Origin of the sequence: Streptomyces violascens, from assembly GCF_014649955.1 — a bacterium.
Lineage (GTDB): Bacteria > Actinomycetota > Actinomycetes > Streptomycetales > Streptomycetaceae > Streptomyces > Streptomyces violascens.
The window spans coordinates 57336-114670 of sequence record NZ_BMUA01000004.1; the positions used below are offsets into that span (position 1 = coordinate 57336).

Here is a 57335-nt window from a genome sequence, read left to right on the forward strand (position 1 = left end):
TCTCCATCATCGCCGTCAACGACCTGCTGTACTCCGTGCAGTTGGTCTACCACCGCACCTACCAGGTGGTCCCGCTGCTCCTCGTCGCCACCCTCTGGTACGTCGTGGTGACCTCACTCCTGTCCATCGGCCAGTACTACGTCGAGCGGTACTACGCACGCGGCCAGGCGGATGCCCGGTGAGCGCGTCCATCGTGGTGGTGGGAGCCGGTCCGCGGGGGACCGGTTTCCTGGAGCGGCTCGCCGCCAACGTCCCTTCCCTGTACGGGGACCGGACCCTGGACGTCCATCTGGTGGACCCGCATCCCGCGGGTGGCGGACGGATCTGGCGGGCCGACCAGTCGCCGCTGCTGTGGATGAACTCCATGGCCGAGGACGTCACCATGTTCACCGACGACACCGTCCAGCAGGACGGCCCGGTGCGGCCGGGGCCCACCCTCGCCGAATGGTCCGGCCTGGACGCCCGCACCTTCCCCAGCCGACGGGCGCAGGGCGAGTATCTGCGCTGGGTGTACGAGGACGCCGTGGCCGCGCTGCCGCCCACCGTCACCGTGCACGAGCACCGCACCCGGGCCACCCGGGTCGGCGGGCCGCGCGAGGGGCGGCAGCGGGTGTGGCTGGAGGGCCGCACGCAGCCGCTCGTCGCCGACCTGGTGGTGCTCACCCTCGGCCATCTGGACGCCGAACTCGACGAGGAACAGAGGGAGTTGGCCGACTTCGCCGACCGGCACGGCCTGGTGCATCTGCCGCCCGCCTTCACCGCCGACAGCGACCTGTCGGCCCTGCGCGCCGGCGAACCCGTCATCGTCCGCGGCTTCGGACTCGCCTTCGTCGACCTCATGGCCCTGCTCACCGAAGGCCGCGGCGGCCACTACGACGCGGACGGCGCCTACCACCCCTCGGGCCGGGAACCCATCCTGCATGTGGGATCCCGGCGCGGGGTGCCCTATCACTCCAAGATCGGCTACACCTGGACCGGCGAACGCCCGCCGCTGCCCCGCTTCTTCGGGCCCGCCGACGTCGACGCGCTCCTGAGCCGCCCGCACCGGCCCGACTTCCGGCGCGACCTCTGGCCCCTGATCGACAAGGAGCTGGGCTTCGCCCACTACCACCGCCTGTTCACCGCCTACCCCGAGCGCACCGCCGTCGACTGGCCCGACTTCGAGGAGAAGTACGCCGCCGCCGACCCCGGCGGCCCCGCATTACGGGCCCTGATCGCCGCCTCCGTCCCCGACCCCGCCGACCGCCTCGACCTCGAAGCCCTGGACCACCCGCTCGACGGGCTCCGCTTCACCTCGTACGAGAGCCTCCAGGACGGCCTTCGCTCATACATACGGGCAGATCTGACGAGACGTCATGACGTGAAGCACAGCGAGGACTTCGGGGTGTTTCTCGGGCTGCTCTCGGTCTACGGGCAGCTGCTGCGCGTCGGGGACGTGGGCGGCTGGTGGCACGGGTTCTTCAGCTTCCTCGCCTCCGGGCCGCCCGGGCCCCGGCTGCGCCAGCTGCTCGCGCTGTCCGACGCGGGCGTCGTGCGCTTCCTCGGGGCGGGCGTCACCGTCGAGGCCGACGAAACCAAGGGCGTCTTCCGGGCCGGCAGCGCCAGCGTGCCCGGGCAGTGGATCGAGGCGGCGGCGCTCGTCGAGGCCCGGCTGCCCGAACCCAGCGCGGACCGGCCCGGCAGCCCGCTGCTGCGCGCGCTGTACGAGGAAGGGGCGGGCGCGGCCGACACCGGGCTGCTCCAGGTGGACCCCGCCGACGGCCGCATCACCGGACGCGACGGCCGGACCCACCCGCGCCGGTTCGCGCTCGGGCCCTTCACCGTGGCCCGCGCGTCGGGGGCGTTCACCAGACCCCGTACCGGAGGCGCCGCCTTCCGGCAGAACGACGCCACGGCCCGCGCCGCGCTGACCTTCCTGCGCGACCTCGCGCCCGCCGGCGAACGCCACTATGTGAAGGGAGGCGTGCGATGAGCACCCCCATGGTCGAAGTCCGCTCCGTGCACAAGAGCTTCGGCTCCCTCGACGTCCTGCGGGGCATCGACCTGGACGTCCGGGCCGGCGAGGTCACCGTCGTGCTCGGGCCGTCCGGCTCCGGGAAGTCGACGCTGCTGCGCACCATCAACCACCTGGAGAAGGTGGACAGCGGATCGATCACCGTCGACGGCACGCTCATCGGCTACCGGCGCGAGAGCAAGGCTTCGGCCCGAAGGGCCTCCGGCAAGGGTGGTGGTCGACGGCCGGGCAGGCTGTACGAGTTGCGGGAACGCGAGGTCCTCAGGCAGCGCACCAGGATCGGCTTCGTCTTCCAGAACTTCAACCTCTTCCCGCACCTCACCGTCCTCGACAACGTCGTCGAGGCGCCGGTCGCCGCACTGAAGCGACCGCGGAAGGACGCGGTGGCCGCGGCGCGGAAGCTGCTCGCCCGGGTCGGTCTGGCCGACAAGGCGGACGCGTACCCCAGGCAGCTCTCCGGCGGACAGCAGCAGCGCGTCGCCATCGCCCGTGCGCTCGCCCTCGAACCCAAGCTGCTGCTCTTCGACGAACCGACGTCCGCGCTCGACCCCGAGCTGGTGGGCGAAGTCCTGGATGTCATCAAGGACTTGGCGGCCTCGGGCACCACCATGATCGTCGTCACGCACGAGATCGGATTCGCGCGCGAGGTCGCGGACGCGGTGGTGTTCATGGACGGCGGGGTGATCGTCGAGCAGGGCCCGCCCGCCGAGGTGCTGGACGCGCCGCGGCACGAGCGGACGCGGGCGTTTCTCTCCAGGGGGGTCGGCTCTCCGAGGCTGCCCGGGCCCGAGAAGTGACCTGGGGCCCCCGGGGCCCTGCCCCCAGACCCCCGCTCACTCAATCTCCCCCGAGGCCTCAAGGGCCAGGGGGACCCCCAAGGCTGGATTTTCGCTGATCAGAACGCCGAGGGGCCGGATTTCCCGCCCGCGTCCGGAGTCTGCCGCCCGGCGCCCGACGTGCCCCCAGGGCCGGCCATTTGCCGCTCGCAGCGGTGGATGGAGTCGGCACCCACTCCACGAAAGGTCCAACCATGTCCGCACCCCTGGTCCGCAGTCCCGTGCACCTCGCTGTCTCTCTCGACGGGGCCGGGCGCTACGACCCCGGGTATTTCGTTGAGCTCGCGCGGCTCGCCGAGCAGGGGACGCTCGACTTCGTCACGCTCGGGGACTCCTTCGCGAAGCCGGGGCTCGACGCGCTCGCCGTGCTGTCCCGGGTCGCGCCCGCCACCGGGCGGATCGGGCTCGTGCCGGTGGTGAACACCACGCACACCGAGCCGTTCCACGTGTCCTCGGCCGTGGCCACCCTCGACTGGGTGAGCCGCGGCCGGGCCGGGTGGAGTCCCGAGGTGTCCACCTCCGAGGCCGAGGCGCGGCTCTTCGGGCGCCGGCCGGCCGCCCGCGCCGCCGAGCTGTGGCACGAGGCACGCGAAGTCGCCGACGTCGCGGCCAAGTTGTGGGACTCCTGGGAGGACGACGCGGAGATACGCGACGCGCCGACCGGGCGGTTCATCGACCGCGACAAGCTGCACTACGTCGATTTCGAGGGGCGCACCTTCTCGGTGCGCGGGCCGGCCATCGTGCCCCGGCCGCCCCAGGGGCACCCCGTCACCGTGGTCGACGCGACCGCCGCCGAGCCGAGGGCCGCCGCCGTACGGCACGCCGACGTCGCGCTCGTCCGCACCCAGGATCCGCTCGCCGCCCGCACCGCCCGCGGGGAGCTGCGCGACCGGACCCGCGCGCACGGCAGGGACCCCGAGCGGCTGCGGGTGCTCGGCTCCCTCCCGGTGGCGCTGAGCACCACCGCCGACGCCGTGGAGCTGGCCGGTCTCATCGGCGACTGGCACGAGGAGGGCGCCGTCGACGGCTTCCACCTGCGCCTCGCCGACCCCGAGCGCGATCTGGCGCTCCTCGTGAAGGCCACCGTCCCGGTCCTCCAGCACCGCTGTCTGCTGCGGCGCTTCTATCCCGGCGCCACCCTTCGCGAACACCTGGGCCTGGCACGGCCCGTCAACCAGTACGCCACCGCAGGGGGAGGCCGCCATGAGCGCGACTGAGAACACGAGCGCGACCAAGAAGCAGATCCACCTCGCCGCCCATTTCCCCGGCGTCAACAACACCACCGTCTGGGCCGACCCGCGCTCCAGGTCGCAGATCGACTTCTCCTCCTTCGAGCACCTCGCCCGGACCGCCGAACGCGGCAAGTTCGACTTCTTCTTCCTGGCCGAAGGGCTCCGGCTGCGCGAGCACAAGGGCCGTATCCACGACCTCGATGTTGTCGGGCGGCCCGAGTCGATCACCTTGCTGAGCGCGCTCGCCGCGGTCACCGACTGGCTCGGGCTCGCCGCCACCGTGAACGCGACCTTCAACGAGCCGTACGAGACCGCCCGCCGATTCGCCTCGCTCGACCATCTGAGCGGCGGCCGGGCCGCCTGGAACGTGGTCACCTCGCCCGATGCCTTCACCGGTGAGAACTTCCGCCGCGGCGGTTTCCTCGACCGAGGTGACCGGTACACCCGCGCCGCCGAATTCGTCGCCACAGCAAGGGAGTTGTGGGATTCCTGGGGGCCGGACGGGGTGCCGCGGCCGTTCGCGCACCACGGGCAGCACTTCTCCATCGAGGGGAAGTTCGGGGTGCCGCCCTCCCCGCAGGGACACCCGGTCGTCATCCAGGCCGGCGACTCCGGCGAGGGGCGCGAGTTCGCGGCCGCGGCCGCCGACGTCATCTTCACCCGGCACGGCACCCTGGAGGCAGGCCGCGCCTTCTACGCCGATGTGAAGGGGCGGCTGGCCCAGTACGGCAGGGAGCCCGACGATCTCAAGATCATGCCTGGGGTCACCTTCGTGCTCGGGGACACCGCGGCCGAGGCTCAGGAGAAGGCCGCAGAGATCCGCCACCAGCAGGTCTCGCCGCAGAACGCGATCCTCGCCCTCGAACAGATCTGGGGCCGCGACCTGTCCGCCTACGACCCCGACGGCCCGCTGCCCGCCGTGGATCCCGATCCGGACTCCGCGCTCGTCCAGGGCCGGGTGAAGATCACCAACGCGCTGGAGATCGCCGCCAAGTGGCGTGCCCTGTCCGAGGCCAAGGGGCTCTCCATCCGCCAGACCGTCATCGAGACCACCGGCCGCCAGTCCTTCATCGGCACCCCGGAGACGGTCGCCGCCGAGCTCGACGCGTTCGTGCAGGGCGGCGCCGCCGACGGCTTCATCCTCGTACCCCATCTCACCCCCGGCGGCCTGGACGACTTCGTCGACCAGGTGGTGCCACGGCTCCAGGAACGCGGCGCGTTCCGCACGGAATACTCCGGGTCCACGCTGCGCTCGCACCTCGGACTGCGTACCCCGGTATGGAAAGGTTGATCGCATGAGCACGCAAGCACCGCAGGATCCCCGGACCGACCACGCCCTCGACTGGAAGAAGTGGCACGAGCACCGCATCGCCTCGGTCTCCGCGCCCTACGGACCGCTCGCTCTGACCGGCACCCACTGGCTCGCGGACGGCGTGCCCGAGGAGCTCGGCCGGTGGCGCGAGGACGGCGACGAGGTCGTGCTCGCCGCAGGCGAGGAGCACCGACTCACCCTGGACGGCGCTCCGTTGACCGGGGAGGCGCGGCTCGGTGCGGACGTCGGTCCGGCCGGCGGGTCCCGGCTAGCGCAGGGCGACCGCAGGCTCGTCGTGCTGTGCCGCGAGGGGCTGTGGGCGGTACGGGTGTGGGACCCGGCGTCCCCGGCGCGCCAGGCCTTCGCGGGCATCGACGCCACGCCGTACGAGGAGCGGTTCCGGCTGCCCGGCACGTTCCGTCCGTACGAGCGGCAGCGGGTGAAGGTGCCGGGCGCCGACGGGGTCGAGCGCGGGCTCGAACTCGCCGGGGAGATCGCCTTCACGCTCGGCGGGCAGGACCATACGCTCCAGGTCTCGGTCGAGGCCGACGGTTCGCTGTGGGCCGTGTTCGCCGACGGGACCAGCGGGAAGTCCACCTTCCGGTTCCGCTTCCTGCGGCCCGAAGCGCCGGCTCCCGATGGTGCGGTGACCGTCGACTTCAACCGGGCGCAGCTGCCGCCCTGCGCCTTCGCCGACCACTTCATCTGTCCCTTCCCGCCCCCGGGCAACACCCTTCCCATCGACATCCCGGCGGGGGAGCGGAACATCCGCACCAGTTGACCCCGGCGCGCGCATCCTCGCGGAGCCCGGCCTGAAGGCACCCTTGCGCGCCCGGCCGGGCCCCCGAATACTCCTCCGCAGCGCTTGTCAGGAGCACGGCTTGCGCCCAGTCGTGCTGCCGTGATCCTTGGCTGCGCCTCACGGGGTCCCTCCTTTCACGGACCCCTCGATTCCCCTCGGGAGGAAAAGAAGTGAGGATCAAGCGCACCACCCCCACACGCACCACCGGTCTCGCGAGACGCACCAAGCTCGCAGCCGTCGGCACCGGCCTGCTCGCCGCGGTGGCCATAGCCGTCCCCAACGCCAGCGCCACCCCGACCCACACCTTCGGCGTCGCCGCCCTGACCGCCGCCAGCGACGCCGTGCGCGGAGCGGACGTGGCCGGAACCGCCTGGAGCGTCGACAGCGCCACCGGCAAGGTCGTCGTCACCGCCGACTCGACCGTCTCGGCGGCGGATCTGGCCAAGATCAAGCGCGCGGCCGGAGCCAACGCGGGTGCCCTGCGCATCGAGCGGACCTCCGGCAAGTTCACCAAGCTGCTCTCCGGCGGCGACCCGATCTACACCACCAGCTGGCGCTGCTCGCTGGGCTTCAACGTCAAGAAGGGCTCCACGTACTACTTCCTGACGGCCGGTCACTGCACCCAGGGCTACCCGAACTACTACACCAGCTCGTCGCACTCGACGAGCATCGGCCCGACCGTGGGCACCAGCTTCCCGGGCAACGACTACGGTCTGGTGCAGTACACCAACACCTCGCTCGCGCACCCGAGTGCGGTGGGCAGCCAGCGCATCACCAGCGCCGCCAACCCGACGGTGGGCCAGACGGTCACCCGGCGCGGCTCGACCACCGGCATCCACAGCGGCAGGGTCACCGCGCTCAACCAGACGGTCAACTACGGCAACGGCGACATCGTCTCCGGCCTCATCCGGACGACCGTGTGCGCCGAGCCCGGAGACTCCGGCGGTCCCCTCTACGCCGGCTCCACCGCGCTCGGCCTCACCTCGGGCGGCAGCGGCAACTGCAGCTCCGGCGGAACGACCTTCTTCCAGCCGGTGGTCGAGGCCATGAACGCCTATGGTGTGAGCCTTTTCTGACGATACGTCACTGAATGGTGACGGCGCATCACCGAACGGCGGCCGACCACAGGCCAAGGCCCCCGTCCCGGACAACCGGACGGGGGCTTCCGGCTGGACGCGATGCGCTGTTTTGAGAGGATGTGCAGGGGCACGACGTGGAACAGGTCCGTCAGTGACCGGCGCCGGACACACGGGGTGAGACGCATTGAAGCGCATCGGAGTGACCGGTCACCGCGACATCCCGCCCGACGCCTTCGAGGAGATCCGCGACCGGCTGCGCGCCCTGCTCTGCGGCCACGACGGCTCCCTGGAGGCGCTCTCCAGCCTGGCCACCGGCGCCGACCAGCTCTTCGCCGACATCGCCCTGGACTGCGGCGCGGCCCTCACCGTGGTGATCCCGAGCGGCGACTACGAGGCCGGCTTCGCGGACGCGGCCGAACTGGCCCGCTACCGGGGCCTGAAGCGGCGCGCCAGCCAGGAGATCGCGCTCGGCTACCCGCACTCCACGGACGAGGCGTACTACGCCGCCGGGGCCTACATCGCGGACAACTGCGACCGGCTCGTCGCCGTCTGGGACGGCCTGCCGGCCCGCGGCCTCGGCGGCACCGGCGACATCGTGCAGTATGCCCGCGGCCTCGGCCGGCCCGTGACCGTCATCTGGCGGGACGGCAGCCGCAGGGCGTAGCGGGGACGGCGGGGCTCAACTGCGCAGCCGCGCGAGCCAGTCCGTGTGCTGGGGCGAGACGATGCGCTCGGTCTCGTACACGGCCTGCGGCCACTGCCGTTCGGTCACCATGTTCTCCATCGCCACATGCATCTCCATGAGGTCCTGCTCGACCAGCGAGTGTGCCGAGATAAGCGGCTGGTGGCGGCGGATCTCGCTCCAGGCGAGACAGGCCGCGGCCGATGCCGACAGAACACCTGCCATGTTTACCTTCTCCGCGACCGAGAAGGTTTGGAGAGTGGCGAAAAAAAGGGCGAGAAGGGTCAACAGTGTGATCGCTGTCGACCACAGCCTGGTCGCGCGCCGCGAGGTCTCCTGGCGGCGCCGGTACCAGTTGCGCTGCTCGATGAGCCGGTCGCGTACGTATGTCTCCTTGCGTACGTTGAACGACTTGCCGCGTAACTCCCGCATGCTCGGGGTCACCAGGCCCCCCGGGGCGAGCTCGCCGTCGTCGCGCGGGTCGCGCCAGCCGACCTTCTTCAGCTCCCGCAGGCCCTCCTCGATACGGGTCACGAACAGGGCGTCCGGGTCGGGGACGCCCAGGTCGAAGGGGGATCCGTGAACGGCGTAGCGCCAGCACATCGACTTGATGAACTCGGCGGCGGAACGGTTGAGCTGCCAGTGCGAGGCGGCGTGCCGCCGGGCCGCCCCGAAGCTCGCGAGCAGTACTCCCGCGTAGGCGAGCGCACTCAGAGCGCTGAGTACCTGGAAGTCCTCGCCGACCCTGACCTGCGGCAGCGCCGCCGCGAGGGCGCCGACGACGAGGAGCGAGAGCTGGGTGCGGGTCAGCTTGACCGCCGACTGCTGCCGGCCGATCGCCAGCGCGTCCGCGTGGTGGAAGAGGCCCGGCAGATCCGCGTTCCGGAAGACCATGCTCTGCAATGGGCCGGGAATCGCCGTCACATGCACCCCCGTCTGCGATTTTGCCTTCGTTCTTTCGTAGGGATGGCAGGTGTGCGCTCCGTTTGCGTGCTCCATCCACTGATGGGGACGAGAGTAAAGTCGTCCCGCCGGTACTGCAACGGTGCATGTGCCGGTACCACTGTCTACGTGCGGTTGTCACTCACCCCAGGGACGAACGTGAACCCCTCCGTAAATTCAGCAGATTCAGTAAATTCAGCCTCATTCGCCGCTGCGAAGAAGGACCGGGTTCCGCTGGCCGAACTGGCCGCGAAGGTCGCGGACCGGGGCCGTGGGAGGAGCCTCGGCAGGGTTCTGGCCGCCCGGGAAGGCCATCACCCGATCACGGTGTCCACGTTCAACTCCGCTCTTTGACACCGGAGTTGATGATTCCACCCCGCCGGGTGCGCCCGGCGGGGACCATGGGACACCAGAGCAGGGCGGGGGCTTTGGGGCATTTCCGGAGAACCCCCGGGCCGGGCGCCCGAATTCCCGTCCTCGGTAAACTGGCGGAATGACAGGACCGCTGGTCCCATTCCGCGAGATCGTACTCAAGGTGCACAGCAGGTGCGATCTGGCCTGTGACCATTGTTATGTGTACGAAGCCGCAGACCAGAGCTGGCGAGAACAGCCCCGCACGGTCTCCGACGACGTTATTTCGCACACCGCCCGACGACTGGCCGAGCACGCCGAAAAGCACCGCCTGAGTTCCGTTTCGGTGATTCTGCACGGCGGCGAACCGCTGCTCGCCGGACCCGAGCGGCTGCGCCGGGTCTGCGGGGTGCTGACCGCCGCCGTCACACCGGTCGCGGAGCTCGATCTGCGCATCCACACCAACGGCGTGCTGCTCGGCCCGCGCCACCTCGACCTGTTCGAGGAGTTCGGCGTGAAGGTCGGCATCTCGCTCGACGGCGACCGCGCCGCCAACGACCGCCACCGGCGCTACGCCGACGGCCGCAGCAGCCATGCGCAGGTCCTGGCCGCAGTCGAACTGCTCCAGCAGCCGCGCCACCGGAAGCTGTTCGCCGGTCTGCTCTGCACCGTCGACCTCGCCAACGACCCGGTCGCCGTGCACGACGCGCTCGTGGCGCTCGACCCGCCCCGCATCGACTACCTCCTGCCGCACGCCACCTGGGAGACCCCGCCCGCGCGCCCCGACGCGATCCCGGCCCCGTACGCCGACTGGCTGCTCGCCGTCTTCGACCGCTGGGACGAGCAGGGCCGGACCGTGCCGGTGCGGCTCTTCGACTCGGTGCTCTCCACCCTGCACGGCGGCCCCAGCCTCACCGAATCCCTGGGGCTCGCCCCCACCGACATCGTGGTGGTGGAGACCGACGGCTCGCTCGAACAGGTCGACTCGCTGAAGTCCGCCTACGAAGGCGCCGCCGCCACCGGGTTCTCGGTGTTCCGCGACGACTTCGACGCGGTCGCCGCCCACCCCGGAGTGCGCGCCCGCCGGCGCGGCCTCGCCGGAGTCTGCGACCAGTGCCGCCGCTGCCCGGTCGTCCGCTCCTGCGGCGGCGGCCACTACACCCACCGCTACCGCGCGGGCCACGGCTTCGCCAACCCGTCGGTGTACTGCCCCGACCTGATGGCCCTGGTACGCGGCATCGAGGCCCGCACGCCGGTCCCCGAGCTGCCCGGTACTCGTCAACTGGCCGATTCCTCGCTGGAGTTGAACCGCCTCCTGCTCGCCGAACTGCATACCGCGCTCGACGGGCGGGGCGGCGCCGAGTGGGCCCGGATCTGGGAGCTCACCACCGCCGTCGACGGGCCGGGGCTCGACACCGTCCTGGCCCACCCCTACGCCCGCGGCGGGCTCCTCGCCGCGCTGGAGGCGCTCGACGCGGGGCGCCCCGACGCGGTGACAAGAGCCCTGCGGCTGGCCGCGTACACGGCGGCCGCGGCCGTGCGCGACGGCGCCGCCCCGGCCGTCCCCGTCCGCTGGTCCGACGGCCGGCTCCACCTGCCGACCCTGGGCGAACTGCGCCTGCCCACCGCCGAGGGCGTGGCCGAGGTCGCAGCCGTGGGGAGCGGCTTCCGGGTGCGGCACGCGAGCGGTGAGCGGCACGTCGCCCGCCCCGCCGAACCGGCCCCGGACTGGCGGCCGTTGAGGAGGGTCCACGGCCTGGTCCTGGACGACCTCGACCCGTACCGCGACTGCTTCGACAGCCCCGTACTGCACCGACTGGGGCCGCGCGAGGCGGCCGAGTGGAGCCGCCGGGTGGCGCGGGCGCGGACGGGCCTCGCCGAGACCGTTCCGCGGTACGCCGACATGCTCACCGCGATCACCACGCTCACCCCGCTCGTCCAAGGAGCGGGGCCGGTGGTCGGGCGGCACGGCTTCGGCGCGCTCGGCCTTCCCCTCGGTCTCGCGGACGAACAGCTCGCCCCGGCCCTGCTGCGCGGGGGGCGCAGGGCGGCCCTGCGCGCCCTCCTCGACGTCGAGGACCTGTACGACATGGACGGGGCGTGGCAGCATCCGACGCCCTGGGGACCGCTCCCGGTCTCCCGGCTGCTCGCCGAGGCGTACGAAGGGGTCGCGGTCGCCGCGTACGGCGGTGGTGCGCCGGCCCTGGAGGAGCTCGGCCGGGCGCTGGAAGCCCTGGAGCGGGCGGCCGAACTCACCGTCACCGGAAAGCACCTGGTGCACACCCTGCGCCAGGAATGGGAAGAGGCATCGCGTGGGCGAGAACACCACTGAGGTTCCGGGAGAGCCCGGCCCGGCCGAGCAGCTGCGCGCCCTCGGCGTGGAGGAGGGCGGGGTCCTGCTCGTGCACGCCTCGCTGCACGGCACCGGGCTCCGCGCCGAGGAACTCCTGGCCGCGCTGCGCACGGTGCTCGGCCCCGAAGGGACGCTGGTGGTCCCGGCGTTCACCCCGGAGAACTCCGACACCTCGCCCGCCCACCTCGCCCTGGTGAGCCGGGCCCCCGACGCGGCCGCGTTCCGGGCCGCGATGGCGCCCTTCGACCCGGACCGCACCCCGTGCCCGCGCATGGGGCGGTTCGCCGAGCAGGTCAGGACCACCGAGGGCGCCGCCCGCAGCGACCACCCGCAGACCTCCTTCGCGGCGCTCGGCGCCCGGGCCGCCGACCTCATGAAGGGCCATGCGCTCGACTGCCACTTCGGCGAGGAGTCCCCGCTGCCCAAGCTGATCGCCGCCGGGGCGCAGGTCCTGATGGTCAACGTCGGCTTCGCCGTGTGCACCGCCTTCCACTTCGCCGAATACCTGGTGCCGCCGCGCCCGGTACGCACCTACCGGGCGGTGATCAGGGACGAGCGGGGCGGGGCCGCCTGGTTCGCGTACCAGGACGCCGTGCTCGACGACAGCGACTTCGCCCGGATCGGCGCCGACTTCCCCGCCGAGCACGTACGCGGCGGCCCGCTCGGGCGGCGAGGAGCGCGGCTCTTCCCGATCAGGGCGGCGGTCGAGCACGCGACCGCCTGGATGGCCGAGAAACGGCACTGACCGATGACCGGGAAGGAGGGTGAGGCTCCCGTGCCGGACGGGCCGTACTTCTTTCTCAGTTACGCCTCCGCCACGGGCCGCGGCGGGGGCGGGCCCGATCCCGACATGTGGGTGGGGCGCCTCTTCGAGGACCTGTGCCGGAGCGTGGCGGAGCTGACCGCGCTGCCCGCCGGCACACCCTGTGGCTTCATGGACCGCGGGCCGCGCCCCGGCGGCGACTGGTCCGAACAGCTCGGCCGCAGCCTCGCCTCCTGCCGGGTGTTCGTGCCGCTCTTCTCGCCCCGCTACTTCGCGAGCGAGTGGTGCGGAAAGGAGTGGTACGCCTTCGCGCAGCGCGCCATCCGTCACCGGGCCGCCACCAACCGGCCCGCCGACGCCATCGTCCCGGCGCTGTGGATACCCGTACCACCCGGCCAACTTCCGTTACCCGCCGAGCAGTTGAGGTTCGACCACCGAGACCTGGGGGAGCGGTACGCCGCCGACGGGCTCTACGGTCTGATCAAACTCCGGCTGTTCGCCGAGGAGTACCACCGGGCGGTGCACTGCCTCGCCCGCCACATCGTCGGCGCGGCCCACGCCGGCCGCGTCGGCCCCGGCCGCCCCCTCGACCACCGCACGCTCCCCAGCGCCTTCGGCACCGCCGCGAGCCCCCGCCCGCTGCGGGTCACCGTCGCCGCCCCCACCCGCGACGAGCTCCCCGAGGGGCGCGACGGCGTCTACTACGGGCAGAGCCCGCTCGACTGGAACCCCTACCACCCGGACACACAGCGGCCGTTGGCCCTGGTCGCCGCGGACATCGCGGGCTCGCTCAACTACCGGCCCACGATCGCCTCCTTCGACAACGAGAGCCCGCCGGGGCAGGAGAAGGAGCCCCCGGTCCGCCCCGAGGTCCTGCTCGTCGACCGCTGGGCACTGCGGGACGAGAACCGGCGCGCCCGGCTCGCCGCCCTCGACGCCGCGGACCGGCCCTGGATCAGCGTGGTGGTCCCCTGGAACCGGGACGACCCCCAGAGCCGGGCCGCGGCGGACGAGCTCACCGCCCGCACGGCGGCTACGCTGCCCAGCAGAGCGAGCCACGGGCGGCCCGCCTGCCGGGCCGCGGCGCGGGGCGTGGAGTCCATCGACGCCTTCGAGGAGCTGCTGCCGCACGTGGTCGAGGCGGCCGCCCAGCAGTACCTGAGACACGCTCCGGCCCACCCCCCGGCCGGCCGCCCACCCCGCCAACGGCCGCGCCTGATCGGCCCGATGGACCACGGACCCGAGGCCGGGCACCGCACCGCACAACCGCACGACGCGCTCGATGGGGCACCCGATGTGGAGGACACGGATGACAGCCAGCCGTGACGGACGTGTCGTCACGTTCTACTCGTACAAGGGCGGCACAGGGCGCACCATGGCGCTCGCCAACACCGCCCTGATCCTCGCCGCGAACGGCAAGCGGGTGCTCGCGGTGGACTGGGACCTGGAGGCACCCGGCCTGCACCGCTTCTTCCACCCCTTCCTCGACCCGGCCACCCTCGGCGCCACCAGCGGCGTCATCGACCTGGTCAGCGAGTACGCCTGGGCCGCCACCAACCCCGAACACCCCGACGAGGACTGGTACGTGGCGCTGGCCCGCATCCAGCCGCACGCCGTGTCCCTGGTGCCGGACCACCTGGGCTGGCAGTTCCCCGACGGTGGCACCCTCGACTTCGTGTCGGCGGGCCGGCAGAACCGCGAGTACTCTGCGACGGTCTCCACCTTCGACTGGGACAACCTCTACAGCCGGCTCGGCGGCGGCACCTTCTTCGACGCCCTCCAGGCCGACATGAAGGCCAACTACGACTACATCCTGATCGACAGCCGCACCGGACTCAGCGACGTCGCCGACATCTGCACCGTCCACCTGCCCGACATCCTCGTCGACTGCTTCACCCTCAGCGACCAGTCCATCGACGGCGCCGCCGCCGTCGCCCGCCAGATCGCCGAGGGCTACGGCGCCCGCAGCATCCGCGTACTGCCCGTCCCCATGCGCATCGACGAGGGCGAGAAGGAGAAGGCGGACGCCGGACGGGCGCTGGCCCGGCTCAAGTTCGACGGCTTCCCCGCCGGGCTCGCGGGCGACCGGCTCGCCGCGTACTGGGGCTCGGTGGAGATCCCGTACCGCCCCTACTATGCGTACGAGGAGTCGCTCGCCACCTTCGGCGACGAGGCCGGGCTCTCCAACTCGCTGCTCTCCGCCTTCGAACGGCTCACCGCGGTCATCACCGACGGGGAGGTCACCTCGATGCCGGGCGTGGGCGACGAGGCCCGGCTGCGGATCAAGGAGGCCTTCACCCGCCGCCGCCCCGCACAGCCCGTCGACATCCACCTCTCGTACGCGGCCGAGAACCGGATGTGGGCCGACTGGATCGAGGCGGTCCTGAGCCGGGCCGGCTTCCGGGTCCACCCGCGCGACGTCTCCGACCCCGTGCCCGACCGCGCCGAACCCGCCGCCGACAACGGCCGGACCGTGGTGGTGCTCTCGGCCGCCTACCTCAAGTCGGCCCGGGCGATGGGCGTCTGGCAGGAGGCGGCCTCCGCCGACCCGACCGGGCTCCGCCGCACGATGCTGTCGCTGCGCGTCGACGACGTACGCCTGCCGGGCGCCTACCTGGACCGCAATCCGGTGGACCTGTTCCGGCTCGACCAGGCGCACGCCACCGAGGCCCTGCTGCGCGCCCTGGACCGGCCGGGCCAGAGCGGCGGCGAGAGCGGCGGCCCGCGGTTCCCGGGCACCGTGCCGCGGATCTGGAACGCGCCGCCGCGCAACCCCGAGTTCACCGGCCGCTCCGAGGCCCTGGAGCGGATGCGCGACCAGCTCGGCAGCGGCCTCGCGGTCGTCCTGCCGCAGCCGCAGACCCTGTACGGACTCGGCGGCGTCGGCAAGACCCAGGTCGCGCTCGAATACGCGCACCGGTTCATGGCCGACTACGACCTGGTCTGGTGGATCAACTGCGCCCGCGCCGGCGACGTGGCCGCGGGCCTCGCCGAACTGGGCGGGCGCCTCGGCGGCCAGGGCGGCGACGACATCGGGGTGGCCTCGCGCGAGGCCGTCGACCTGCTGCGGCGCGGGGTGCCCACCGAACGCTGGCTGCTGGTCTTCGACAACGCGGACGACCCCGAGGCGCTGAGGCGGTTCATCCCGCCGGGCGGCCCCGGCCACATCCTGGTCACCTCGCGCAACCAGGACTGGTCGCAGTACGGCGACGCGCTGTCCGTCGACGTGTTCCGGCGCGAGGAGTCCGTCGAGCACCTCCGGAGGCGGGCGCCCGGCCTGTCCGTCGACGAGGCGGACCGGGTCGCGGCCGCCCTCGGCGACCTGCCGCTGGCCGTCGAGCAGGCGGCCGCCTGGATCGCGGAGACCGCCACCCCGGTCGCCGACTACCTCGACCAGCTCGCCGAGCAGACGGCGGGCGTCCTCTCGCTCAACCAGCCGGTCGGCTACCCCGAACCGGTCGCCGCCACCTGGAACGTCTCCATCGAACTCCTCAAGGAGCGCTCGCCGGCCGCGGTGCGCCTCCTCCAGCTCTGCGCCTTCTTCGCGCCCGAGCCGATCTCGGCCGGCCTGCTCTACAGCCAGGAGATGATCGACGCGCTCAAGCCGTACGACCCCTCGCTCCAGGAGAAGCTGGTGCTCGGCCGCATCATCCGCGAGATCGGCCGGTTCGCGCTCGCCAAGGTCGACCCGGTCAAGGGCTCCATCCAGGTGCACCGGCTCGTCCAGGCCGTGGTCCGCTCGCAGCTGAGCGAACAGGAGCGGCACGAGGCGCAGCACACCGTCCACCGGATCCTGGCCGGCGCCCGCCCCGGCGGCGACGAGCCGATCGACGACCCGGACACCTGGCCGCGGTTCGCCGGCATCTGGCCGCACCTGGGCCCCTCCGAGGCCCGCCGGTGCACCGAACCCGAACCCCGCAGGCTTTTGATCGACCGGATGCGGTACCTGTGGAAGCGCGGGGAGTTCACGGCGGCCTCCGCGCTCGGCGAAGAGCTGCGCGAACAGTGGCGCGAGGAGCTCGGCTGCAACGACATCCAGTACCTCTACCTGCGCTTCCACATCTCCAACGTCTGCCGCTCGCAAGGGCGTTACGCCACGGCCCTCGAACTGGACGAGGAGACCCTGGAGCGCCAGCGCGCCACGCTAGGGCCCGAGCACCCGCACACCTACATGACCACCAGCGCGCTGGCCATGGACCTCGGAGCGCTGGGCCAGTACCCCCGGGCCATGGACCTGGCGACCGAGGCGTACGACGGCTTCCGCACGATCTTCGACGACTCGCACCCGAGAACGCTGGCCGCGGCCAACAACCTGGCCCTCACTCTGCGCATGACCGGCCAGTACGCCAGTGCCAGGGCGCTCGACCAGGAGGTGTACGACCGCCGCACCGACGTCCTCGGCCCGGAGCACCCCTACACGCTCTCCTCGGCGATGTGCCTGGCCCGCGACCTGCGGGAGGTCGGCCGGTACGAGGACTCGGTGATGCTCCTGGAGCGTACGTACGCGACCTCCAAGCAGCGCCTCGGGCGCTCCTTCCCCGGCACCCTCGCGGCCGCCAAGAGCCTGTCCGTGGCGCTGCGCAGGACCGGCCGCTTCGAGGACGCCCGGCGCCTGACCCAGGCGGCGCGCTCCCGCTACCGGGCCAAGTACACCTCGGTGAACCCGGACTCGCTGGCCTGCGAACTCAACCTGGCCGCCGACCAGTTCGCGGCGGGCGAGCCGGAGGCGGCCCGCGACACCGCGCGCGAAGTGGTCGAGGAGTACAGCAAGAACCCCGGCCCCAGCCACCCCTACGCCCTGGCCGCACTCAACAACCTGGGCATCTACCAGTGGGGCTGCGGAGACCTGCCGGGCGCTCGGGAGGTCCTTCGGGGCGCGATCGCGACGATGCGCGAGGTGCTCGGCGCCGAGCACCCGCACACGCTGTTCGCGGCCGTCAACCTGGCCAACGTGAAGGCGGACCTCGGGGAGCTGCACGACGCCCTGGAGCTCGAACGGGCGGCGGTCGCCGGGCTCGGCAGGAGGCTGGGCCGCCACCACCCCGAGCGGCTCGCGTGCTCGGCGAACCTGGCCCTCACCCTGGACGCGCTCGGGCGCCGGGACGAGGCCCAGCGGCTGCGTTCGGAGGCGGTCCTGGAACTCGCGCGGCTGCTCGGCGAGGACCATGTCGTCGTACGGTCGGTGCGTGAACTGCGCCGTGCGCACCGGGACCTGGAGCCCCTCGCGGTGTGACGGCCGGGCCGGGCCCGCTCACTCCTGGATGAGCCAGCGCAGCACCCGGGGCAGCGCGTGCAGGGCGTCGAAGTGGGCGGCGGCCGGCTCCAGGACGGCCGTCACGCCCGGAATGCGCCCGGCCAGCCAGTGGTAGTGGCCGACGGGTGAGAACACGTCCTGCTCGCCGTGCCAGAGCAGGACGTCCCCGGTGATCGTCGCCGGGTCGAATCCCCACGGGTTGCAGAACGCGAGCGCGTCGTCGATCCAGCCGTACGCCGAAGTCCTCAGCGCCTCCTGGTAGTTGCGCAGCAGCATCGAGCGGACCCCGGCGTCCTTGACCACCAGCCGGTCGGCGTGGGTGAGCTCCTTGCGCAGGTCGTCGAGGAGCTGCACCGGGTTCTCGCGGATGCGTGCCGAGCGTGCGATGAAGTGCGCGGCCATCTCGTCCGGGTCGGCGGCGCCCGTCGTGTAGGCGAGGACGTTGGAGGCGGCCATGCCCTCGAACCAGTCGAGCCCGTCGGCGTCCGGCGGCGCGAGGGTGACCAGGGCGGCGGCCCGCGTGACCCGCTCGGGCAGCAGCGCGGCACAGGCGAGCGCGTGCGGGGCGCCCCCGGAGCGGCCGACGACCGCGAAGCGTTCGAACCCGTAACGGTCCGCTATCGCCTCGACGTCCCGCGCGGCGTCGGCGACCCGGCGCCCCTTGAGCCGGTCGGAGTCGCCGTAGCCGGGCCGGTCGTAGGCGATGACCTGCATGCGGCGGTGGTAGAGCACCATGCTGCGGGGCGCTGGGCCCAGCCTGCTGCCGGGCGTGCCGTGCAGCAGGAACACCGGGCTGCCCAGCGGGTCCCCGAACTGTTCCACCGTGAGAATCCGCCCGTCGGCCGTGCACACCCGGTCCCGCACCGTGGCCCCCTCGCCCGGTAGCCCGCCATCCGGCCGCAGCCTACTCGCGCGGCGGGGCCCGGACGGGGTCTCCCTTTGCGGGAGATGCGGAGTTACCGTCGAGGTACACGTCCGATTCGGACCCTTGGGGGCCGTGATGGTCGAGGAGCTGGTGGCGGCGGGCATCGCCGTGGGTTCCGCCGGTGTCGTCTATGCGCTGGCGGCGGCGCGGGTCGTCAAGCAGTACGAGCGGGGAGTGGTCTTCCGGCTCGGCAGGCTGACGGATTCGGTGCGCGGGCCGGGCTTCACGATGATCCTTCCGTTCGTCGACCGGCTGCGGAAAGTGAACATGCAGATCGTGACGATGCCGGTGCCCGCGCAGGACGGCATCACGCGGGACAACGTCACGGTCCGGGTGGACGCGGTGATCTACTTCAAGGTCGTCGACCCGGCGGACGCGGTCGTCCAGGTCGAGGACTACCAGTTCGCGGTCTCACAGATGGCGCAGACCTCGCTGCGTTCGATCATCGGCAAGAGCGACCTCGACGACCTCCTGTCGAACCGGGAGAAGCTCAACCAGGGCCTGGAGCTGATGATCGACAGCCCGGCCATCGGCTGGGGCGTGCAGATCGACCGCGTCGAGATCAAGGACGTGTCGCTGCCGGAGACGATGAAGCGCTCGATGGCCCGCCAGGCGGAGGCCGACCGTGAGCGGCGGGCCCGGGTCATCAACGCGGACGCCGAGCTCCAGGCCTCGAAGAAGCTGGCCGAGGCGGCGGGCGTGATGTCGGAGCAGCCGGCCGCCCTCCAGCTGAGGCTGCTGCAGACGGTGGTGGCGGTGGCCGCCGAGAAGAACTCGACGCTGGTGCTTCCGTTCCCGGTCGAGCTGTTGAGGTTCCTGGAACGCGCGGCGCCTTTGCCTGCGGAGACGGCGGCACCGGCCGCACCGGAAGTCCCTCCGGCGCAGGCGCATTCGGAGATCCTGGGGGAGGGCAGTACCCCGCCGGAAAACTTGTGAAGGAATTCACAAGCGCGCATGGGGCGAAAGTCCTTACATATCTGCGCAGGTCAGCGGCATATTTTTCGTGACGCCCGGTCATTTGAAAGGGCATTGGACCCTCCGGAACAGGGCTTTGTCGGGCCCGCGAGCGCGGTGAACAGGTGTCGAATTGAGGCATCGGAAAAGGCATCGCAACGCTCGCAACGCAGGTAGCGCTCGACAAGAAGGAGTTCCTGCCATGGAGGCCAAGAACGCCGGGAACGTCACGACCGCCGAGGTCATGGTCGACGAACTGGTGCAAGGGGCCCTTTCGGCTCTGAGCCGGTTCGAGACGTTCACCCAGGAGCAGGTCGACCACATCGTCAAGAAGGCCTCCCTGGCCGCGCTGAGCGAGCACGGCGAACTGGCCCGCCTCGCCGTCGAGGAGACCGGCCGCGGCCTCTTCGAGGACAAGGCCGTCAAGAACCTCTTCGCCTGCGAACACGTCGTCAACTCGCTGCGTGGCCTGAAGACCGCGGGTGTCATCGGCCGCGACGAGCTGAACGGCATCACCGAGATCGCCGAACCGGTCGGCGTCATCTGCGCGATGACCCCTGTCACCAACCCCACCTCGACCACCGTCTTCAAGGCGCTGATCGCGCTGAAGACCCGTAACCCGATCGTCTTCGCCTTCCACCCCTCCGCGCAGAACTGCTCGGCCGCGGCCGCCCGCGTGGTGCGGGACGCGGCGGTCGAGGCCGGGGCGCCCGAGGGCTGTGTGCAGTGGATCGCCGAGCCGTCGATGGAGGCCACCGGCCTGCTGATGAACCACGAGGGCGTCTCCACCATCCTCGCCACCGGCGGCAACGCGATGGTCAAGGCCGCCTACTCGTGCGGCAAGCCCGCCCTCGGCGTCGGCGCGGGCAACGTCCCGGCGTATGTCACCAGGAGCGGCAGGCTCGGCCGGGCCGTGCACGACATCGTCCTGTCGAAGTCCTTCGACCACGGCATGATCTGCGCCTCGGAGCAGGCCGTCATCCTCGACAAGGAGGTGTACGAGCGAGGCCTGGCGGAGTTCGAGCGGCTCGGCGCGTACGTCCTGAACGCGGCCGAGAAGACCAAGCTGGAGGAGTTCGTCTTCGGCACCACGGCCTTCGCCACCAACTGCGCGGGCGCCAAGCTGAACGCCTCGGTCGTCGGCAAGTCCCCGCAATGGATCGCCGAACAAGCCGGCTTCGAGGTGCCGGCCACCACCTCGGTCCTTCTCGCCGAGTGCGCGGAGGTCGGCGAGGGCGAGCCGCTCACCCGCGAGAAGCTGTCGCCGATCCTGGCCGCCCTGAAGGCCGACTCCACCGAGCACGGCCTCCAACTCTCGGCGCGGATGGTCGAGTTCCACGGCCTCGGTCACAGCGCCGCCATCCACACCGAGGACGACGAGCTCGCCGAGGAGTTCGGCCGGCGGGTCAAGGCGATCCGCGTGATCGTGAACGCCCCCTCCACCTTCGGCGGGATCGGCGACGTCTACAACGCCTTCCTGCCCTCCCTCACCCTCGGCTGCGGCTCCTACGGCCACAACTCGGTGTCCGACAACGTCTCCGCGGTCAACCTGGTCAACGTCAAGCGGATCGGACGGCGCAACAACAACATGCAATGGTTCAAGGTCCCGCCGAAGATCTACTTCGAGCGCAACTCCATCCGCTACCTCGGCGAGATGGACGGCCTGGAGCGGGTCACGATCGTCACCGACAGGACGATGGGCAGGCTCGGCTTCGTCCAGAGGATCAGCGGCATTCTCCAGGCCCGCCCCGGCCCGGTCGTCCTCCAGGTCATCGACAACGTCGAGCCCAACCCGGAGCTGGCGACGGTCCAGGCAGGGGCCGCGATGATGCGCGACTTCGAGCCGGACACGATTGTCGCGCTCGGCGGCGGCTCGGCCATGGACGCGGCCAAGATCATGTGGCTGATGTACGAGCACCCGGAGGTCGAATTCGCGGACACGAAGGAGAAGTTCTTCGACATCCGCAAGCGCGCCTACACGTTCCCGGCACTCGGCGAGAAGGCGAAGCTGATCGCCATCCCGACCACCTCGGGAACCGGCAGCGAGGTCACCCCGTTCGCGGTCATCTCCGACCCGGAGGCCGCCCAGAAGTACCCGCTCGCCGACTACGCGCTGACCCCGAACGTCGCGATCGTCGACCCGGTGCTCCCGATGGGCCTGCCCGCCACCGTCACCGCCGACTCCGGCTTCGACGCCCTGACGCACGCCACCGAGGCCTACGTCTCGGTCTACTCCAACGACTACACCGACGGCCTCTGCCTCCAGGCCATCAAGCTGATCTTCGAGAACCTGGAGCGCTGCGTGGTCCACGGGGCGGGCGACCCCGAGGCCCGCGAGAAGATGCACAACGCCTCGACCGTGGCGGGCATGGCCTTCGCCAACGCCTTCCTCGGCCTCGTACACGCCATGGCGCACACCCTCGGCAACACCTTCCACGTCGCCCACGGCCGCACCAACGCGCTGCTCCTGCCGCACGTCATCCGGTACAACGGTCAGGTCTGCGGCAAGGCCACCCCGTGGCCGAAGGCCGAGGTCTACCGGGCCCCGGAGCGCTTCCAGGAGATCGCGAGGATGCTCGGCCTGCCGGCCGCGACCCCCGAGGAGGGCGTCGAGTCCTACGCCCGCGCGGTCGAGGAACTGCGCGCCAAGTGCGGCATCCCCGCCTCCTTCCAGGAGGAGGGCGTGGACGAGACCGCCTTCATCGAGGCCCTGCCGGTCCAGGCGATGAACGCCTACGCCGACCAGTGCGCCCCGGCCAACCCGCGGATGCCGATGATCGACGACATGAAGGAGCTCATGACCCGGGCGTACTACGGAAAGTAGGTCCCGCACAGGCAGGGCCGTCCCGCGCGGGGCGGCCCTGTCCCACGTCTCCGGACGGTCGGGCGGCTCACGCCTCCTGGCGTTCGAGCGGCGAAAGGAAGCGGCCCATCGGAAGGACCGGGCGGCCCCACGTCGAGGCCGCCGATGAAGAACCCGACGAACGGAAACACGGATGCCGACGGCTTCTCGGGGGAGATCCCCGCGTCGATGCCGGTGGCGATGGTGGTGACCACGATGAACCCGGAAGGCCGAGCGCACCGAGCTGGGCCTGCGCGCTCGGCTCCATCCGCCCTACGGAGAAGGCCTGTTCGGCGGGTCCGGAGCGGCGGGGGACGGTCATGAGCCCGCCGGCTTCTCGTCGCGGTCCTGGTTCAGCCCGGCGAGGACCACCGTGATGATGGCGCCGAGCAGCGCCCAGATCGAGAGCACCTGGAGCGGGCCGCTGATCGACTCGCCCCTGAAGTACGCGATGGAGCGGGCGGCCCAGGTGCCCGCGCCCGGCGGCAGCCCGGGCCCGATCGTCCGCCAGAACGGCGGGAGCAGCGGATACGGATAGGCGCCGCCCGCGCTCGGATTGCCGAGGACGACAATGACCAGGATCGCCAGGCCGATGCCGACGACCCCGGCGAGCCCCTGGAAGGCGAGGGTCGTCGCCCCCACCGCGAACACGACGAGGGCGCCGAGCCCGGCGAGCCCGATGTAGCTGCCCGGCAGCGCGCCGAGCACCGGCCCGATGACGAGCGAGCCGAGCAGTCCCGCGGCGATCGCGTACACGGCGAGCACCGCGAGCCGGATCAGCGCCCGGTGGGTGTTGGCGGGCCGGGCGCCCGCGCTGATCGCCAGGATCGCGGCGCACAGATAGCCGCCCACGCACCAGCCGACGACGAGGTAGAACGAGGACAGGGTGCGGGAGTCGCCCGCGGAGGCGGGGGCGAGGTCGATCACCTTCACGGTGCGCTGCTGCGCCTTCTCGGCCCCCGTCGCGATCGCCTCCACGGCCTGCGCGAGGGAGGCCCCGCCGCCGCTCGCCACGAGCAGCCTGTCGGTGGTGCCCCGCGGGTCGACGACCAGGACCCCGTCGACGCTGCGGTCGCGCAGCTGCCGGGTGGCGTCGGCCTCGTCCTTGACCGTCCGTACGTCCAGCGGACCGCCGGGCAGCGCGCCCAGCTGCTGGGCGAGCTGCCCGCTGACCTGCGCGGGTGCGACCAGGGCGAAGGGGATGTCCTTCGGTTTCGGATGGTGGAAGGCGCCTGCGTAGGACGTGATGAAGGCGACCATCAGGCCCAGTACGCCGATGACCAGCAGGGCGGCCCGCACGGTGACAGCGCTCTTCACCTCGTCGACGAAAGTCATGCCCCTACGCTCTGCCGCACTGCGCGTTCACGCAGTCGGTGCAGGGCCGAATGGCTTAGAGCCGATGCCTGGCCCGAGGCATCCGGCTGTCGGGGGGAGGCGCCCGCTGCCACGCTGGAGTCAGGTTCCCGGGACCGTCGCGTTCCGGGGCGGACGACGCACGCGACAGGAGCACCTTCATGCTGACCTCCACACAGGTACCGGGCGGGCTGAACTGGCTCGACCTGGGAACCCCCGACATCGACGCGGCCGTCGCCTTCTACACCGGCCTGTTCGGCTGGCAGTTCCAGTCCGCGGGACCGGAGGCCGGGGGCTACGGCTTCTTCCAGAAGGACGGCAGGACGGTGGGCGCCGCCGGCCCGCTGACCGAGGAGGGCGCGAGCTCGGCCTGGACGGTGTACTTCCGCACCGTGGACGCCGACGCCACCGCCAAGTCCGTCGAGCAGGCGGGCGGCTCGGTCCGCGTCCCGCCGTCGCAGGTCTTCACGGCCGGGCGGATGGCCGCCTTCACCGACCCGACGGGCGCCGATTTCGCCGTGTGGGAGCCCGGCGACACCGACGGCCTGGAGCGCGTCAACGACCCTGGCAGCGTCAGCTGGATCGAGCTGTACACCACCGACGCCGCGGCCGCGAAGGCGTTCTACGGCAGCGTTCTGTCGTGGGAGACCAGGGACATGCCGATGGGCGGCGGCATCGTCTACTCCATCGCCGGGCCGGCAGGCGGCGGCGAGCAGACCATGCACGGCGGCCTCATGGAGCTGCCGCAGGAGAACCGGGATGCCGGTTCGACCTCCGAATGGCACCCGTACGTCGAGGTCGAGGACTGCGACGTCACGGTGGCCAAGGCCCAGGAACTCGGCGCGACCGTCATCATTCCGGCCACCGACGGCGAGGGCGTGGGGCGGTTCGCGATGATGCTCGACCCGTTCGGCGCCCCGTTCGCGGTGATCAAGAGCGCCACGGCCTGACGTTCCCGGAATGCCTGCCGGATGCCGGGCGGACCGCTCAGGCAGGCATCCGGCAGGGTATTCGAACGTGTGTTTCGCATGCGCGTTCGAACTGGTCTATGGTGGAAGGGAGGGGGAGGTGAGAACGGATTGGTAGGAGGTGCGGATGCCCGGTTTCACGCATCTGCACACCGTTTCGGGATTCTCCCTGCGGTACGGGGCTTCCCACCCGGAGCGGCTGGCCGAACGTGCCGTCGAACGCGGCATGGATGCCCTCGCACTGACCGACCGGGACACCCTCGCGGGCACGGTCCGCTTCGCCAAGGCCTGCGCCGAGGCGGGGATCCGGCCGTTGTTCGGCGCCGATCTCGCCGTGCCGGAACACCTCGGGGAAACCGGCCCCGCCCGGGGGCAGGCCCGTCGGCGCACGCCCGTACGGGGCGGTGCGTTCGTCGACGAGTCCGCCCCCCGGGTCACCTTCCTCGCGCGTGACGGCGCGGCCGGCTGGGCCGAGCTCTGCCGCCTGGTCAGCGCCGCGCACACCGCCGAGGGCCGCCCGCTGCTGCCCCGCGCCGAACTGCCCGCCGAAGGGCTCACCGTGCTGCTCGGCCCGGCCTCCGAGATCGGCCGCGCGCTCGGTGCGGGCCGCCCCGACCGGGCCGCGAAACTGCTCGCGCCCTGGCGGGAGATCTACGGCGACGCCCTCCGCCTCGAAGCCGTCCACCACGGACTCAGGGGGACCGGCCCGGGATCGCTCCGGCTCGCCGCGCGCACCGTCGGCTTCGCCGCCGAACAGGGCGTGCAAGCCGTACTGACCAATGCCGCGCGCTACGCCGACCCCGGGCAGGGCCAGGTCGCCGACGTCCTGGACGCGGCACGGCGGCTGGTGCCGGTGCGGGCGCCGTTCGACAGCGGCGAGCGCTGGCTCAAGGGCCCGGACGCCATGTTCAAGATCGCCGAGCGGGTCGCCGAGGCGGCCGGCTGGCGCCGCGACGTGGCCCACCGGCTGCTCGCCATGACCGAACGGACCGCCGCCGAGTGCCTCGTCGACCCCCAGGACGACCTCGGCATGGGCACCGCCAGCTACCCCGAGCCGTACCTCGTCGGCGCCGCGCACCGCGCCCCGCAGCGGGTCCTCGCCTCGCGGGCCGCGGCCGGAATGGTGCTGCGCGGCTATGCGGGCCGGCGCGCGTACTGGGAACGGATGCACCACGAGCTGGACATCATCGCGCACTGGGGATACGCCTCCTACTTCCTCACCGTCGCCCAAGTCGTCGACGACGTACGGGAGATGGGCATCCGGGTGGCCGCGCGCGGCTCCGGCGCGGGCTCGCTCGTCAACCACCTCCTCGGCATCGCGCACGCCGACCCCGTCGAGAACGGGCTCCTGATGGAGCGCTTCCTGTCCAAGCGGCGGCCGGTGCTGCCCGACATCGACATCGATGTGGAGTCCGCCCGCCGGCTCGACGTCTACCGCGCGATCATCGACCGCTTCGGCGCCGAGCGGGTCGCCACCGTCGCCATGCCCGAGACCTACCGGGTGCGGCACGCCATCCGGGACGTGGGAGCCGCCCTGTCCATGGACCCCGCCGTGACCGACAAGATCGCCAAGTCCTTCCCGCACATCCGGGCCCGCGACGCCCGCGCCGCGTTGAAGGAACTCCCCGAACTGCGGTCCCTGGCAGGCGAGATGGACCAGTACGGCAAGCTCTGGGAGCTCGTCGAGGCCCTGGACGCCCTGCCGCGCGGCATCGCCATGCACCCGTGCGGAGTGCTCCTCTCGGACGCCTCCCTGCTGCGCCGTACCCCCGTGATGCCCACCAGTGGCGAGGGTTTCCCGATGTCCCAGTTCGACAAGGAGGACGTGGAGGACCTCGGCCTGCTCAAGCTGGACGTCCTCGGCGTGCGGATGCAGTCCGCGATGGCCCACGCGGTCGCCGAGATCGGCCGGGCCACGGGCGAGAAGCTCGACATCGACGACCCGGCACAGGTCCCGCCGGGCGACGCCAAGACGTACCGGCTCATCAAGTCCACCGAGACATTGGGCTGTTTCCAGATCGAGTCGCCGGGGCAGCGCGACCTGGTCGGGCGGCTCCAGCCGTCGACCTTCCACGATCTCGTCGTCGACATCTCGCTGTTCCGCCCCGGGCCGGTCGCGGCCGACATGGTGCGCCCGTTCATCGAGGCCCGCCACGGCCGCGCCCCGGTCCGCTTCCCGCACCCCGACCTGGCGGACGCGCTGCGCGACACCTACGGGGTGGTCGTCTTCCACGAGCAGATCATCGAGATGGTGAACATCATGACCGGCTGCGGCCGGGGCGAGGCCGACCGGGTGCGGCGCGGGCTCTCCGACCCGGAGTCGCAGGCCCGCATCAAGGTCTGGTTCGCCCAACACGCCGAAGAGCGCGGCTACTTGCCCGAGGTGATCGCCCGCACCTGGGAGATCGTCGAGGCCTTCGGGTCGTACGGCTTCTGCAAGGCGCACGCCGTAGCCTTCGCCGTGCCCACCTACCAGTCGGCCTGGCTCAAGGCGCACTACCCGGCCGCCTTCTACGCCGGGCTGCTCACCCACGACCCCGGGATGTACCCCAAGCGCCTGCTGCTCGCGGACGCGCGGCGGCGCGGGGTGCCGATCCTGCCGGTGGATGTGAACCGGTCCTCGGTCGCACACAGAATCGAACTGGTGTCCGGTATCTGGGGGGTGCGGCTCGCGCTCTCCGACGTCCACGGGATCAGCGAGGCCGAGAGCGCACGCATCGAGGGCGGCCGGCCCTACGCCTCGCTGCGCGACTTCTGGCAGCGGGCCAGGCCCGGCCGCCCGGTCGCCGAACGGCTCGCCCGGATCGGCGCGCTCGACGCGTTCGGCGCCAACCGGCGTGACCTGCTGCTCCACCTCTTTGAACTCCACGGCGCCCGCCGCGCCGCAGGCGGCCAACTCCCGCTGGACGGCGGCACGTCGACGGCCCGCGCCGGACTGCCCGACCTGGACGACGCGGAACGCCTCAGCGCCGAACTCGGCGTCCTCGGCATGGACGCCTCCCGCCACCTGATGGAGGACCACACGGCGTTCCTGAACGAACTCGGCGTCGTCTCCGCCAAGCGGCTGCGCGACGCCGAGCACGGCCAGACCGTCCTGGTCGCGGGCGCCAAGGCGGCCACCCAGACCCCGCCGATCCGCTCCGGCAAGCGGGTCGTCTTCAGCACCCTGGACGACGGCACGGGCCTCGTGGACCTGGCCTTCTTCGACGACAGCCACGATGCCTGCGCCTACACCGTCTTCCACTCCTGGCTGCTCCTCGTACGCGGCGTGGTGCAGCGACGCGGACCGCGCAGCCTCAGCGTCGTCGGCTCGCGCGCCTGGAACCTCGCCGAACTCGTCGAACTGCGCCGCGAGGGCGGCCTGGACGCGGTCTCCTCCCGCCTCGCGACCCCGCCCGAACCGGTCGAGGCGCCCGGATCCGCGTCCGAAAGCGAAGTCGGGACCGCGGCCGGGAGCTCCGCCGACAACGGCCGCCGCATCCACCTGTCCACCGGCTACGAACTGAACCCCTGGGCCGACCTGCAGCCCGCCGGCGAACGGGCCGCCACCGGGCGGAAGTTGTGGCATTCGAGCCCGGGGAGCGCGGGATGATCCTCTGTGCACGTTTCCACCTCCCTCCGATGTACGAAGCGGCGCTGCCCGCCCTGATCGCGCTGGCCGAGGGCCTCACCCCGGTCGTCCAGGCACTCCCGCCCGACGGCCTCCTCGCCGACCTGGCCGGGGCCGAGAAGTACTTCGGCCAGGACGCCGGGCAGCTCGCCGCCGTCCTGCGGGTCCGCGCGCTAGCCCACTTCGGCCTGGACTGCGCGATCGGGCTCGCCCCCAACCCGATGCTGGCCAGGATGGTGGCGCGGGACGCCGGACCCGGCGCGACCCGCACGGTGCTCCCGGACGAGGTGGACCGCTTCCTCGCCGCGAAGCCGGTCCGCGCCCTGGACGGCATCGGCCGCTCCACCGCCCGTATCCTCTGCGCGTACGGCCTCGACACGGCGGGGCGTCTCGCCGACGCTCCGCCGGGCACAGTCCAGCGGATCCTCGGCGCCCGGCCGGGCCGCGAACTCCAGGAGCGCGCCCGCGGCATCGACCGCACGCCCGTCGTGCCGAACGCCTCCGCCTTTCCCCAAGCTCTCGGCTTCGCTCGAGCAGGGGATGCCCCAATGCTGGCCGCCGAACGCTCCTTCCCCCGCGATGAGCTGGACCCGGTACGCCACCGCCGGGCGCTGCTCTCCCTCGCCGAGGAACTCGGCGTCCGGCTGCGCGGCGCCGGTCAGGTGTGCCGCTCCCTCAGCCTCACCGTGCGCTACGCCGACCGGTCCACCACCACCCGCACCCGCACCCTGCCCGAGCCCTCGGCCCACTCGCCCGCCCTGGGCGACCTGGCCTACGCCCTCCACGCGGCGCTCGGCCTGCAACGAGCCAGGGTCCGAGGCATCTCGCTGCGGGCCGAGGGCCTGGTTCCGGCCGAACTCGCCGCCCACCAGCTGACGTTCGACCCCGAGGACGAGCGGGCCCGCCGCATCGAGGCGGTGGCCGACCGGGCCCGCGCCAGGTTCGGTCCTCGGGCCATCGTCCCGGGCACTCTGTCGGACGCGGCCTGAGACGGGCAGGGTCGGGCGCGGGGGCAGGGGCGCCTCCCCGGGCGGCCCGGGCTCGGTCGCTGCTCCCCTCGGCGCGGGGAGCAGCCGCCTTCAGGAAGCCAGCCGCTTCTTGACGTCGGCCACCTGGGGCCCGGAATCGGTCGGCGGAATCGTCCAGCGGTTCTCGGACTTGGTGGCGTCCGTGTAGACGAGCGTGCCACCTCCCTTGGCCTGTTCCGGCGTCAGGTCGAAGACCTCGGAGCGCATCTGGTAGGTCCCCGGCCCGATCTTGCCGACGCCGCTGTACCCGGTCACCAGCACCTTGTACGCGGTACCGTTCCCCTCGGCGACGCTCTGCCCGTTCGCCGCGATCCAACGCCAGCCGCCCTTGGTCCCGTTGGCGCTGGCGGGCTCCTCGTCCGCGGCGTTCGCCGTCAGCGAGGCGTCTTTGGTGGTGATGACGGCGAAGGTGCCGAACCGTGAGGTCGTTCCGTCCCCCTCCTTGGTGTAGACGACGGTCGTGGGTGTGATCTCCAGGATGCCGACGAGCTTGGTCCCCACGGTCCGGGACGGCACGCCGAGAGCCAGAGAGGCCTGCCCGGCTCCGGGGTCCGAACTTGGCGTGGCCGAGCCGTTCCCGGGAGTGCCGGCGGGCGTGGGAGTGGTGGCGGACGGCTGCCCGCCGGCGGGATGAGAGGCGGACGGCTTGTTGCCGGACCCGCCGCCTCCGGGGTTGCAGGCGGTCAGGGTGAGACAGGCGGTGGCGGCGGTCGCGAGCAGGATCTTGCGCATGGTTTCCCCCCAAGGCATCGGCACTCGCCGTGAACGTACCGCGATGGAGGTGGTACCCGGCGTGCGGTCACCGGACCGGGACGAACAGGGGGCGTGTCGTTGCGAACTCCCTACAACTGGACCGGAGTTGAGAGGAATCCGGACGTCCGGGGGCTCGCACGCCCGACGCTTCGGGCGGTGCTTCTCCCGGCTGCCCCTACTCTGTGGTTCGCGCGCCGGGGGCGCCCCGCCTGTCCGACGGGCCCCGTCCTGAACCGGCCCGCCCCGAACCGGCCCCGCCCCGGACCGGCCCCGCCGACCCATCCGCTCACGCCCCCGAAGCCAGTCGCGCACCCCCGTCCACGGTCAGGACGACGCCCGTCGTGAAGGTGTTGCCCAGGAGGAAGGAGATCGCGTCCGCGATGTCCTCCGGGTGGCCGCAGCGGCCGGCCGGGGTGGACTTGGCGTAGGCCGCGAACGTCTCCGCCTTGGCGTCCGCGTCCATCCAGTCCCACCAAGGGGTGTCCACTATTCCCGGCGACACCGCGTTGAAGCGGACCGGGGCCAACTCCACCGCGAGCACCGGGACCATCGCGGCCACCGACGCGTTGGCCGCGGCCAGGCCGGCCGTGCCGGGCATCGCGGCGCCCGCCGAGGCGGCGGTCACGAAGGTGATCGACCCGGTGGGGGAGAGGACGTCTAGCGCGGCGCGCGCGGTGAGGCTGTGGGCGATCAGCTTGCCCTCGGTGGCTTGGCGCAGCGCGTCCGTCGTCACGGAGCGGAACGGTCCGGCGGCCGTGGAGCCGGTTGCCGCGACGACCACATGGTCGACCCGGCCGAGCCCCGCAAAGAACTCCTGCGTCGCCGCCTCGTCCTGGGCGTCCACGACCGCACCGCTCACCTCGCCCGGAGTTCCGGACGTGCCAGGGGTGGCAGGCGCACCGGACGTACCAGGCGCACCAGACGTGCTCAACGTGCCTGAAAGCGAGGCCAGTTCATCCAATGCGGCCCGCAGCCGCTCGGGGTTGCGGCCGGTGACGACGACGTCCCTGCCCTCGCCCAGCTGGCGTCGCGCCGTGGCCAGGCCGATTCCGGAGGTGCCGCCGACGATCACAACTCGCTCGTTCATGGTGCAGTCCTTCCAGGCCCTTTCGCACGGGGGCCTTCACGCTTTTCGAGGCTCACTGCCTCGTAAAGAGTATTCCGAGGCATCGTGTCTTGTAAACTGCTCGCATGAAGAAAATCGAGAACGGATCAGGGGACGTGTCGACAGGCGGCTCCCCGCCCCGCGGGCGCCCCCGCAGCGAGGCGGCCAGGCGTTCGGTGCTCGACGCCGCGCTGGAGCTCTGCCGACGCGACGGTTACCAGGAACTGACGATCAAGGGCATCGCCGACGAGGCCCAGGTCGGCCGGCAGACCGTCTACCGCTGGTGGCCCACCAAGCAGGACGTCCTGCTCGAAGTGCTGACCGAGCTCCCGCACCGCAGCCCGGCCGAGCTGTTCCCCGACACCGGGGACGTGTACCGCGACGTCGAGGAACTGCTCGGCCACACCTTCCGGCTGACCCGTGGCGCCACCGGCCGGGCCGTGGTCGGGCTGATGGCCGACGCCCAGGCGGACGCCTCGCTCGCCCGCAGGCTGCAGGAGGGGGTGATCGCCCCGCGCCGCGCGGCCCTGCGCGAGATTCTCGAACGGGGTGTTGAGCGCGGCCAGTTGCGGCAGGACGGCCCCGCATCCCTGGACCTCGCTGTCGACTTCGCCTTCGGCGTGATGTGGTACCGCCTGCTCAGCGGCCACGCCCCGGTCGACGAGCCGCTCGCCGCGGAGATCGCCGCCGCGCTGGGACCGCTGCTCGGAAGCGCCGGAAGCGCCGGAAGCGCCGGAAGCGCCGGAAGCGCCGGAAGCGCCGGAAGCGCCGGAAGCGCCGGAAGCGCCGGAAGCGCCGGAGATCCCGGAAGCCCCGGAAGCGAGACGGCGGGCCGACGCTGACTACGGGCTCCTGCGGAGCCGTACCGGCACAGCGGGCGGAACCCGGGAGCCCGGCTCGACGTGAGGGCGTTGCACCGCGACACGACACTTTTTACTGACGCGTAACTTCACTCCTACGCTACTCGTGCGTAATTTGGCGTGAGCACACCCCGTACGCACTCCGTACGGCACCTCACTTGTGGTCCGGGCCGCAGGGCGAATCCCCCATCGCAACTCCCTTGAGCCGCAAGGAGATCACCCGATGCTGCCCTGGAAACGTGTGCTCAGACCGCTGTCGGCACTGTTGCTCGCCGCCGCGGCCTTGCTCGCCCCGGCAACCGCCGCGCACGCCCAGTCCGCGCCGAGCAGCGGCTGGAACAACTACTCCTGCAAGCCGTCCGCCGCCCACCCCCGGCCCGTCGTCCTCGTACACGGAACCTTCGGCAACGGCACCGACAACTGGCTGGCCCTCGCCCCGTATCTGGTCAACCGCGGGTACTGCGTCTTCTCGCTCGACTACGGTCAGCTCCCCGGCGTGCCCCTGTTCGACGGGCTCGGCCCCATCGACAAGTCCGCGGCCCAGCTCGCCACCTTCGTCGACAAGGTGCTCGCGGCGACCGGCACGCCCAAGGCCGATCTGGTCGGCCACTCGCAGGGCGGCATGATGCCGCGCTGGTACCTGAAGTTCCTCGGCGGCGCCTCCAAGGTCAATGCCCTCGTCGGGATCGCCCCCGACAACCACGGCACCACCCTCGACGGGCTGACCCAGCTCCTGCCGTACTTCCCCGGCGCCCAGGAGCTGCTGACGCTCGCCACCCCGGGACTCGCCGACCAGATGGCCGGATCGCCCTTCGTCACCAAGCTGAACCAGGGCGGCGACACCGTCCCCGGAGTGCACTACACGGTCATCGCGACCAAGTACGACGAGGTGGTCACCCCCTACCGATCGCAGTTCCTGGACGGTCCCGACGTCAACAACGTCCTCCTCCAGGACAAGTGCGCGCTCGACTTCTCCGACCACGTGGCGATCGGTCTCACCGACCGCGTCGCCTACCACGAGGTGGCCAACGCGCTGGACCCGGCGCATGCCACCCCCACCACCTGCGCATCCGTCATCGGCTGACCCACCGGACCGTGCGACCGTACGAGGCCCGCCCCTCCCGGCATCCGGGAGGGGCGGCGTGTGCGTGCGGGTCAGCGGCTGTGGCGGCCCGCCGCCGCGGCCTTGCGGCGCAGCGTCGCGAAGAGCGCCGCGGCTCCGACGGCGATGGCGCCCGCGCCCCCTATGGCGAGGTACGGCGTGCTGCTGTCACCCCCTGTTTCGGCCAGATTCTGCGTGCCGGCTGCGGCGACCGGAGTGGCCGCAGCCCCGTCCGCCTGCGGCTGGTTGCCGGTTGTGCCGGCCTCTGCCGCAGGGGCGGTGCTCCGCTGCGTACCCGTGGTGGCGCCGCCGTGGTGGTGCTGGACCGTCGACTTGGACGCGCCATCCGCGATCTCCTTGTCGGTGGGCGCGGAGGCCGCGGGAGCGGGGGCGCCCGCCGTACCGCTGTCCTTGCCGAACACCACGTCGGAGCAGGTGTAGAAGGCCTCGGGGCTGTCCGAGCGCTGCCAGATCGAGTAGATCAGATGGCGTCCCGACCTGGCCGGGATCTTCCCGTCGAAGACGTAGTCGCCGCCCTGCATCGGCGGGTCGGTGACCTTGGCGAACGGCGTCGCCTCCAGGTCCGACCACTTCAGCGGCTTCGACGGGTCGTAGCTGTCCTTGGTGATGTACAGCTCGAACGAGCCCTTGTGCGGGGCCGTTCCCTTGTAGCGGAAGGTGTGGCTGCCGGCCGACAGCATGGTGGCCGGCCAGTCGGTGCGCGGCAGGTCAAGGCCCTTGTACTTGTCGTTGCCGCCGCTGCACAGCTTGCCGTCCGGGATGATCTCCTTCGACTTGCCCGCGGCGTTGGCCATGTTGACCGCGTTCCAGTCGTAGAAGGCCTGCGCACCGCTGGCCGCGACGGCGGCCTTGCACGCCGCCGACTTGGGGCTCTCCGGACCCTCCGCGTAACAGGCCGAGACCCGGCTGACCGGGTCCGTCATGGAACCGTGGGCCGCGGCGGGCCCGGCCGCGAGCCCCGTCAGGGCGAGCGGCGCGAACCCGAGCGCGGCGACGACGGCGGTGCGCCGACGGGGTCCCCGCTGCTCGAACGCGGTGGAGAGCTTGGGGAAGGTCATCGTGGCGTACTCCTTCGATGGTGCACGGGCATGGGGGGCGTGGGGGTTCTCGACTGCCGGACGTCCCGTCCGGCGATCAGCACGCTAGCCCCGGAAAACCGTGAAATCCCCTGCTGGGACCGAGTGATGGCGATCCTTATGGTCGAGTTAAGGACCCACTCAGAACTGATTAAGAACAGGCCCGTCCGCGACGTACCGTGGCCCCATGAACGATGAGATCCGGCTCGCGACCCCCGACGACGTGCCGCGCGTGAAGGAGGTCACCGATGCCGCCTATCGCCCCTATGTCGAGCGGATCGGTGTCGTCCCCGTCCCTATGGAGGCCGACCACGCGGCGAACGTCGCGGCGGGGCGGGTCTTCGTCACCGGTGACCCGGTCGTCGGGGTCCTGGTCCTCGTCGCCGAGCCGGACCACCTCTTCCTCGACTCGATCTCCGTCCACCCCGACGTCAAGGGCACCGGTCTCGGGCGCCGGTTGCTGCACTTCGTGGACGAGCACGCGCGGGCGCTCGGCCTGCCGGAGGTCCGGCTCTACACCAACGCGATGATGTGGGAGAACCAGAAGATCTATCCGCGGTACGGGTACGAACTCGTCGAGCGGCGTGTGGACGGGCCCTACGACCGCCTCCACTACCGCAAGGTGCTGGACCCGCGAGCCGTTGGCGAGGCGGGCCGGGGCTGATCGCCGGGCCGGTTGTCAGTGGTGCCTGGCACGATCGGGGCATGGACATCGACTGGGACGAAGAGGCGGACACGTTCGACGAGGAGCCCGATCACGGGCTGCTCGACCCCGCGGTGCGGGCCGCGTGGGACGAGCGCCTCGCGGGGTGGCTGCCGGACCACGCGGGCGAGCTCCTCGACCTCGGGTGCGGCACCGGGAGCCTGTCGCTGCTCGCCGCCGGGCGGGGCCACCGGATCACGGCCGTCGACCTGTCGCCCCGGATGGTCGAGCGGGCCCGCGCCAAGCTGGCCGGCACCGGCGCGGAGGTGCTGACCGGGGACGCGGCGCGGCCGCCCGTCGAAGGCCGCACCTTCGACGTGATCCTGGCCCGCCATGTGGTCTGGGCGCTGCCCGACCACGAGGCGGCGTTGCGGCACTGGTGGTCGCTGCTGCGGCCGGGCGGTCGGCTGATTCTGGTCGAGGGGGTGTGGGGCGACACCGGCATACCGGCCGGGCAACTCGTCGGCGCCCTCGGTGGGTTGAAGGCCGAGGCGCGCTATGAGCGGCTGTCGGGGGACGCGCGGTTGTGGGGACGCGAGGTGGACGATGAACGGTATGCGGTGGTCGCCACGGCGGCGGTGCCGGTCGCGGCCTGAGCGGGGCCGGCCGAGGCGCGGAGGGTGCGGGCCGTGGCGCGCCGCCGCCGCGCGAAAACGCGGGTCCGCAGGGTGTGCGTCCCTGTACCCGGGGCGGGGCTCAGTCGATCAATGCCGTGAACTGGCCCAGCTTCGCGAGGAGTTCGAGCTCGTCCAGGGCGGCCACGGCGCGGGCAGCGGCCTCGGGGTCGCGTTCGGCCAGGCCGCTCTCGGAGAACTCGTCCTCGTCCAGGCGCAGTACGGTCGCGCCGTCGGCCGAGACCCAGAGGTCGAGGTCCAGGTCCTCGGAGATCACCTCGCCACCCTGGACCACCGCGGGCCGGGTGATGTCGCAGTACCAGCCCTTGAGCGCCGCGTCGGTGTCGCGGACCTCCTTCACCGCGTACCAGCGGTCGCGCCAGTAGTGCTCGGTGAACACATCGCCCGGCTCGAACCGTACGAAGCCGAAGTCGCGGGTGCCCTTCGCTGCCCAGGGGGCATGCACGGTCAGCCGGGTGCCGTCGTCGGACACCACCGACGCCGGGTAACGCAGCTTCGTGCGACCGGCCTTGACCAGGACGACCTCGATACGGGTGCCGGCCTCGGCCGAACTCGCGGACATGACGTACCTCCATGGCACATATCTGGTGGCGGAAGGATTCGCACGGTACGCGGGGGCGCGGGCCGGGTGCCTCCCATTTTCGTCCCGCTCGCGGCCCCCTCCACGGCGCTGCCCGTTTTCGCGGAGTGCGGCCGCGGGGGAGAATCGGGGCTGTGACCCTCAAGATCGTGATTGACCAGGGCGCGGCCACCGCGCCGTACGAGCAACTGCGCGCCCAGATCGCCGACCGGGCCCGGTCCGGGAAGCTGCCCGTGGGCTACAAACTGCCCACTGTCCGGGGCCTCGCGGAGGATCTCGGGCTTGCCGCGAACACGGTGGCCAAGGCGTACCGGGCCCTTGAGGCGGACGGGGTCATCGAGACCCGGGGGCGGAACGGGACGTTTGTCGCGGCGGCGGGGGATGCGTCCGAGAGGCTTGCGGCGGTGGCTGCGGCGGCGTATGCGGGGGAGGTTCTGCGGCTCGGGCTCGGGCGGGATGCGGCTCGCTCGGCGGTGGAGCAGGCCTTGCGGGCGGCATACGGCGAGTAGGCGCCTGCGGTGCGCGTGTTCCCCGCCCCGCCCGCCCCTTCCCGGCTGTGCCGCAGAGTGTCACAACCCCGCGTCCCTCTGGGGCGCGGGGAGTTACGGGGCACAGGCAGTCACGGGGGCGCAGGGAATCACGCGGTACCGCCGGCTACAGATACAACCCCGCATCCGCTCCCGCCCGCTGGTCCGGCACCGACGCCGGGGACGTTCCCCGGCGCAGGGCGTACAGCTCGGCCAGGGTGGTGCCGTCGCGGGCGACGCCCTCCTCCGTGCCCAGCCAGCGGACCGCCTCCGTCCTGGTCAGTGGGCCGACCTCGATGCGGGCGAGGCAGCGGCCGGGGCGTACCACCGCGGGGTGCAGGCGCTCCAGGTCCTCGTTGGTGGTGACGCCCACCAGGACGTTGCGGCCCTGGCCGAGCAGGCCGTCGGTCAGGTTGAGGAGCCTGGAGAGGGCCTGGCCCGCCGTGTGCTTGGCCTCGCCGCGGATCAGCTCGTCGCAGTCCTCCAGGAGGAGGAGCCGCCAGCGGCCCTTCGCACTGCCGTCGTCCTCACCGATCGCGATGTCCATCAGGTAGCCGACGTCGTTGAAGAGCCGCTCCGGGTCGAGCACGCAGTCGACCTGGCACCAGTCGCGCCAGGACCGGGCCAGCGTGCGCAGCGCCGAGGTCTTGCCGGTGCCCGGCGGCCCGTGGAGGAGGAGCAGCCGGCCCGCGATGTCCTCCGGGGTCACCTTCATCAGGCGGTCCATCGCATCGGCCACCGGCGCCGTGTAGTTGGGCCGCACCTCGTCCCAGGTGCCGGCTGCGATCTGCCGGGTCGTGCGGTGCGGGCCGCGCCGCGGGGACACGTACCAGAAGCCCATCGTCACGTTCTCGGGCTGCGGCTCCGGCTCGTCCTCGGCGCCCTCGGTGGCCTGTTTGAGGACCTGGGCGGAGAGCTCCTCGGTGGTCGCGGTCACCGTCACGTCCGCGCCCCGGTTCCAGCGCGAGACGAGCAGCGTCCAGCCCTCGCCCTCGGCGAGCGTGGCGCTGCGGTCGTCGTCGCGGGCGGCGCGCAGCACCTTCGCGCCGGGCGGCAGCAGGCTGAAGCCCTTCTTGACCCGGTCGATGGACGAGCTGTGCGAGAACGGCTGCTCGCCCGTGGCGAAGCGGCCGAGGAAGAGCGCGTCGACCACATCGGAGGGTGAATCGCTGTCGTCCACGGTCAGCCGGATCGGCAGCGCGGCTTCTGGGGCAGGGGACATGCCCCCATGATCCGGCAACAGGCCCGCGCGTGCACCTGTTTTGTCCCGTTGATGGTCGAGGGACGTTCTGTCCCTGTTCAGGTAAAAACTGGCCGGAATGGCGTCTACCGCCGATACGCTGCCCCGTGATGGAACGTCATCGTGGAACCGTCGTCCGTAGTCGCAGGCCCGACAGGACGCCCCGGCCCAGGACCCCGGCGGTGCTGGTCGTCGCGATTCTGGCCGCGCTCGCCCTCATCCTGACGACGGGCGGCTGTACGAGCAGAAACGCGGGCGAGTCCGGACCCGGCCGGACCGGTGCGAGCAACACCGACCCCGCGCTCGGCTGGGGCTTCACGCACACCCAGTACAGCGCCGACACGGGCGACGACGACGCCGTGCAGCGCGCCCGTGACGTGCTCTCTGCGCAGGGCCTGCCGCAGGACCAGGCGATCATGGGCTGGGGCGCGGGCAACCCCGAGCCGTCGCCGGGCACGTACGACTTCTCGGATCTCGACCGAAGGGTCAAGTACATCCGCTCCACCGGGGCCACCCCCGTCATCACGCTGTGCTGCGCGCCCGACTGGATGAAGGGCGGCCGGGCCGGGGCGAGCAAGACGGACTGGAGCGTGAAGGCGCTGGAGTCGGCGCCGCTGCCCACCCACTACAAGGACTTCGCCGCCCTTGCCGCGAAAGTGGCCCAACGCTACCCGGACGTACGGCACTTCATCGTCTGGAACGAGCTCAAGGGCTTCTACAACGACACCGCCCAGCGCTGGAACTACGAGGCCTACACCCAGCTCTACAACCAGGTCTACGACGCGCTGAAGAAGGTCAACAAGGGCAATCTCGTCGGTGGTCCCTATCTCGTCATGGACAGCTATGGGCCTCAGGACCAGTCGTACGCCTCCGCCCTGAAGGGGCCCTGGGGCTCCGTCGATCAGCGGGTTCTCGACGCCTTCACCTACTGGAACAAGCACAAGAAGGGCGCCGACTTCGCTGTCGTCGACGGCGCCAGTTTCACCCGCACCAACCAGATGCTGCCCAACGCGTTCGGCGCCACCGACAAGCTGACCGCCGTCACCGAGTGGGTGCGGGGGCAGTCCGGTCTGCCGGTGTGGTGGGCCGAGTACTACGTCGAACCCGACAAGTCCGGCTGGAGCGAGCAACAGCGCGTCGCCACCCAGGCCGCCGGCCTGATGGCCCTGGCGCGCGGCGGCACCAGCACCGCCTTCTACTGGAGCCCCGAGGAGCAGAGCGGCGCGTGCCCCGGCTGTCTGTGGACGCCGACCCAACAGGACGCCGGGGGCAAGGAGTTGCCCATGTACGCGTTGATCGCCCGGTTCGCCAAGGCCTTCCCGCCGGGCACCGACTTCACCACCGTGAGCATCGCCGACGACGACGTGCCGAACGTGCGCGTGCTCGCCAGCGGCAAGGACGTGCTCGTCGTCAACACTCTTGACCGGTCCATCGACGCCAAGGTCGACGGCAAGTCGTTCCCGATGGCCGCCTACGAGGTGCGCTGGCTGACCCGCTGAGGCTCGGCCCGCAGCACCCCGAACAGCTTCACCGCCGCGATCGCCGCGATCACCGAAAGGCTCGCGACCTCCGCGATGCCCACGCCCGCCAGGCCCAGCGGAGGCAGCAGCGCCGGCGTGGACCCGAGCACCAGGACGCACAATCCGCCCTGGAGGTAGGCGAGTCCGGCCGTACGGCTCTGCGCGCGCAGCACCGCGAAGTACAGCTCGATCACCACCCGCAGCAGCGCCCCGACCACCAGCCAGCGCAGCAGCGCCGTGGCATGACGGGCGTACCCCTCGCCGAACACGTGCAGGATGCGCGGCGCGAAGGCGAAGAGGAACGCGCAGATCGGCACCACGATCTTGACCATGCGGAGCAGCGCGGCCCGGGCATTGCGGCCGAGCCGCTCGGGATCGTGCGCCCCTTCGACGGTCAGCGAGGCGCCCATGTTGATGGCGAGCAGCTCGACGGTGCCGCCGATGGTCGCGGTGATGTAGAAGTACGCGTTGTCGGCCGAGCTGATCTGTGACGCCACGATCACCGGCACGAGATAGACCACGGCGAGCGCGAACAGCGAGCCCGTGTAGTCGCCGGCCAGGAAGCAGCCCAGCTCCCGGTAGCTCGGCGGCCGGGCGGTGTGCACGGTGAGCTCCACGTGGCGGGGGACAAGGCGTCGGAACACCAGCCAGCCCAGCGGCACCACGGACACCGCGATCGCCGCGACCCACGAGACGAACACCCCGCTGGTCGGCACCGAGGCCGCGATCGCCACCAGGAGCACCAGCTTGACCGCCGAGAACGCGGTGTTGCCGACCGGCACCCAGAACGCGCTGCGCAGCCCGGTGAGCACGCCGTCCTGCAGCGTCAGGATCGACCAGGCGATCACCGCCGCGATGAACCCGAGCCCCTTGAACGGGCCGTGCAGGAACCGGTACGAGGGCCCCCAGAAGTCCAGCGTCTCCATGAAGACGAGCGCGGCCACCCCGACGACGCATGCGCTCAGCGCGTAGGTGCGCAGGACCAGGCGTCCGGTCGCGGCGCCCGATACGGGGATGAAGCGGGCCAGCGCCCCGGTCAGGGTCAGCGCGGTGATCCCGGCGAGGAACTTCATCGCGGCGATCGCCGCCGAGCCCTGGCCCACCGCGTCATCGGTGTAGTACCGGGCGGCGATCAGCCAGAAGCCGAGCCCGAGCACCGCGCTGATGCCCGTGTTCAGCATCAGGGCGTAGGCGTTGCGGAAGAGGGGGGTGCCCCGGCGCCTGTTCGAGGTCGGAGCGGCGAGGTCCTGGGCGGTGCTCATGTCGGCCACGGGTACCGCTCACCTTCTGCTTCTGGTCCTGGTCGGTCGTTCTCTCAGTCGCCGCCGAGCCTGCGCCCGGCCCGCTTGGCCCCGCGCACCACGGCGTAGCCCTTCGTCAGGACGCGGTCGCCGGCGAAGGTGCGCGCGATGTCGCGGCCGGTGCCCACGACGAGCCGCTCGAACTCGTCGATACCGGTGGTGCGCCGCACCGTCACCCGCTCCAGGGCGTACGGACCCTGGCGCCGCTCGGCGAGCGCGTTGCCCACCGCGAGCGCCTGGGCGAAGCCCGCGGAGCGCACCGTGCGCCGCACCCGCCGGCTGGAGTAACCGTACGGATAGGCGAACGAGACGGGGCGCCGGCCGAGCTCGTCGGTGAGGATCTCCTTGCAGCGCAGCGTCTCGAACCAGAGCCGTTCGTCGCCGAGTTGGTCCATCTGCGGATGGCTGTGGCTGTGGCCGCCGATCTCGCAGCCGCCCCGGGCGAGCTCGCGCACCTGGTCCCAGTCCAGCATGGTGTCCAGGGCGCCACCCTCGTCGTACGCACCGCGCAGCCAACCGGTGGAGACGAAGAGCGTGGACGCGAAGCCGTACTTGGCGAGGACCGGCAGGGCGTGGCGGTGCACGCCCTCGTAGCCGTCGTCGAAGGTGATCAGGACGGGGCGGCGTGGAAGCGCTCCCGCCGTGCGCCAGGCGTGCGCCAGCTGGGCCGTGGTGACCGGAGTGCACCCGAGCTCGGCGAGCAGCTCCATCTGGTCGGCGAAGGCGTCCGGCGAGACGGACAGGCCGAACGCCGCCTTCGCGGGACTGTGCGCCACCGAGTGGTACATGAGGATGGGCACGGGCCCCGTTCGCGCAGCCGTCATGCCGCCTCGCCCTCCTCGTCCGGCTCCGTCGCCGGTACGCGCTCGACGGGGGCCACGGTGAAGGTGACCCCACCCCTCAGCGCCCGTACGGTGCCGAGCAGATAGCCCCCGGTCGCCACCGCGACGCCGGTCACGATCGCGGCCGCACGGCCCGCGCCGCCGGCCCGGCCGAGGACGGCGTCCCGTACGCCGCGCACCACACCGGCCGGAAGCACCCGGGTCGTGTAGCGCCGCTCGGACTCAAGTCCCTTGCCGGAGCCCACGCTTCGGGCCACCAGTGCCTTGGAGAGGCCCTCCGCGTACGCCCTCGTGCGGAAGTATCCGAAGCGTTCGCGGGCCGCGGGCACCCGGTGGTGGATCACCGAGCGGTCGTCGATGAGCAGCACGGCGTCGGGCAGCGCCTTGCTGAGCCGGATGCACAGCTCCGTCTCCTCGCAGCCGAGCGGCCGCTTGTCGCCGTCGCGGCCGATGCCCGTCGCGAAGCCGCCCGCCGCGTCGAAGGCCGACGTACGGAAGGAGGCGTTGCCGCCCAGGACGTTGCGGACCTCGACGCGGCCCGGCGGCAGCCCCCGGTAGGTGCAGCCGACGATCCAGTCGAACTCCTCGGGGAACCAGGCGGGCCTGCGCCCCGAGGCCCAGGCGGGCACGGTGCGGCCGCCGACCGCCATCACGCGCGGGTCGTCGTAGCCCTCGGCGAAGTGCCGCAGCCAGTCGCGCTCGGCCACGGCGTCGTCGTCGAGGAAGGCCACGAACTCGCCCCGGGCCACCGAGATCGCCGTGTTGCGGCCGGCCGAGAGGCCGCGGGGGCCCGCGTTGGCGAGCACCCGCACCTCCCCGGACGCCGCGTACTCCTCGAACTCCTTGGTGAGCCGGTCCAGGAGCCGCTCGTTGTGGTCCACCACGAGCAGCGTCTCCAGGGCCGGCAGCGACTGCGTGCGCACCGAGGAGACCGCCGCCAGGATGTCCTCCCAGCGGTCCTCGGTGTACACGCAGATCACCACGGAGAAGTGACGCTCCGTCAAGACACCTCTCCCCGCCGTGTGTTCAGGAAGACGGCCTGAGTGCGTCGGTGTGCCCGGGGCACGGCCTTCTCCCGGAGTATCACCTTCAGGACGCGGATGCCGTCGCGCACCGCGCTGAGATTGGAGACACCGTGGATCCGGTTGTACTCGTAGCTGGGGACCTCCTGAACACGCAGGCCCGCCTTGACGATCCGGATGTTGATCAGGGTCTCGATCTCGAACCCGGAGCAGTCGAGCACGATCTTGTCCAGGCAGTGCTTCCAGAAGGCGTTGTAGCCGTAGCAGAGATCGGTGTAGCGGGCGCCGAACTTGCGGTTCACGATGCCGCACAGGACGGCGTTGCCGAGCTTGCGGATCGGGGTCATGTCGTCGGTGCCGCCGCCGTTGGCGAAGCGGGAGCCCTTGGCGAAGTCGGCGCCGCCCACCAGCGCGGAGACATAGCTGACGATCTCCTCGCCGTCCGCCGAGCCGTCCGCGTCGACCATGACGATGATGTCGCCGGTGCAGGCGGCGAAGCCACTGATCAGGGCGTCGCCCTTGCCCTTGCCCACCTGCTTGACGACCTTGACGTCGGGCCACAGCTCGCGGGCTACCTGCACGGTGTTGTCGGTGGAATTCCCGTCGACCAGGACGACTTCGTGGATCCAGTCCGGAAGTGTCTTGAACACATGCGGAAGATTCTCGGCCTCATTCATGGCCGGGATCACGACGCTCACCGGAGGTGCAATGGCGAGATTCGCCGAAACCGGTCGATACGCAGCGGATATTCGACTGGTGGTCACGGAATCCGAGTGACCGTCCGGTGATTCCGCAATTAATTGATCTTGGCCCGGGACAGCCGGGCGCACGGAAGGAGTCATGATGAGTCTCTGTCCCTCTCGTCCGGTGGACCGCCCGCCCCCGGGCAGTCCGGATGAGTTTCCGGTTACGAAAGGGGGGTTCTCACCCCGGTCATGACGGCATGGCACACCGCACTGATTGGGTGAGCTGGCTTTGCTGGCCGCGCGGCCCGTGTTCCGGCCCACGCATGGCGAAGACCGAGCACGGCACCCCCCTACCGCGCCCCGCACCGGTATCCATCGCGACGCTTGAGCCCTCCCCTGGCGCCGTTTTGCGTGATGGACCGTTGCGGGTGGATGTAAGACGGTATTGATGATGGGGACTGTATGGCAAGACCTCGGCCGAGGCCTCACGTTTCTGTGTTTTTGACCGGACTTTCACGGTCACATCCGGAGCGATTCACCCCCGCCCCCAGCAGGAAGAGGAGAAGGCTGATCACACCCACGGCTGCGATGCCGTTCCGGGTCGACCAAAGGTGCAGACCTGCCATGCTTTCGGCGGTCAGCACATCGATGAGTACTGCTCCTGATATCGACGCCACCATGCGGGCGAGCGGTTCCAGTCGGCGCAGTGCGAATACGGCCGCTTCCGCGGGTGCGGCCACCAGGTAGAAGAGCGCGAGCGGAGCGCGCAGCGGAGAGTCCAGGCCGGCGAAGGCCAGGACGGCACCCACGGCCGAGACGGCGAGTGCCGCTCCCGCGAGGACGGGCGGCAGGTCGGCGGCGACGGACGCGCCCACTGCCGATCTGTCACTGATGGTCTGCATTGGCGACGGTTCCCCCCGATGCGCCGGATGCGAGGCTTCAATGTGACGCAGTCCGGACAGTCCCGTCAAGACGACGATTCGCGTGTGGTGAACGGGATTTGACGGACAGTCAGCGGAGTGTGGTGCTCCGGTGAAGGATTACTCGCCAGTTGCTGACGGATCGGCAGATAGCCACAGATGTCCGTCGGTTGTTCTTGGCATGAACACTTCCCGCGCCCTGAGGGGGCTGGTACCACTGCCGTGGCGGAAAACCCGCTACAAGGAGGTTCCATGAAACTGTCCCGAATCGCGGCATATGCATGGGCGCTCGTGCTGGCTGTCGCGCTTTCCCTCACCGGGGCCGGCGTGGCCGCAGCGGCAACCCAGGCGGCCGGATCCCACTACGTGGCCCTCGGCGACTCGTACTCCTCCGGCGTCGGAGCCGGGAGTTACGACAGTTCGAGCGGCAGCTGCAAGCGCTCCACGAAGGCCTACCCGGCCCTGTGGGCGGCGGCGCATTCCCCCGCCTCGTTCAACTTCACCGCGTGCTCCGGAGCCCGTACGGGTGATGTGACGGCGAGTCAGCTCGGCCCGCTCAGCTCCACCACCGACCTCGTCTCGATCACCATCGGAGGCAACGACGCCGGCTTCTCGGACGTCATGACCAACTGCGTCCTGTACTCGGAGTCCACCTGCCTCAGCAAGGTGGCATCGGCCCGCGCCTACGCCGACTCGACGCTGCCCGGACTGCTCGACTCGGTGTACTCGGCGATCAGATCCAAGGCGCCCAACGCCCACGTCGTCGTCATCGGCTACCCGCACTTCTACAAGATCGGCGGCAACTGCATCTCGGGCCTCAGTGAGAACTCTCGCTCCGCGATCAACGGGGCAGCCGACGAGCTCAACTCGGTGACCGCCAAGCGCGCCGCCGACCACGGCTTCAGCTTCGCGGACGTCGTGCCGGCCTTCACCGGACACGAGATCTGCTCCGGCAGCCCGTGGCTGAACAGCGTCGTCTGGACCAACATCGGCGAGTCGTACCACCCCACCGCGGCCGGCCAGTCGGGCGGCTACCTGCCCACCTTCGCCAACGCGGCCTGATCCCTGTCGCTCACCCGCCGGGCGGAGCCGAGCCCGGCGGCGAGTACGAGGAGGAGGCCCCGCCCGTCGGGGTCTCCTCCTTGCAAGTGACCTTGTACGCACCGGAGTTGGAAGAGGTCTTCACGGGCTGCCGCACCTCGACATGGAGCTCGTTGGAGCCGCTCCGCGCCGGCGACTCGGTGTGCACCACCTGCCGGGTGCGCGGCCCGCCCGAGGTGAACGAGAGCGTCTTCCACCCCGGGTCCGATGACTGGCCGTCCTTCGTGACCCAGCGGTACTCCACATCCACCGGCGTACGCCCCACGGTGAAGACGGCGACCATCGAAGGCGCCTGGGCGTCCGGCGCGGGGCACGTCCCCTCGTAACTCCCGCGCACCACCTGGAGGTTGACCTCCAGCGACTGGGCGGGCGGCGACGAGGAGGAGGCCGAGGGCGAGGGGCTCGTGCTGCTGCTCGGCGACGAGGACGGGCTGTTCTTGCCGCTCGTGGCGCCGGACGTGCCCGGCACCTGCGAGGAATGCGACACGGAGGGCGCCGGCGAGGCGCTGCCCGGCGAACTCCCTTGTCCTGACTGCCCGTTGTCCTTCACCAGCGCGTACACGAGCCCGCCGAGCGCGAGCAGCAGCACCAGGATCCCGGCGAGCAGCACCGCCCCCGTGTGCCGGGAGGGCTCGGCGTCCCGCGTCGACGTCGTGCCGCGGACAGCGGCCGCGGGGAGCGGCATCACGGGCGTCGGCGGCCCGCCCGGAGCTCCGGCCACCACCGTCGTCGCCTCGGATCCTCCCGTCGGAGCCCGCACCGAGCCGCCCGCCGCCACCACCCGCAACTGGTGCTCGGCCTCCTCGCCCGCCCAGCGCTCGGCCGGGTCCTTGCGCAGCAGCCCCTCGATCACCGGCGCCAGCGGACCCGCCCGGCGCGGCGGCGGCAGCGCGTCGTCGACCACGGCCCGCAGCGTGGACAGTGGCGTGTCCTGCCGGAACGGCGAGTGGCCCTCGACCGCCGCGTACAGGAGCACGCCGAGGGACCACAGGTCGCAGGCCGGCCCCGGCGTGCGCCCCAAGGCGCGTTCGGGGGCCAGGAATTCGGGCGAGCCGACGACCTCGCCGGTCATGGTGAGGGTCTGTGTCCCCGCCACCGTCGCGATGCCGAAGTCGGTCAGGACCACCCGGCCGTCATTGGCGAGCAGCACGTTCGCCGGCTTCACATCGCGGTGCAGCACCCCCGCCTCGTGCGCCGCCCGCAGCGCCGCGACCACCTCGGCGCCGATGCGCGCGGTGCGCTGCGGACCCAGCGGGCCCTCCGCGTCCAGGACGTCGGACAGCGCGAGGCCGCGCACCAGCTCCATGACGATCCACGGCCGCCCGTCCTCGGTGGCCACGTCGTACACGGTCACCACATTGCGGTGCGAGACCCGGGCCGCCGCCCAGGCCTCCCGCTCCAGGCGGGCATAAAGCCGCCGCACCTCGGGGGAGTCGAGCGATGCCGGGGCCAGGACCTCCTTGACGGCGACCTCACGGCCCAGGACCTCGTCCCGCGCACGCCACACGACGCCCATGCCGCCCCGGCCCAGAGGGGAGAGAAGCCGGTAGCGCCCCGCGATCAATCGCTGCTCACTGCCCGGCACTTCGCTCACTGGCGAGCCCCCCATCCGCGGCGGAGAAACCCTTCCAAGTTAGCTCAGGGGCGGGCTGCTGCCGCCCCCTTGAACGACAATCCGCACCCCGTACGAACACAGGCCGCGACTCTGCGTGATGAACAGTCAGGGGGGTGTCCAACTCGCCCTGGAATCAGCGGTATTCGGAGACTGGTTGTCAACCTGCGGCCCCTCAAGGTGAATCCTGCCACCGGGATACACGAGTGTGATGCGGGGGCGATAGGGTTAACCTGCCCGGGGCCGGGTGCCCTCGTACGGGTGGGGAGTGACATGGAACAGATAACAGTGCGCAGCAGGGCGCGAGTGCCTGCCATCACCTGCGGGAGCAGTGCGACCAGCTCGCGGCTCGACCGCCACCTCTCGGTGCTCGGCGGCCCTGCCGTCCCGCAGCGCGAGGCGGCCGAGGCGACGTTGCTGATGCGCGAGCTGACCTCGCGTGATATTGCGCACACCCGCAAGAGCAAGAGTGCTCGCGTCTCGCTCTTCGCGCCGCTGCGGCGGCTGCGCCGCTCGCTCTTCGGCAGCCGCGGCTGAACCTACTCCCGACTCCCGGCGCCCCGCGTTCAGGCGATCACGCCGTCCCGGCGCAGCTCTGCCACCTGCTCGTCCGTCATTCCCAGGGCCCGCAGGGCTGCGCAGGTGTGCTCGCCGAGCGCGGGCACCGCACCCATACGCGCCTCCAGGCTGCCGCCCAGATTGATGGGCGGCAGCAGCGCCCGCAGCGGCCCCACCGGTGATTCCACCTCCCGCCAGCGGCCCCGTGCCGCCAGCTGCGGATGCGCGGCCACGTCCTCGACCGTGTTGAGCCGGGCGCAGGCGATCCCCGCCGATTCCAGCCGGCCGACCGCTTCGACCGCCGTGAGCCCGGCAAGCGCCTGCGCCACCACTTCGTCGGTCTTCGTCCGGTGCGTGACCCTCGCCGCGTTGGTGACGAAGGCCGGATCGTCCGCCAGCTCAGGCCGTTCCAGGACGAGTTGGGCGAGCCGTCGCCATTCCCGGTCGTTCTGGACCGAGAGCAGCACCTGCCCGCCGTCGGCCGTGGGGTAGGCGTCGTACGGCGCGATCACGGCGTGCGCGACACCGGTGCGCGCCGGTTCGGTGCCCCCGTGCATCACATGGTGCAGTGGATGCCCGAGCCACTCGGCGAGCGCCTCCAGCATCGAGATCTCCACCGGACCGCCGCGTCCGGTCGTGCCGCGACGCACCAGGGCCGCCAGGACGCCCGAGAAGGCGTACATGGCGGCCGCGATGTCGGCGGCCGGGATCCCGGCCTTGACGGGCTGCTCGGGCGTCCCGGTGACCGACACCAGACCCGCCTCGCACTGCACCAGCATGTCGTAGGCCCGCTTGTGCGCGTACGGGCCCTCGGAGCCGTAGCCCGATATGTCCACGGCGACGAGTCTCGGGTGCGCCGCGCACAGGGTGGCCGCGTCCAGGCCGAGCCGGGCGGCCGCGCCGTGCGCGAGGTTCTGCACGAACACGTCGGCGTCGGCGATCAGCCGGTGCAGTACGTCCAGGCCGCGCGGGTCCTTCAGGTCGAGGGCCACCGACTCCTTGCCCCGGTTGCACCACACGAAGTGCGAGGCGAGGCCGCGCGCCGCGGTGTCGTAGCCGCGGGCGAAGTCGCCGCCGTCGGTGCGCTCGACCTTGATGACGCGGGCCCCCAGATCGGCGAGCTGGCGGGTCGCGAACGGCGCCGAGACGGCCTGTTCGACGGCGACGACGGTGATGCCTTCAAGGGGCAGCGGCTGAGTGCTCATAGCCGTACCTATCGCGTACGGACCGCCCTTGTCACCCCGTGGCCCTGCTCAGCGGCCCGAATTCGCGTAGCGGCGTACCGCGAGCGGCACGAAGATCAGCAGCAGGAAGGCGCACCAGGCGAGCGAGCCCGCGACCGGGTGGGCGACCGGCCAGGCGGCGTCCGGGGCGGGCGCGGCGTTGCCGCAGAGATCCCGGACGGCGGAGGCGACCGCGCTGATCGGGTTCCACTCGGCGATCGTGCGCAGCCAGCCGGGGAGCTTGTCTGTGGGGATGTACGCGTTGGAGAGCAGCGGCAGGATGAACGTCGCCGAGCCCAGCTGCCCGGCGGCCTCCTCGCTCCGCGTCAGGAGCCCGAGGAACGAGCCCATCCAGGTGGTCGCCAGGCGGAGCAGCATCAGGAGCCCGAAGGCGCCGAGCGCGCCCAGCGGCCCGTTCTCGACCTGCCATCCCACCGCGAGCCCCACGAGCATCAGCGGAATCATGCCGAGGGCGGTGGTCAGCAGATCGGCCGCGCTCTGGCCGGCCGGCACCGCGGCCCGGCTCATCGGCAGGGTGCGGAGCCGGTCCATCACGCCGCGGTGCGAGTCCTGCGCGGCCTGGAACATCCCGGTCATCAGGCCGCCCGCGGCGGTGGCCACCAGGAGGCCGGGCACCAGATACGCCCGGTACTGCTCGCCCGGCATGGCGAGTGCGCTGCCGAAGACGTAGCCGAAGAACAGCAGCATCGTGATCGGCATGGTCTGGGTCAGGACCAGCACGCCGGGCGCGTGCTTGATGCGCTGGAGCTGGCGGCCGAACATGGCCGTGCTGTCGTACGCGAGCGAACTCATGTCACAAGCTCCTTGCGGGAGTCGGCGGTGTCGGTGAGGCGCAGGAACACCTCGTCGAGGGTGGGCGGGCGCAGGCTCGCGTCGAGGATCGGGACCCTGGCCGCGTCCAGCGCGCGCACGATGCGGGGCAGGGTGAGCGTCGCGTCCATGGAGACCGCGCCCACCGTTCGTTCGACGGCGTCGAGCTGGGGCTCGGAGCCGGTCAACTGGTCGAGAACGGCCGCCGCTCGGGGCATTTCTGCCTCGCTGGTGACGACCACGTGGGCGTACGAGCCGATCCTGGCCTTGAGCTCGGCGGGGGTGCCGGTGACGGCGGAGCGGCCCTGGTCGATCAGGACGATGTCGTCGGCGAGCCGATCGGCCTCCTCCAGGTACTGGGTGGTGAGCAGCACGGTCGTGCCCTCGGCCGTCAGGGCGCGCACGGCGGCCCAGATCTGGTTGCGGCTGGCCGGGTCGAGCCCGGTCGTGGGCTCGTCGAGGAAGAGCACCCGGGGGCGGGTGAGCAGGCTCGCGGCGAGGTCGAGGCGGCGCCGCATGCCGCCGGAGTACGTGCCGGCCGCGCGGCCGGCCGCGTCCAACAGGTCGAATTGATCGAGGAGTTCGGCCGCGCGCTCACGTCCGGCCGCGCCGCGCATGCCGTGCAGCTTGGCGAACAGCTGGAGGTTCTGCCGACCGGTGAGCTCGACGTCCACCGAGGTCGACTGGCCGGTGACACCGATCCGCCGGCGCACCGCGTCCTGCTCGCGCACCACGTCGTACCCGGCCACCCGGGCGGAGCCCGCGTCCGGCGCGAGCAGCGTGGTCAGCAGGCGTACGGCCGTCGTCTTGCCCGCTCCGTTGGGGCCGAGCACCCCGCAGACGGTGCCTTCGGCGACCGCCAGATCGAGCCCGCGCAGCGCGTGGACCTCGCCGAAGCGCTTCTCCAGACCTTCACTAAGTACAGCGTACGTAGTTGTCATGCGGCACACCATAGCGCACTACGTACGGTGTACGTAACTAGGATGGGGGGCGAGGTGATGATCCATGGCAGGGCGACCTGCTGAACCAGAAGTGATCTGGGCGCGCCCCGAGCGCGCCGGACGGGGCCCCAGGCCCGCATTCAGCCGTGCCGACATCGCGGCCGTCGCCGTGCGGATCGCGGATGCGGACGGCATCGACGCGGTCTCCATGCGCCATGTCGCGGCCGGGATCGGCTGCGCAACGATGTCCCTTTACAACTACGTGCCGCGCAAGGAGGACCTGTACGAGCTGATGGTGGACGCGGTCAGCGCCGAGTACGAGCTGAGCGAACCGACCGGGGACTGGCGGGCCGACATGCTCGGCCTCGCCCACCAGACCCGCGCGCTGATGCACCGCCACCCCTGGGTGCCGGGCCTCATGTCCCCGGTGTACGGCTTCAGCCCGAACGCGCTGCGCTACCTGGAGCACTGCATGACCTGCCTGGACCCGCTCGATGCCAGGTACGGCACGAAGATGGAACTGATCGCCTCGGTGAACGGCGTCGTCACCACCTACGTCGCCAACGAGATCGCCACCGCCGAGCGCACCCGGTCGCTGCCCTGGTCGGCGGAGCAGGAGCACGGGGTGCGGATCGGCTACCTCCTGAGCCAGGTCTCCACGGGCCGCTACCCGCGCCTGGCCGCGGCCTTCGCGGAGGACTCGGGGCCCATCGACCTGGACGCGGTCTTCGAGCGGGCGCTGACCAGGACACTCGACGGTTTCGACAAGTAGCGGGGGGCGGATTTCCGGCTCGGCCCCGGTCCGTGCAGGATGGGAACATGACCGAGATCCGCACCCCCCGCCTCCTTCTGCGCCGCTGGACCGACGACGACCTCGTCCCCATGGCGGAGATCAACGCCGACCCGGAGGTCATGCGCTGGATCGGCGACGGCTCGGTCCGCGATCTGGAGACGACCGCCGAGAACATCGAGCGCTGGGAGGACGAGTGGGACGACGAGGGCTTCGGGCTCTTCGCCGTCGAGCTCCTCGGCTCCGGCGAGCTGATCGGCTTCACCGGTCTGTCCGTGCCGTACTTCCTGCCCGAGGCGGCGCACGAGGTGGAGATCGGCTGGCGGCTCGGCCGGCCGTTCTGGGGTCAGGGGTACGCGTCCGAGGCGGCCCACGCCTCGCTGGAGTTCGCGCTCCAGGACCGCGGGCTCGGCCGGGTCATCAGCATCTCCCGGGTGGGCAACGAGGCCTCCGAGAACGTGATGCGCAAGCTCGGCATGAAGCTGGAGCGCGAGACGGTGCACCCCGAGTTCGGGCACGCGCTCAACATCCACGCCATCGATCTGACGGAGTATCAGGCCTGAGCGCTGCTCAGATCAGCGCGAACTGGCCCCCGGGCCCCTCCTCGTGGTGATCGAGTACGGACGCGGGGTGCCGCGCCCCGGCCGGTGCTGGAAGTACGCCGGCCGCGCGAAGCTCGCCGCTCGTCACCGGCTTATTGATCGCGTCCGTCAACTCGGTCTGCTGTGAGCGCAGTTCGCCGAGGAGGGCGAGCATGGTGATCAGTTCGAGCAGGTCCGAGGTCCGCTCCTGCGGCCAGTCGGCCGGGCCGACCGCGGCGAGCGTGCCCGGCTCCGCGGGTTCCGTGCGCCGCTGGAACCACAGGTCGAGGATCCGCACCCCGCCGGCCTCGAACTCCCACGCCTCACGCGGCACCGGTGAGATCCGGCCGCCGTCGCCCACGTGCAGGGTCTCCTCCTCGGCGTCGTAACGCAGCTCCCGCGGGCGGGCCGGGATCGCCGCCCGCACATAGGGCCGCCGGCCGCCGGGCAGCCGTGGCTTCTCGCCGCCGCGTGCCCCGCGCAGCATCAGCGCGGTCATGCGATGCCCCAACTCGACGCCGGTGGACCACAGTTGGGGCTCCTGCGGCAGTGGTACCGCACTCCCCGCGGCGCCCGGCCGGGCGGCCGCCACGGCCCAGGCGAGCACGTCGTGCGGAGCGACCTCGCATCCGTACGCCCGCGCGAGGAAGGGGAGCAGGCCCGGCGCGAGGTTCGGTTCGAGGCCGCCCGGGCGGCGATGCAGCGGGCGGATGCGGCCCGGGCGGCCGGCGGGGGAGCGGCCGTCGGGCAGCGCGGCGGAGACGGTCAGAGCGGGTCCGGCGTCCTTCGGCGCATACGCCTGCTCCACCGCGAAGAGCTGGTGCTCGTCCGCCACCCGCCACAGCTCCGGCCGGGCGGCGTCGATCAGGCGCTGGTCCGGTATCAGCCACTGCTCGTCGAACGGCCCGTACCGGATGCGGACCGGGTTTGGGCACGGGCCCCGCTCCTGCGCCAGCGGGCCGGTGCCGGAGGTCCGGCCGGGCAGGGCGGCCACGGACATCCGGAGCGTACGGGACCGGGTCGGGCCGAAAAGACGTTCCCGCTCGGCCCCTTCGGACCGGACGAGCAGGTCCCAGCGCGATCTCAGGGTGCGCTCGTCGGGCGCGACCACCCAGTCGCGCCCCAGCCGCGGCGGAGCCACCGACCAGGGCATCAGGTCGTCGAGGAGAGGCACGTCATCGCTCACAGCCAGCATGCTAGTGACTGCCCTCAGCGCGCCTCGACCGTCACCGAGAACGAGAAGCGGTCGCCGCGGTAGTGGATCCGGGCCACATCGACGACCTGGCCCTTTCCGTCGTACGCCACGCCCGTGTAGTGCAGGATCGGTGAGAGCAGCGGGACCTGGAGCAGCTCGGCGGTCACCGGGTCGGCGAGGCGGGCCTCCACCGTGTCCGTGATGCGGGCGATGTCCACCCCGACCGCGTCCCGCAGCACCTTGGTCATCGGCCAGCGCCTGAGGTCCGCGAGGTCGATCGCGGCGGCCACCTCCGGACGCAGCGCGTTGTGGGCCCAGTTGGTCGGCTCGCCGCTCTCGTCGCACCGCAGCCGCCGGTACGCGACGACCTCGGGGCAGCCCGGGAAGTACTCGGCGAGGTCGCCCGGCACGGGCTCCGGGCCGTGGCCCAGGATCGTGGTCCGCTCGCCCGACTGCTGGGCCACGATCGCGTCGATCGAGCCGAGCAGCCGGACCGGGGACGCCCGGCGGGCGGCCGGCTCGATGAACGTGCCGCGCCGCCGGTGCCTGCTGATCAGGCCCTCCCCCTCCAGCTCCTTGAGTGCCTGACGCATCGTCAGCACGCTCACCCCGTAGTGCGCCGCGAGCTGCTCCTCGGTGGGCAGGCGCAGCGAGGCGTCGGGGGAGCGGCCCAGTATCGAGGCGCGCAGCGACTGGGAGACCTGGTACCAGAGCGGCAGCTTCCGGTTCAGGACCAGGGAGTCGGGTGCGAAGGAGGAGGTCACAGGGATTCCGTATCAGGTGGTGCTCAGGAGCGGAAGTGGCGCTGGAGACCCTGCCACACCTCGTCGTAGCCCCGCTGGAGGTGGTCGGCCGTCGCCGCCTGCTCGGTGGCGGTCACCGGCCAGCGCGTCTCGAACATGAAGGCCAGGCCGTCGTCGATCTTCTGCGGCTTCAGCTCGGCGGCGCTCGCCCGGTCGAAGGTCTCCCGGTCCGGACCGTGCGCCGACATCATGTTGTGCAGCGAGCCGCCGCCCGGCACAAAGCCTTCGGCCTTGGCGTCGTAGGCGCCCTCGATGAGGCCCATGTACTCGCTCATCACATTGCGGTGGAAGTACGGCGGGCGGAAGGTGTCCTCGCCGACCAGCCAGCGCGGCGCGAACACCACGAAGTCGACACCGGCCAGGCCCGGGGTGTCGGACGGCGAGGTGAGCACCGTGAAGATCGACGGGTCGGGGTGGTCGTAGCTGATGGTGCCGATGACGTTGAAGGTGTGCAGGTCGTAGACGTACGGCGTGTGCGTGCCGTGCCAGGCGACGACGTCGAGCGGGGAGTGGTCGTAGGTCGCGGTCCAGAGGTTGCCGCAGAACTTGTTCACCACCTCCACCGGGCCCTCGACGTCCTCGTACGCCGCTACCGGTGCCCGGAAGTCCCGGGCGTTGGCGAGGCCGTTGGCGCCGATCGGGCCGAGCTCGGGCAGCTCGAAGGGGCGGCCGTAGTTCTCGCACACGTACCCGCGGGCACTCTCGTCGAGGAGCTCGACGCGGAAGCGGACGCCGCGCGGGATCAGGGCGACCTCGCCGGGGCGGGCGGCGAGCAGGCCGAGCTCGGTGCGCACAAGCAGGCCGCCGCGCTCGGGAACGATCAGCAGCTCGCCGTCGGCGTCGCTGAACACCCTTGATTCCATGGAGGAGTTGGCGTGATAGAGGTGCACGGCCATGCCGGTGCGCTGGGTCGCGTCGCCGTTGCCGCCGAGCGTCCACAGGCCCGCCAGCCAGTCGGTGCCCGCCGGCGGCTCGGGCAGCGGGTTCCAGCGCAGCCGGTTCGGGTCGGGCACGGACTCGGTGAAGGGGGCCGAGCGGAGGTGTCCGTTGTCGGTGCGGGCGAACGGAGGGTGCGCGGCCGATGGCCGGATCCGGTACAGCCAGGAGCGGCGGTTGTCCGCGCGCGGCTCGGTGAAGGCGGATCCGCTCAGCTGCTCCGCGTACAGGCCGAGCGGGGCGCGCTGGGGTGCGTTGCGGCCGTGCGGAAGGGCGCCAGGGACGGCCTCCGAGCTGTGCTCATTGCCGAAGCCGTGGGAGTGGCCGAGGCCCTCCGCGATCTTCCTCGCCTGTTCGCCGGTGGTGGTCGTCATCGTCCGCTCTCCTGCTCCCGTGCCGGAATCCTATGCTCAACCGTAGGATTACGATGCGGTCGCGTCAACGGGAAAACCGGCCGGGCGGGGGATGATGGGCGCGTGTCTCCTGGTCCTGATCTCCACGCGAACCTCCGTCGGGCACCCGTGCAGCAGCGCAGCGCCGAGCGGCTGTCCCGGATACTCGACGCCTGTGCCGAACTCCTCGACGAAACCGGCTACGAAGACCTGTCCACCAGGGCGGTCGCCCAGCGCGCGGGCGTGCCCATCGGGTCCGTCTACCGTTTCTTCCCCAACAAGCGGGCCATGGCCGAGGCACTCGCCGCCCGCAACCTCGACCGCTACGCCGGCATGATCAACGCGCGCCTGGAGAACATCGAGGCGGCCGACTGGCGGGGCGCCGTCGACGCGGTCCTGGACGAGTACCTCGTCCTGAAGCAGACGGTGCCCGGGTTCAACCTGGTCGACTTCGGCGGCCCCCAGCCGGTGCCCGACCCGGACTCCGACGCCAACCACATCCTCGCCGACCGCCTCGCCGAGCTGCTGCCGTCCCAGTTCGGCCGCACCCTGGACGCGGACCTGCGCCGGATCATCCTGGTCGCGGTGGAGGCCGCCGACGCCACGCTGCGCCTCGCCTTCCGCACGGACCCGCAGGGCGACCCGGGCATCGTCGCGGAAACCCGGCAGCTGCTGCACGCCTACCTCGCCCGCACCCTGGACTGACCCCGGCCGGACCCTCCCCCACATGCCTACCGGTCGGTATGCTCGAAGGGCCCGCGCGCCGTCGCCCTGGGAGGACGAATGTCCCGCACCGCCCTGCGTATCTGCCCGCTCTGCGAAGCCACCTGCGGGCTGAGCCTCACCGTCGAGGGCACCCGGGTCACCGGCGCCCGCGGGGACGCGGACGACGTGCTCAGCCAGGGGTTCATCTGCCCCAAGGGCGCCTCCTTCGGGGAGATCGACTCCGACCCCGACCGGCTCACCGGCCCCCTCGTCCGCCGCAACGGAGTACTGGAGGAGGCCAGTTGGGCCGAGGCCTTCGACCTGATCGCGGCCCGCCTGCGGCCCATGGTCGAGCAGTACGGGCCGAACGCGGTCGGTGTCGTGCTCGGCAACCCCAACGTCCACACCATGGCCGGTGCGCTCTACCCGCCGGTCCTGCTCGGCGCGCTGCGCACCCGCAACCTCTTCACCGCGAGCACGCTCGACCAGATGCCCAAGCACGTCTCCAGCGGGCTCCTGTTCGGCGACCCGTTCGCCATCCCCGTGCCCGACCTCGACCGCACCGCCCATCTGCTGCTGCTCGGCGCCAACCCCCTCGAGTCCAACGGCAGCCTGTGCACCGCCCCCGACTTCCCGGGCAAGCTGAAGGCGCTGCGCAGGCGCGGTGGCACCCTCACCGTCGTCGACCCGCGCCGCACCCGTACCGCGAAACTCGCCGACCGGCACGTCGCGATCCGGCCCGGCACCGACGCCCTGCTGCTCGCCTCGATCGCCCAGGTGCTCTTCGAGGAGAAGCTCACCGCACCGGGAGAGATCGAGGCGCACATCGAGGGAATCGGTGAAGTGGCCGACGCGGTAAGGGAGTTCACGCCCGATGTGGTCGGACCCGTATGCGATGTGGCCCCGGACGACATCCGGGTCATCGCCCGCGAACTCGCCGCCGCACCCACCGCCGCCGTATACGGCCGGATCGGCAGCTGCACCGTCGAGCACGGCACCCTGGCCAGCTGGCTCGTCGACGTACTCAACGTGCTCACCGGCAACCTCGACCGGCCGGGCGGCGCGCTCTTCCCGCTCTCCGCGACCGACCGGACGCCCCGCCCGGCGGGCCCCGGCAAGGGCTTCGCGCTCGGGCGCTGGCACAGCCGGGTCGGCGGACACCCCGAGGTGAAGTCCGAACTGCCGCTCGCCGCCCTCGCCGAGGAGATCGAGACGCCGGGCGAAGGACAGATCCGCGCGGTCATCGCCTCCGCCGCCAACCCGGTCCTCTCCGCGCCGGACGGAGACCGGCTCGACCGGGCGCTCGCCGGGCTCGACTTCATGGTCAGCATCGACCCGTATCTCAACGAGACGTCGCTGCACGCCGACGTCGTGCTGCCCCCGCCGCCGCCCTCCCAGAGCGCCCACTTCGACTTCGCCTTCAACGGCTTCGCCGTCCGCAACCAGGTCCGCTACACCCGGCCCGCCGTGCCGC

The 57335-nt window shown here is 71.5% G+C and carries 47 protein-coding genes and 2 pseudogenes (2 of these 49 cut by a window edge); 29 read left to right on the forward strand and 20 right to left on the reverse strand.

Features of this window, described 5'->3' with window-relative positions; genetic code table 11:
* The 8 genes from IE206_RS11255 to IE206_RS11290 form a co-directional block, all read left to right on the forward strand.
* Positions 1 to 182, forward strand: the final stretch of a protein-coding gene (locus tag IE206_RS11255; protein ID WP_189961965.1) for an amino acid ABC transporter permease. Its footprint begins 673 nt before the window's first position; 182 of the gene's 855 nt are visible here — the last part of the coding sequence; its start codon lies off the left edge, out of view; the stop codon is at positions 180 to 182.
* Positions 179 to 1972: an FAD/NAD(P)-binding protein gene (locus IE206_RS11260; RefSeq protein ID WP_189961966.1), complete on the forward strand. Its 1794-nt coding sequence runs from the start codon at positions 179 to 181 to the stop codon at positions 1970 to 1972. The genes IE206_RS11255 and IE206_RS11260 overlap by 4 nt, the downstream gene beginning before the upstream one ends.
* Positions 1969 to 2811 carry an amino acid ABC transporter ATP-binding protein gene (locus IE206_RS11265; RefSeq protein WP_308433923.1) on the forward strand — a complete coding sequence of 281 codons (843 nt, stop codon included), beginning with the start codon at positions 1969 to 1971 and terminating at the stop codon, positions 2809 to 2811. Before IE206_RS11260 ends, IE206_RS11265 begins: the two co-directional genes overlap by 4 nt.
* Before the next feature lie 233 nt (positions 2812 to 3044).
* The gene (locus IE206_RS11270) at positions 3045 to 4067 is read left to right on the forward strand and encodes an LLM class flavin-dependent oxidoreductase (RefSeq protein WP_189961967.1); all 1023 of its coding nucleotides are present in this window, start codon (positions 3045 to 3047) and stop codon (positions 4065 to 4067) included.
* A complete protein-coding gene (locus IE206_RS11275) occupies positions 4054 to 5373 on the forward strand; it encodes an NtaA/DmoA family FMN-dependent monooxygenase (RefSeq protein WP_189961968.1) in 1320 nt (439 codons plus the stop codon). The genes IE206_RS11270 and IE206_RS11275 overlap by 14 nt, the downstream gene beginning before the upstream one ends.
* A gap of 4 nt (positions 5374 to 5377) precedes the next feature.
* The gene (locus tag IE206_RS11280; protein ID WP_189961969.1) at positions 5378 to 6175 is read left to right on the forward strand and encodes a DUF1684 domain-containing protein; all 798 of its coding nucleotides are present in this window, start codon (positions 5378 to 5380) and stop codon (positions 6173 to 6175) included.
* 191 nt (positions 6176 to 6366) lie between these two features.
* Positions 6367 to 7272: a S1 family peptidase gene (locus tag IE206_RS11285; protein WP_189961970.1), complete on the forward strand. Its 906-nt coding sequence runs from the start codon at positions 6367 to 6369 to the stop codon at positions 7270 to 7272.
* A gap of 187 nt (positions 7273 to 7459) precedes the next feature.
* Entirely contained in the window at positions 7460 to 7939 is a 480-nt protein-coding gene (locus IE206_RS11290) for a hypothetical protein (RefSeq protein WP_189961971.1), read from the forward strand.
* Positions 7940 to 7954: 15 nt separating this feature from the next.
* Here IE206_RS11290 and IE206_RS11295 read toward each other — a convergent pair whose 3' ends face one another.
* Positions 7955 to 8851, reverse strand: a complete 897-nt coding sequence (locus tag IE206_RS11295; RefSeq protein WP_189961972.1) for a DUF4231 domain-containing protein — start codon at positions 8849 to 8851, stop codon at positions 7955 to 7957.
* A gap of 541 nt (positions 8852 to 9392) precedes the next feature.
* Between IE206_RS11295 and fxsBH the strand changes: the two genes are divergently transcribed.
* The 4 genes from fxsBH to fxsT are packed head-to-tail and all read left to right on the forward strand — an operon-like array spanning position 9393 to position 17599.
* Positions 9393 to 11582 carry a radical SAM/SPASM protein FxsBH, inactivated beta-hydroxylase extension form gene (gene fxsBH, locus IE206_RS11300; protein ID WP_189961973.1) on the forward strand — a complete coding sequence of 730 codons (2190 nt, stop codon included), beginning with the start codon at positions 9393 to 9395 and terminating at the stop codon, positions 11580 to 11582.
* Positions 11563 to 12348, forward strand: coding sequence for an AAC(3) family N-acetyltransferase (locus IE206_RS11305; protein ID WP_189961974.1), 786 nt, complete (start codon positions 11563 to 11565; stop codon positions 12346 to 12348). Before fxsBH ends, IE206_RS11305 begins: the two co-directional genes overlap by 20 nt.
* 3 nt (positions 12349 to 12351) lie before the next feature.
* Positions 12352 to 13692, forward strand: coding sequence for an FxsC protein (gene fsxC, locus IE206_RS11310; protein ID WP_189961975.1), 1341 nt, complete (start codon positions 12352 to 12354; stop codon positions 13690 to 13692).
* The gene (gene fxsT, locus IE206_RS11315) at positions 13676 to 17599 is read left to right on the forward strand and encodes an FxSxx-COOH system tetratricopeptide repeat protein (RefSeq protein ID WP_189961976.1); all 3924 of its coding nucleotides are present in this window, start codon (positions 13676 to 13678) and stop codon (positions 17597 to 17599) included. The genes fsxC and fxsT overlap by 17 nt, the downstream gene beginning before the upstream one ends.
* Before the next feature lie 18 nt (positions 17600 to 17617).
* Here fxsT and IE206_RS11320 read toward each other — a convergent pair whose 3' ends face one another.
* A complete protein-coding gene (locus IE206_RS11320; protein ID WP_189961977.1) occupies positions 17618 to 18484 on the reverse strand; it encodes an alpha/beta fold hydrolase in 867 nt (288 codons plus the stop codon).
* 136 nt (positions 18485 to 18620) lie between these two features.
* Here IE206_RS11320 and IE206_RS11325 point away from each other — a divergent pair, with 136 nt between their 5' ends.
* Positions 18621 to 19481, forward strand: coding sequence for a slipin family protein (locus IE206_RS11325; RefSeq protein WP_189962316.1), 861 nt, complete (start codon positions 18621 to 18623; stop codon positions 19479 to 19481).
* Positions 19482 to 19701: 220 nt separating this feature from the next.
* On the forward strand, positions 19702 to 22323 hold the full coding sequence (gene adhE / locus IE206_RS11330; RefSeq protein WP_189961978.1) for a bifunctional acetaldehyde-CoA/alcohol dehydrogenase: 2622 nt from the start codon (positions 19702 to 19704) through the stop codon (positions 22321 to 22323).
* A gap of 336 nt (positions 22324 to 22659) precedes the next feature.
* On the opposite strand, the gene IE206_RS11335 is transcribed toward adhE, so the two are convergent.
* A complete protein-coding gene (locus IE206_RS11335) occupies positions 22660 to 23676 on the reverse strand; it encodes an ABC transporter permease (protein ID WP_189961979.1) in 1017 nt (338 codons plus the stop codon).
* Between the two features lie 179 nt (positions 23677 to 23855).
* Here IE206_RS11335 and IE206_RS11340 point away from each other — a divergent pair, with 179 nt between their 5' ends.
* The 3 genes from IE206_RS11340 (at position 23856) to IE206_RS11350 (ending at position 29261) form a co-directional block, all read left to right on the forward strand.
* Positions 23856 to 24644: a VOC family protein gene (locus tag IE206_RS11340; protein WP_189961980.1), complete on the forward strand. Its 789-nt coding sequence runs from the start codon at positions 23856 to 23858 to the stop codon at positions 24642 to 24644.
* A 145-nt stretch (positions 24645 to 24789) separates the two neighbouring features.
* Positions 24790 to 28254: a DNA polymerase III subunit alpha gene (locus IE206_RS11345; RefSeq protein WP_189961981.1), complete on the forward strand. Its 3465-nt coding sequence runs from the start codon at positions 24790 to 24792 to the stop codon at positions 28252 to 28254.
* Positions 28251 to 29261 (forward strand): DNA polymerase Y family protein, encoded by a 1011-nt coding sequence (locus tag IE206_RS11350; protein WP_189961982.1) that lies wholly within the window; start codon positions 28251 to 28253, stop codon positions 29259 to 29261. The genes IE206_RS11345 and IE206_RS11350 overlap by 4 nt, the downstream gene beginning before the upstream one ends.
* A gap of 90 nt (positions 29262 to 29351) precedes the next feature.
* Here IE206_RS11350 and IE206_RS11355 read toward each other — a convergent pair whose 3' ends face one another.
* Complete coding sequence (locus IE206_RS11355) at positions 29352 to 30032, reverse strand: hypothetical protein (protein ID WP_189961983.1); 681 nt, start codon at positions 30030 to 30032, stop codon at positions 29352 to 29354.
* A gap of 307 nt (positions 30033 to 30339) precedes the next feature.
* Entirely contained in the window at positions 30340 to 31140 is an 801-nt protein-coding gene (locus tag IE206_RS11360; protein ID WP_189961984.1) for an SDR family oxidoreductase, read from the reverse strand.
* 104 nt (positions 31141 to 31244) lie between these two features.
* On the opposite strand from IE206_RS11360, the gene IE206_RS11365 reads away from it, so the two are divergent.
* Positions 31245 to 32000, forward strand: coding sequence for a TetR/AcrR family transcriptional regulator (locus IE206_RS11365; RefSeq protein ID WP_189961985.1), 756 nt, complete (start codon positions 31245 to 31247; stop codon positions 31998 to 32000).
* A gap of 241 nt (positions 32001 to 32241) precedes the next feature.
* Positions 32242 to 33102, forward strand: a complete 861-nt coding sequence (locus IE206_RS11370) for an esterase/lipase family protein (RefSeq protein WP_189961986.1) — start codon at positions 32242 to 32244, stop codon at positions 33100 to 33102.
* Between the two features lie 71 nt (positions 33103 to 33173).
* On the opposite strand, the gene IE206_RS11375 is transcribed toward IE206_RS11370, so the two are convergent.
* Positions 33174 to 34199 (reverse strand): lytic polysaccharide monooxygenase auxiliary activity family 9 protein, encoded by a 1026-nt coding sequence (locus IE206_RS11375; protein WP_189961987.1) that lies wholly within the window; start codon positions 34197 to 34199, stop codon positions 33174 to 33176.
* 205 nt (positions 34200 to 34404) lie between these two features.
* Here IE206_RS11375 and IE206_RS11380 point away from each other — a divergent pair, with 205 nt between their 5' ends.
* A complete protein-coding gene (locus tag IE206_RS11380) occupies positions 34405 to 34881 on the forward strand; it encodes a GNAT family N-acetyltransferase (RefSeq protein WP_189961988.1) in 477 nt (158 codons plus the stop codon).
* 41 nt (positions 34882 to 34922) lie between these two features.
* Positions 34923 to 35504, forward strand: a pseudogene (locus IE206_RS11385) (class I SAM-dependent methyltransferase); the annotation flags it as partial.
* Between the two features lie 112 nt (positions 35505 to 35616).
* Here IE206_RS11385 and IE206_RS11390 read toward each other — a convergent pair.
* Positions 35617 to 36117 (reverse strand): ribonuclease FAU-1 family protein, encoded by a 501-nt coding sequence (locus IE206_RS11390; protein WP_189961990.1) that lies wholly within the window; start codon positions 36115 to 36117, stop codon positions 35617 to 35619.
* Between the two features lie 152 nt (positions 36118 to 36269).
* Between IE206_RS11390 and IE206_RS11395 the strand changes: the two genes are divergently transcribed.
* Positions 36270 to 36644: a GntR family transcriptional regulator gene (locus IE206_RS11395; RefSeq protein WP_189961991.1), complete on the forward strand. Its 375-nt coding sequence runs from the start codon at positions 36270 to 36272 to the stop codon at positions 36642 to 36644.
* A 145-nt stretch (positions 36645 to 36789) separates the two neighbouring features.
* Here IE206_RS11395 and IE206_RS11400 read toward each other — a convergent pair whose 3' ends face one another.
* Complete coding sequence (locus tag IE206_RS11400; RefSeq protein ID WP_189961992.1) at positions 36790 to 37884, reverse strand: DUF5925 domain-containing protein; 1095 nt, start codon at positions 37882 to 37884, stop codon at positions 36790 to 36792.
* 128 nt (positions 37885 to 38012) lie between these two features.
* Here IE206_RS11400 and IE206_RS11405 point away from each other — a divergent pair, with 128 nt between their 5' ends.
* A complete protein-coding gene (locus IE206_RS11405; RefSeq protein WP_189961993.1) occupies positions 38013 to 39401 on the forward strand; it encodes a glycoside hydrolase family protein in 1389 nt (462 codons plus the stop codon).
* Here IE206_RS11405 and IE206_RS11410 read toward each other — a convergent pair.
* The 5 genes and pseudogenes from IE206_RS11410 to IE206_RS11430 form a co-directional block, all read right to left on the reverse strand.
* Positions 39401 to 40684, reverse strand: a pseudogene (locus tag IE206_RS11410) (lipopolysaccharide biosynthesis protein); the annotation flags it as partial. The gene IE206_RS11405 and the pseudogene IE206_RS11410 sit on opposite strands and share 1 nt — an antisense overlap.
* A 53-nt stretch (positions 40685 to 40737) precedes the next feature.
* A complete protein-coding gene (locus tag IE206_RS11415; RefSeq protein ID WP_189961994.1) occupies positions 40738 to 41547 on the reverse strand; it encodes a polysaccharide deacetylase family protein in 810 nt (269 codons plus the stop codon).
* On the reverse strand, positions 41544 to 42569 hold the full coding sequence (locus IE206_RS11420) for a glycosyltransferase family 2 protein (protein ID WP_189961995.1): 1026 nt from the start codon (positions 42567 to 42569) through the stop codon (positions 41544 to 41546). The genes IE206_RS11415 and IE206_RS11420 overlap by 4 nt, the downstream gene beginning before the upstream one ends.
* Positions 42566 to 43429, reverse strand: coding sequence for a glycosyltransferase family 2 protein (locus tag IE206_RS11425; RefSeq protein WP_189961996.1), 864 nt, complete (start codon positions 43427 to 43429; stop codon positions 42566 to 42568). The genes IE206_RS11420 and IE206_RS11425 overlap by 4 nt, the downstream gene beginning before the upstream one ends.
* A 329-nt stretch (positions 43430 to 43758) precedes the next feature.
* On the reverse strand, positions 43759 to 44175 hold the full coding sequence (locus IE206_RS11430; RefSeq protein WP_189961997.1) for a hypothetical protein: 417 nt from the start codon (positions 44173 to 44175) through the stop codon (positions 43759 to 43761).
* Between the two features lie 270 nt (positions 44176 to 44445).
* On the opposite strand from IE206_RS11430, the gene IE206_RS11435 reads away from it, so the two are divergent.
* Positions 44446 to 45255 (forward strand): SGNH/GDSL hydrolase family protein, encoded by an 810-nt coding sequence (locus tag IE206_RS11435; protein WP_189961998.1) that lies wholly within the window; start codon positions 44446 to 44448, stop codon positions 45253 to 45255.
* A gap of 10 nt (positions 45256 to 45265) precedes the next feature.
* Here the strand turns inward: IE206_RS11435 and IE206_RS11440 are convergent, their stop codons facing one another.
* Positions 45266 to 46903, reverse strand: coding sequence for a serine/threonine-protein kinase (locus IE206_RS11440; protein WP_189961999.1), 1638 nt, complete (start codon positions 46901 to 46903; stop codon positions 45266 to 45268).
* 276 nt (positions 46904 to 47179) lie between these two features.
* Between IE206_RS11440 and IE206_RS11445 the strand changes: the two genes are divergently transcribed.
* Positions 47180 to 47443, forward strand: coding sequence for a hypothetical protein (locus IE206_RS11445; RefSeq protein ID WP_189962000.1), 264 nt, complete (start codon positions 47180 to 47182; stop codon positions 47441 to 47443).
* Between the two features lie 29 nt (positions 47444 to 47472).
* Here the strand turns inward: IE206_RS11445 and IE206_RS11450 are convergent, their stop codons facing one another.
* Genes IE206_RS11450 through IE206_RS11460 form a run of 3 tightly spaced genes read right to left on the reverse strand, consistent with a single transcriptional unit; the run spans position 47473 to position 50459 of the window.
* On the reverse strand, positions 47473 to 48669 hold the full coding sequence (locus IE206_RS11450) for a CaiB/BaiF CoA transferase family protein (RefSeq protein ID WP_189962001.1): 1197 nt from the start codon (positions 48667 to 48669) through the stop codon (positions 47473 to 47475).
* A 48-nt stretch (positions 48670 to 48717) separates the two neighbouring features.
* A complete protein-coding gene (locus IE206_RS11455; protein ID WP_189962002.1) occupies positions 48718 to 49500 on the reverse strand; it encodes an ABC transporter permease in 783 nt (260 codons plus the stop codon).
* Positions 49497 to 50459 (reverse strand): ATP-binding cassette domain-containing protein, encoded by a 963-nt coding sequence (locus tag IE206_RS11460; RefSeq protein ID WP_189962003.1) that lies wholly within the window; start codon positions 50457 to 50459, stop codon positions 49497 to 49499. Before IE206_RS11460 ends, IE206_RS11455 begins: the two co-directional genes overlap by 4 nt.
* A gap of 64 nt (positions 50460 to 50523) precedes the next feature.
* On the opposite strand from IE206_RS11460, the gene IE206_RS11465 reads away from it, so the two are divergent.
* Complete coding sequence (locus IE206_RS11465) at positions 50524 to 51231, forward strand: TetR/AcrR family transcriptional regulator (RefSeq protein ID WP_189962004.1); 708 nt, start codon at positions 50524 to 50526, stop codon at positions 51229 to 51231.
* 47 nt (positions 51232 to 51278) lie between these two features.
* The gene (locus tag IE206_RS11470; RefSeq protein WP_189962005.1) at positions 51279 to 51812 is read left to right on the forward strand and encodes a GNAT family N-acetyltransferase; all 534 of its coding nucleotides are present in this window, start codon (positions 51279 to 51281) and stop codon (positions 51810 to 51812) included.
* Between the two features lie 7 nt (positions 51813 to 51819).
* Here the strand turns inward: IE206_RS11470 and IE206_RS11475 are convergent, their stop codons facing one another.
* Genes IE206_RS11475 through hmgA form a run of 3 tightly spaced genes read right to left on the reverse strand, consistent with a single transcriptional unit; the run spans position 51820 to position 55138 of the window.
* Positions 51820 to 53025, reverse strand: a complete 1206-nt coding sequence (locus IE206_RS11475) for a type ISP restriction/modification enzyme (protein ID WP_189962006.1) — start codon at positions 53023 to 53025, stop codon at positions 51820 to 51822.
* Positions 53026 to 53039: 14 nt separating this feature from the next.
* Complete coding sequence (locus IE206_RS11480) at positions 53040 to 53789, reverse strand: GntR family transcriptional regulator (RefSeq protein ID WP_189962007.1); 750 nt, start codon at positions 53787 to 53789, stop codon at positions 53040 to 53042.
* Between the two features lie 23 nt (positions 53790 to 53812).
* Positions 53813 to 55138: a homogentisate 1,2-dioxygenase gene (gene hmgA, locus IE206_RS11485; protein ID WP_189962008.1), complete on the reverse strand. Its 1326-nt coding sequence runs from the start codon at positions 55136 to 55138 to the stop codon at positions 53813 to 53815.
* A gap of 102 nt (positions 55139 to 55240) precedes the next feature.
* Between hmgA and IE206_RS11490 the strand changes: the two genes are divergently transcribed.
* On the forward strand, positions 55241 to 55861 hold the full coding sequence (locus tag IE206_RS11490; protein ID WP_189962009.1) for a TetR/AcrR family transcriptional regulator: 621 nt from the start codon (positions 55241 to 55243) through the stop codon (positions 55859 to 55861).
* A 78-nt stretch (positions 55862 to 55939) separates the two neighbouring features.
* A protein-coding gene (locus IE206_RS11495; RefSeq protein WP_189962010.1) for a molybdopterin oxidoreductase family protein crosses the window boundary here: on the forward strand, positions 55940 to 57335 show its 5' portion. 830 nt of this gene lie beyond the right edge of the window; 1396 of the gene's 2226 nt are visible here — the first part of the coding sequence; the start codon lies at positions 55940 to 55942; the stop codon falls past the right edge of the window.

Bases quoted from the DNA above. Each gene is read 5' to 3' on its own strand.
- IE206_RS11370 (WP_189961986.1), top strand. From the start codon at position 32,242: ATGCTGCCCTGGAAACGTGTGCTCAGACCGCTGTCGGCACTGTTGCTC.
- IE206_RS11365 (WP_189961985.1), top strand. From the start codon at position 31,245: ATGAAGAAAATCGAGAACGGATCAGGGGACGTGTCGACAGGCGGCTCC.
- IE206_RS11280 (WP_189961969.1), top strand. From the start codon at position 5,378: ATGAGCACGCAAGCACCGCAGGATCCCCGGACCGACCACGCCCTCGAC.
- IE206_RS11325 (WP_189962316.1), top strand. From the start codon at position 18,621: ATGGTCGAGGAGCTGGTGGCGGCGGGCATCGCCGTGGGTTCCGCCGGT.
- IE206_RS11345 (WP_189961981.1), top strand. From the start codon at position 24,790: ATGCCCGGTTTCACGCATCTGCACACCGTTTCGGGATTCTCCCTGCGG.
- IE206_RS11270 (WP_189961967.1), top strand. From the start codon at position 3,045: ATGTCCGCACCCCTGGTCCGCAGTCCCGTGCACCTCGCTGTCTCTCTC.
- IE206_RS11340 (WP_189961980.1), top strand. From the start codon at position 23,856: ATGCTGACCTCCACACAGGTACCGGGCGGGCTGAACTGGCTCGACCTG.
- IE206_RS11465 (WP_189962004.1), top strand. From the start codon at position 50,524: ATGGCAGGGCGACCTGCTGAACCAGAAGTGATCTGGGCGCGCCCCGAG.
- IE206_RS11475 (WP_189962006.1), bottom strand. From the start codon at position 53,025: ATGCTGGCTGTGAGCGATGACGTGCCTCTCCTCGACGACCTGATGCCC.
- IE206_RS11445 (WP_189962000.1), top strand. From the start codon at position 47,180: ATGGAACAGATAACAGTGCGCAGCAGGGCGCGAGTGCCTGCCATCACC.
- IE206_RS11460 (WP_189962003.1), bottom strand. From the start codon at position 50,459: ATGACAACTACGTACGCTGTACTTAGTGAAGGTCTGGAGAAGCGCTTC.
- IE206_RS11295 (WP_189961972.1), bottom strand. From the start codon at position 8,851: ATGGTCTTCCGGAACGCGGATCTGCCGGGCCTCTTCCACCACGCGGAC.
- IE206_RS11355 (WP_189961983.1), bottom strand. From the start codon at position 30,032: ATGCGCAAGATCCTGCTCGCGACCGCCGCCACCGCCTGTCTCACCCTG.
- hmgA (WP_189962008.1), bottom strand. From the start codon at position 55,138: ATGACGACCACCACCGGCGAACAGGCGAGGAAGATCGCGGAGGGCCTC.
- fxsT (WP_189961976.1), top strand. From the start codon at position 13,676: ATGACAGCCAGCCGTGACGGACGTGTCGTCACGTTCTACTCGTACAAG.
- IE206_RS11435 (WP_189961998.1), top strand. From the start codon at position 44,446: ATGAAACTGTCCCGAATCGCGGCATATGCATGGGCGCTCGTGCTGGCT.
- IE206_RS11405 (WP_189961993.1), top strand. From the start codon at position 38,013: ATGGAACGTCATCGTGGAACCGTCGTCCGTAGTCGCAGGCCCGACAGG.
- IE206_RS11455 (WP_189962002.1), bottom strand. From the start codon at position 49,500: ATGAGTTCGCTCGCGTACGACAGCACGGCCATGTTCGGCCGCCAGCTC.
- adhE (WP_189961978.1), top strand. From the start codon at position 19,702: ATGGAGGCCAAGAACGCCGGGAACGTCACGACCGCCGAGGTCATGGTC.
- IE206_RS11275 (WP_189961968.1), top strand. From the start codon at position 4,054: ATGAGCGCGACTGAGAACACGAGCGCGACCAAGAAGCAGATCCACCTC.
- IE206_RS11335 (WP_189961979.1), bottom strand. From the start codon at position 23,676: ATGACTTTCGTCGACGAGGTGAAGAGCGCTGTCACCGTGCGGGCCGCC.
- IE206_RS11265 (WP_308433923.1), top strand. From the start codon at position 1,969: ATGAGCACCCCCATGGTCGAAGTCCGCTCCGTGCACAAGAGCTTCGGC.
- IE206_RS11360 (WP_189961984.1), bottom strand. From the start codon at position 31,140: ATGAACGAGCGAGTTGTGATCGTCGGCGGCACCTCCGGAATCGGCCTG.
- IE206_RS11350 (WP_189961982.1), top strand. From the start codon at position 28,251: ATGATCCTCTGTGCACGTTTCCACCTCCCTCCGATGTACGAAGCGGCG.
- fsxC (WP_189961975.1), top strand. From the start codon at position 12,352: ATGACCGGGAAGGAGGGTGAGGCTCCCGTGCCGGACGGGCCGTACTTC.
- IE206_RS11415 (WP_189961994.1), bottom strand. From the start codon at position 41,547: ATGACGGCTGCGCGAACGGGGCCCGTGCCCATCCTCATGTACCACTCG.
- fxsBH (WP_189961973.1), top strand. From the start codon at position 9,393: ATGACAGGACCGCTGGTCCCATTCCGCGAGATCGTACTCAAGGTGCAC.
- IE206_RS11380 (WP_189961988.1), top strand. From the start codon at position 34,405: ATGAACGATGAGATCCGGCTCGCGACCCCCGACGACGTGCCGCGCGTG.
- IE206_RS11430 (WP_189961997.1), bottom strand. From the start codon at position 44,175: ATGCAGACCATCAGTGACAGATCGGCAGTGGGCGCGTCCGTCGCCGCC.
- IE206_RS11450 (WP_189962001.1), bottom strand. From the start codon at position 48,669: ATGAGCACTCAGCCGCTGCCCCTTGAAGGCATCACCGTCGTCGCCGTC.
- IE206_RS11390 (WP_189961990.1), bottom strand. From the start codon at position 36,117: ATGTCCGCGAGTTCGGCCGAGGCCGGCACCCGTATCGAGGTCGTCCTG.
- IE206_RS11470 (WP_189962005.1), top strand. From the start codon at position 51,279: ATGACCGAGATCCGCACCCCCCGCCTCCTTCTGCGCCGCTGGACCGAC.
- IE206_RS11425 (WP_189961996.1), bottom strand. From the start codon at position 43,429: ATGACTCCTTCCGTGCGCCCGGCTGTCCCGGGCCAAGATCAATTAATT.
- IE206_RS11400 (WP_189961992.1), bottom strand. From the start codon at position 37,884: ATGTCCCCTGCCCCAGAAGCCGCGCTGCCGATCCGGCTGACCGTGGAC.
- IE206_RS11375 (WP_189961987.1), bottom strand. From the start codon at position 34,199: ATGACCTTCCCCAAGCTCTCCACCGCGTTCGAGCAGCGGGGACCCCGT.
- IE206_RS11440 (WP_189961999.1), bottom strand. From the start codon at position 46,903: ATGGGGGGCTCGCCAGTGAGCGAAGTGCCGGGCAGTGAGCAGCGATTG.